Consider the following 56,828-nt stretch of genomic DNA (forward strand, 5'->3'; position numbering starts at 1 on the left):
CGATCGCGGAGCCGGCCCGGCCCGTTTCGTAACGCCCCCGGGATACCGCTCTGCCGCCGGCCGTACGCGCCGGATGGCCCGGCCTTCCACCCTCGGCCCGACCTGGAACACGCACCGCTGACCGCCCACGCCCGGCATGTCACCGGCCCCTGACCTGCTCCCAAGATCGTGCTCGATTCAGGATGTAGTGGCGTCGGCGTCCGGCGATGCCACTACAACCATGTTCGGGCGCGATCTTGACCATCGGATCGTCGATGTGACGAGCGGTTCGGCCCGTTCTGCCGGACCCGAAGGAGCAGGAACAGGAGCAGGGCGGTCATCGCCACCGCGCCGGGGGCCTTCGTGAAGCGGGCCAGGTTGGTGCCGTCGGGCAGGGCCAGAAAGGTCGCTGCCCCGGCCGGCAGCACGAACCAAGTGGTCCGGGTGGCGGTGAGCGCGAGCAGCGCCAGCGGCCAGGTCGCGTACCAGGGGTGGAAGACCGGGGACAGGACGACGGTGGCGACCAGCGCCAACGCCGCGCCGTGCAGCGCCACCCGGGAGCGCGCCGCCGGAGGACACCCAACCTCAGGACAAGCGAACTCCGAAGACGCGACCAGGGAACTCCCCGCCCCCGAACCCCTCGCCTCGGGAGCCGCGGCCTCGTTCAGCCCGCGCAGCACATGCCAGGCCCGCCACCAGAGCACCAGCAGCACCCCGACGAGCAGCAGCAGCGCCACCGTCCGGACCACCGGCACCGCCTGCGGGTCCCGGCCGAACAGCGCGCCAACGTAGTCGACCACGAAGCCCACGGCGGTGGGCGGTGACGTCCACTGCTCCGAGTCGCCACTGTGGGTCAGCCCGCCCACCCAGCCGAAGCCGAGGCCGGACAGCGCCGAGGTGATCAGCAGCGCGGCGAGCAGCCCTCCGGCCAGCCAACCACAGTGGCGCAGCAACGCCCGAACGGTGTACCGGCCGTGCACCGCGGCCAACACGGCGAACGGCACCACCACCACGGCGCTGGCCTTCACAGTGACCGCCAGCCCGAGCAGCGCGCCGGCCAGCAGCAGCGCCGCCGGGCGACCTGGTCGACGGACCACGACCAGCAGCCCGCACAGCAGCAGCCCGAGCATCACGGCGTCGTTGTGCGCCCCGCCCACCAGGTGCACGCCGACCAGCGGGCAGGCCAGCAGCAGCCAGACCGCCCGACGGGCCGGCACCCCGGCCGCCCGCGCCAGAGCGGGCACGCAGAGCGCGGCGAGCAGCAGCCCCGCCACGGCGATGATCCGCAGCGTCACGAGCGTGCCGGTGAGCCCGCCGCCGACACTCACCGCGAGCGCCGCGAGCAGGACGAACACCGGCCCGTACGGTGCCGGGGTGTCCCGCCAGATCGGCGCCACAGTGTCCAGCCAGGGGCAGCCCGCCGCCGCCACCCCCACGGCGTACGGGTCGACGCCGTGCGCGTACGTCCAGCCCTGGCAGGCGTACGAGTAGACGTCGCGGCTGCCCAGCGGTGGCGCGACCAGCAGCGGTAGCGCCCACAGCCCGGCGGTGACGTACGCCCAACGGGTCGACGGCGCACCCTCGCGCAGTGACCACCACGCCCCGACCAGCAGCACGGTGCCGATCAGCCAGCAGGTCAGCGTCGCCGGGCCGTCCGGGGTTCGCCAGATCGACGCGGGTGTCACGCCCAGCGGGGCGTCGGGCAGTGCCCCGCCGAGGTATCCGGCCACGGCGAGCAGGACAGCGCCGGCCAGGCCGACGTACCGGGCGACGCGGGCAACCGGTGGGCCAGCGGGCGGGCCGGGAGCGGTCACCGGCGCACCTTCCCTCAGTCGGCGGCGACCGGCTGACGGGCCGCCCGAGCCGACCGTACCAACCGGATGACCAGCACGATCACCAACAGCGTCATCAGCGGCGCCCCGACCGTCTTGGTGTAGCGGGGCAGCCCGGTGCCGTCGGGCAGCACCAGGAACGACGCGACCAGGGCGACCACGATGAACCATCTGGTCCGCTGGGCGGTGGCGGCCAGCACGAACAGCGGCCAGGTCCAGTACCAGGGGTGCACCACGGGGGCGAGCGCGACGGTGAGGGCGAGCGCGAGGCCGGCGTGGTACAGCGGGTCGCGGGTGCGGGCCCGCCACCAGACCCAGACGAGCAGGACGGCCAGGACGACCACGGCGATCCCGCGGGTGACCGGCAGCGCGTCGATGTGACCACCGAACAGCGCCGCGACGTACCCGGCCGTCTGCCCCACGGCCGTCGACGGGGACGTCCAGGCGATGGCGGCGCCACCCTGGGACAGCCCGCCGATCCAACCGAAGTCCAGCCCACCGACGACTGTCACGCCGACCACGGCGGCGACGGTGCCGCCGACCACCCAGCCGCCGTCGCGGATCAGCGTGCGGATCCGGTACGGCCCCGCGGTGGCCGCCAGTGCGGCGAACGGCACCACCACCACGGCGGTCACCTTGATCGCCACCGCGATGCCGAGGATCAGCCCGCCGACCAGCAGCATGCCGCGCCGGCCCGGGTGCGCTGCCACCACTGCCAGCCCGCCGACGAGCGCGGCGAGCATCAGCACGTCGTTGTGGGGGCCACCGATCAGGTGCGCGGCGACCAGCGGGGAACCCAACGCCAGCCACACCGCCCGCTTCGCCGGCACACCGGCCCGACGCGCCAGCGTCGGCAGGGCCCACGCGGTGAGGACGACGCCGACCAGCGACAGCGCACGGAACAGCACGATGCTGGCGGTCAGCGAACCGGTGGCCTTCACCACGGCGCCCGCGATGAGCACGAACAGCGGCCCGTACGGCGCCGGGGTGTCGCGCCAGATGACCGAGACCGAGTCCAGCCAGGGGCAGGGCAGTGCGGAGACGCCCTGCTCGTACGGGCTGATGCCGCCGACGAAGCTGGCGCCCTGGCAGGCGTACGCGTACACGTCCCGGCTGCCGAAGGGCGGTGCGATCAGCAACGGCAGCAGCCAGAGCCCGACTGTGACAAGCGCCCAGCGCGTCGAGGGTCCTCCGTCACGTAGCGCCCACCAGGCGTACGCCATCAGGCCGGTGCCGACCAACCAGGCGGCGAGGATCAGCGGACCGTCGGGCCCCTGCCAGATGCTGACCGGGGTGCTGCGCAGGGGGCCGCTGGGAAACGCGCCGCCGAGGAAAGCGGCGAGCGCGAGCAGCATCGAGCCGGCCAGGCCGGTCCAGCGCGCGAGGTGGGAAGGCACGCCGGACATGCTGCCAGCCCGTCGCTGGGAGGCCGACGGCAGGCACTGTCAGCAGTGGCGCGCCGGTGCCAACCCACTGGAGATCGAGTAGTCGCCGGCGGCGCGGACCCGCACCTCGGTCCACCCGTCCGCGCCCTGTCGCAGACACCCGTCCGGGCCGTTCAAGGTGAGCCAGCGCGACCAGCGCACCCGGACCAGCACGTCCCCGGGTGTGGCGGTCAGCCGGACCGCGCCGCGGTCGGCGGCGACGAGTTGACCCGGGGCACCGACCAGCGGGCTCGGATCGACCACGGCGTACATCTGCCAGGTGGAGTCACGCCAGACCTCCCGCAGGTACGGCAGGCCGCCACGGATCAGCGCTGCCTCGTCGCGGCCCCACCTGTCGGCCGGCGCGTCCGGGGCGAGCACCACGTAGCTCACCGCCTCGTGCCGTAACCACTGCTCGTACGTCTGCGCGCTCAGGTTTCCGTCGTAGAACAGCGCGTTGCGGTCGCTGTCGACCTGGCGTTCCCAGCCCCGGGCCAGTGGCACTGTCGGCGGCAGGTACGCGGACTCCCAGTGGTCGCGTAGCGGCACCACCTCGACCCGCCCGGCCGGTTGCCGCCTGTCGAGTTCGGCGACGAGCGGTTGGTAGAAGCTCGCGGCGCTCTCCGGGGCGCCGGCCCGGGTCACGTCGCTCACCATCACCGGGGACTGCCACCAGACTGTCGCGGCGAGCAGCGCGGCCAGCCATGCCCCCGGCAACGCGGCGTACCCGGCCAGCACGGGCAGCGCGAACAGCATCGGCAGTCGTAGCGCGTTGGAACCGATCGGGCTGGGCACGTAGTACGCGGCGATCAGGAGCAGCACGGTGAGCGCCGCGCCGACGCGCAGTACCCGGCGGCGACGCGGCAGCACGACCGCCACCAGCACCGCGAGCGCGACGTTGATGCGCATCGACTCGGCGGAGTACGGCTGGGTGCCGCCGTTGCCGAAGACGAACGCCATCGGGGCGAGCGTGACGGCGGGCGCCACGGCCAGGACGAACCCCTCGGCCAGTGGTCGCTCCGCTCGCCAGCCTCCGGGCAGCGGGCAGCCTGGCCCGTCACCGGTGCGCAGGGCGCCCAGCAGCAGCGCCGCGCCGGCCAGCCCGGTGAACAGCCCGGCGACCGGGCTTGCCGCCGTCGCCAGGGCGGCGCAGACGGCGGCGAGCGTCAACCGGAGCCAGCGCGGCGGGCGTTCCGCGCTGACCGCGCAGAGCGCCAGCAGCCCCAACGCCAACCCGACCGCGAAGGTGATCCGCCCGCTCGCCAGGTTGCCGACCAGCACCACAGCGCCGAGAACACCGGCCAGCAGCGGTCGGCGGGCCCGGTTGCGGGTGAACAGCCAACCCAGCGCTGCCGCGCCAACCACGGCGGCGACCGCCCCCAGCGGACGCACCCCGATCAGCGCGCCCAACCGGGCTGTGAAGAGGCTGTAGCCGTACTGGTTGATGCCGCCGTACCAGCCGAAGTCGACCGGCGCGGCCCCGTACCGCTCGGTGAACCCGGCACGGGCCACCTGGGCGGCGAGGTCGGTGCCCATCGGCGGCGCGAGGAGGAACGCGACGGCGAGCAGCACCGCCACAGCGGTCGCCGCCGCCCAACCCGCGACGCTCCGCCCGGTCGGACGCGGCGACGCGTCAGGCATCGAGGACCCGTTCGGCAGCGGCCCGGGAGCGGCGGCCGGTGCGCAGGTACTCGTCCAGGAACTCCCCCGGGTCGTCGCGGCCGAGCAGCCGGGCCACCCCGGCCAACTCCACCCCGTGCCGGGGCAGTTGGTCGCCGGCCCGACCCCGGACCAGCATCAACGCGTTGCGGACCTGCGCGGCCAGGGACCAACCGGCGGCCATCTCCGCGGCGTCCGCCGGGTCGATCAGGCCGGCCCGCTCGGCCGCCGCGAGGGCGTCGAGGGTACGTGTGCCGCGCAGCGCCGGTATCGCGCCGGCGTGCCGGAGCTGAACGAGTTGCACCGCCCACTCCACGTCGGCGAGCCCACCGCGCCCCAACTTGGTGTGGGTTGCCGGGTCGGCGCCACGGGGCAGCCGTTCGGTCTCCACCCGGGCCTTGATTCGCCGGATCTCGACGACCTGCTCGCGGGTCAGCCCGTCGGCCGGGTAGCGCACCGGCTCGATCATCGCCTCGAACTCGGCGCCCAGGTCGGCGTCACCGCAGACGAACCGGGCGCGCAGCAGTGCCTGCGCCTCCCACACCCGCGACCAGCGCGCGTAGTACTGCGCGTACGCGGCGAGGCTGCGTACCAGCGGACCCTGGCGGCCCTCCGGCCGCAGGTCGGCGTCGACGCCCAGCGGCGGGTCGGGGGCGGGTACGCCGAGCAGTCGACGCAGCTCCTCGGCGACGGCGTGCGCGGCGGCGCTGGCCGCGCTCTCGCTGGTGCCCGGCGGCGGGTCGTAGACGAAGAGCACGTCGGCGTCGGAGAGGTAGTTCGACTCGTACCCGCCGAGCCGGCCCATGCCGATCACCGCGAACCGCAGCCCGGGTGGTGCCGGTTGGCTGGCCTGGGCGGCCCGCAGCGCGGCGGCCAGAGTGGCGTCGGTGACGTCGGCGAGCGCCGTACCGACAGCGGTGATGTCGGACAGCTTGGGGGCCGACCGGTTCGCGCCGTCCGCCCGGGTGGGGCTGGGCGCGAGCGCGCCGGCCCGGCAGAGCACGTCGGCGCAGGCCACCCGGACCAGCTCGCGGCGTCGCAGCGCGCGCACCGCGCTGGTGGCCTCGACCGGGTCGGTGTGCCGGGCCGCCGCCGCCAGGAACCCCTCCCGCAGCACCTCGGGCGCGCGTGGCGCCAGCTCGTTCTCCTCGGCCAGCAGCCGCAGCGCCTCCGGGTCGCGGGCGAGCAGGTCGGCGACGTACCGGGACAACGCGAGGACCCGGGCCAGCCGGCGGGCGACCGGGCCGCCGTCGCGCAGCAGCCGCAGGTACCAGGGGGTGCTGCCCAGCTTGTCGGAGACCTTGCGGTAGTTGAGCAGCCCCCGGTCCGGCTCCGGCGCGTCGGCGAACTCGCTGAGCAGCACCGGCAGCAATGTGCGCTGGATGGCCGCCGTGCGGCTCACCCCGCCGGTGAGCGCCTGGAGGTGGCGCAACGCCCCCGCCGGGTCGGCGAAGCCGAGGATCTCCAGGCGGTTCCTGGCCGCCTCCGGGGTGAGCCGCAACCCGTCGGCCGGTACCCGGGCCACCGACTCCAACAGCGGCCGGTAGAGCAGTTTGGCGTGCAGTCGGCGTACCTCGGTGGCGTGCGTGACCCACTCGGCCCGGAAACTCTCCACGGCGCTGCGCCCCGGCGCGGCGGTGAAACCGAGCGCGGCGGCGAGCCAGCGCAGCGCGCCCGGCTCGGCGGGCACCGTGTGCGTACGACGCAGGCCCTGGAGTTGCAGCCGGTGCTCGACGCTGCGCAGGAAACGGTAGCCGCGCAGCAGGGCCTCGCCGTCGGCCCGCCCGACGTAGCCGCCGGCGACGAGCGCGCGCAACGCCGGGATGGTGCCGGGCGGACGCAGCGTCTCGTCGCCGCGACCATGTACGAGTTGCAGCAACTGGACGGCGAACTCGATGTCACGCAGCCCACCGGGACCGCGCTTGATCTCGCGTTCCAGCTCCTTCGGCGGAATGTGGTCGATGATCCGGCGGCGCATGGCGCGGACGTCCTCGACCGCTTCGGGCCGCTCGGCCGCCCGCCAGACCAGCGGCGCGAGCTGATCGATCCACTCCTGGGCCAGCGGCAGGTCACCGGCGGCCGGGCGGGCCTTGAGCAACGCCTGGAACTCCCAGGTGCGCGCCCACCGCCGGTAGTAGGCCAGGTGGCTGGCGAGGGTCCGCACCAGCGGGCCGCGGCTGCCCTCGGGGCGCAGCGCGGCGTCCACCGGCCAGGCGACCAGCCCGCAGATGTAGATCAACCGGGTCGCCACCTGGGTCGCGGCGGACAGGTCGGCGTCCTCGGCGGCCACGAAGATGACGTCCACGTCGGACACGTAGTTCAACTCACCGCCACCGCACTTGCCCATCGCCACGACCGCCAGGCGGGGCCGCTCGGTCCCCTCCGCCAGCTCCGCGACAGCGATCTCGTACGCCGCGGAGAGCGTCGCGTCGGCCAGCGCGGAGAGCGCTGCCATCGTCTGCTCCAGGCCGCGACCGCCGGTCAGGTCGGCCGCCGCGATCCGCAGCAACGCCAGGCGGTACGCGACCCGCAGCGCCGCCACCGCGTTGCCGCCGTCGGTCGGCTCCAACCGCCCCTCGGCCGTCGGGGCGAGCCCGTCCGGTGCGGTCCGCAGCGCCTGGTAGTGCTCGGGGTGGGCCACCAGGTGATCGCCGAGCGCCGCCGACGCGCCGAGCACAGCGATCAGCCGCCGCCGTAACCCGGGATCGGCGTGCACGTCCGCGAGAAGCGGCGATTCGGTGCCGCCTTCGGTGGCGCGGCTTCCGGCGCCGCCGCCCGTGGCGCGGCTTCCGGCGCCGCCGCCCGTGGCGCGGCTTCCGGCGCTGCCGCCCGTGCCGCGGCTCTCGGCGCTGCTGCCCGTGGCGCGGCTTCCGGCGCTGCTGTCCGTGCCGCGGCTGCCCGTGGCGCGGCTTCTGGCGCTGCTGTCCGTGCTGCGGCTCTCGGCCTCCACGATGCGGTGCAGTTGGCGCAGCGCCAGGTCCGGGTCGGCGGCCCGGGACAGCGCGGCGAGCAGCTCCGCGGCGGCCTCGTCGACCGGCTCCTGCTCGGCCGGCTGCCACAGCCGCAGCCCTTCCGGGCCGAGCAGGTCCGCGGCGCGCGCGCCGCCATCGCCTTCGGCGGTGCCGAAGCCGTACCGGGCGAGCCGGCCCGGTGCCCTGGTCGGCCGGCTCATCAGTGCCCGAGCAACGGCAGGCCGCGCCGCGTCGTACTGTCGTCCAGCTCGCCGAGGGCCAGCGCGGCGAACCGGGCGGCGAACGGTTGCCAGACCTCCTCCACGTCGGCCAGCACCGAGGCGCAGGCCGCGACCACAAGCTCCGGGTCGTAGCCCAGCTCGGCGAGTTGGGTCGAGTCGGTGGCCCAGTCGGCGATCATCGCGGCGTCGCACTCGATGTGGAACTGCAACCCCCAGGCCCGGTCACCGAGGCGGAACGCCTGATGCGGGTAGCGGGTGGAGGCGGCCAGCAGAGTCGCGCCCCGAGGCAGCTCCGTGATCTCGTCGGCGTGCCACTGGAGCACGTCCGGGATCAACGGCACGTACCGGAACAACGGGTCGTTCTCCGCGGCGTCGCGCCGGCCGACCACGCCGGGGCCGACCTCCGGCCCGGACGGGCTGCGCTCCACCAGCCCCGCGTGCGCGGTGGCGAGCAACTGCGCGCCCAGGCAGACCGCCAGGGTCGGCACCCGGTACCGGACCGCCTTGCGCAGCAGGCCCTCCACGGCCGGAAACCACTGTGCTCCGGGCGAGCCGTCCGGCAACGGGTACGCCTGTTGGTCGCCGCCGAGCACCACCAGCGCCGCGTACCCCTCCAGGTCGGCGGGGAGTTCGTCGCCGGCGTGCGGGCGTACCACCCACAGCTCCAGCCCAGCCTCGGTCAGCCACTCACCCAGCCGGCGCGCGTCGTCCGTCGGGTCGTTCTCGATCACCAGCGCGGTTGCCACCCGTCGAGGCTAGCCGGTACGCCGCACGGCACCACGCCCCGGCACGGGCTGCGCGGCCTCCCGCCGCCCGTGCACGGGTCCCGACCACGCCGGGGTGATTAGGCTCTGCGGTTGTGATCAGCGAGGACACCGCCGCCGTACGCCCGCCCGTGCTGCGCCCGGGTGACACGGTGCTGCTGGTGTCGCCGTCCGGGCCGACCTCGCCGGAGCGGGTGGCCCGGGGCATGGAGCTGCTCACCGGCTGGGGTCTGCGCCCGGTGCCGGCGCCCAACGCGTACGCCCGTCACGGCTACCTCGCCGGCACCGACGACCTGCGCGCCGCCGACCTGAACGCGGCCTTCGCCGACCCGGACGTGCGTGGGGTGATCTGCACCCGTGGTGGTTACGGCGCCCAGCGGATCGTGGACGCCATCGACATGGCCGCCGTCCGCCGCGACCCGAAGGTGGTGGCCGGTTTCTCGGACATCACCGCTTTGCAGTTCGCACTCTGGCGGGGCGCCCGCCTGGCCGGGGTGCACGGCCCCGGGGCGGCCTGGCGCGACGAGCGGACGCCACTGCGTTCCGCCGAGTCCCTGCACGCGGCACTGATGACCACCGAACCGGTGTCGATCACCGCGGTCCCCACCGAGGAGACCTTCGGCGTACGCGTACCGGGTCGCGCCACCGGCACCCTGCTCGGCGGCAACCTGTGCATGATCGCCGCGTCGATCGGCACGCCGGACCTGCCCGACCTGACCGGGGCGGTGCTGTTGATCGAGGACGTACAGGAGCCCCCGTACAAGGTCGACCGAATGCTCACCCACCTGCGCCGGGCCGGCGCACTGGACGGACTGGCCGGGGTGGCGGTCGGGCAGTTCACCGACTGCGGCGACGGCTGGGACACCACAATCGTCGACGTGCTCACCGAACGTCTGGGCGACCTGGACGTACCGGTCCTCGGCGGCCTCCCCATCGGCCACGGCCCCAACCAGCTCACAGTCCCGGTGGGCACCACCGCCACCCTCGACACCACCACCGCCACCCTCACCGCAACCCCCGCAGTCCACTAACCGGGCTCCGCTCCCCCGCCCGCCCCCGGGCGCCCACCTCCGGCACCGTTGATCATGAAGTTGTTGTCACTCGCCACGGCGTGTCGCGGCAATAACTTCATGATCGCCGCCGGGTGGGTGGGTCAGGTGGGCTATGGCGCCGATTTCCAGGGCGGCCCAGATGCCCGTGGGGGTGCGGGTGATGCCGTGGGGTTCGGCGTTCGGGGTGGGTAGGGCGTAACCCTCGATTCGCCCGGCGGGGTCGAGGTGACCGATCCGGTTGGCACCCCACTCGGTGAACCACACGCCGCCATCCGGGTCGGCACTATCGCGTGCGGGCGGGCCGCCCGGTCCGGCAGCGGGAGCTCGACGATCTCTCCATCCCTGTCGATCCGACCGAGCTGACCGGCGGCGATCTCCACGAACCAGATGACGCCGTCATCGCCCAAGGTGATGCCGACCGGGCCCGCCTTCGCTGTGGGTAACGGGTGCAGCGTGACAGTGCCGTCGAGGTCGATCCGACCGATCGCGTTCGCCTGGTTGAGTGTGAACCAGAGAGCCTGGTCCGCCCCGGCAGTGATCATCGAGGCGAACCCGCCGGTCACCGGCAGCGGGAACGCGGTGTGGGTGCCGTCGGTCTCCACCCGGCCGATGGTGTCGGAGGTCATCCCGGCGTACCAGAGCGCGCCATCAGGCCCAGCCGCGATGCCGCCTGGCCCGGTGCCGGCCGGTAGGGCGACGGTGCGCTGCTCACCGTCGACGGTGATCCGACCGATCCGGTCGTCTCCCGAGCGGGTGAACCAGAGCGCCCCGTCCGGCCCGGCCGTGATGATCAACGGGCGACCGCCGGCCGGATCCAGCGGGTAGGTCCGGACCTCGCCGTCAGGCGACAACCGGGCGATCCCGCCGGCATGGGCCAACGTCAGCCACAGCGCGCCGTCCGGGCCAGGCGTGATGCCGTACGGTCCGGAGCCCGGCTCGACGAGTGGAATCTCCCGAATCTCGACGGTCATGCCGCAGTGTCCTTCCGTCGGTGAATCGTCCACCCTGACCCCCCGGCCAGCGACGACACAACCGATTTCGCCCACCGCCCGGCCCTGATTGTCAGCTCGCTGACAGGGTCGCCACGGCTTCCGCCCAGACTGCCCGGTCACAGTCGGTCACGACAGCGCAGGATGACCGAACCTCTGGAGGACAGCATGTCCCGCACCATCCGCAGGAAGCACCTGCTGGCCGGCCTGGCCACCGCCGGCGTCCTCGGCGTCGGGATCGCGGCCCCGACGATCGCGTTCGCCGCCGACACTCCCACGCCGACACCGAGCGCCAACACCGCCCTCGCGCCCGACGCGGCGCCCGGCGGGGCCCCGGGTGCGAAGGCCGACCGGCAGGGCGAATTCGCCGAGGCGCTCGCCAAGGAGCTGGGCGTTCCCACCGACAAGGTGACCGCCGCACTGGAGAAGATCCGCGAGCAGCACCGCCCGGCCGACCGACCGCAGCGCCCGTCCGCCGAGGACCGGCAGGCCGCGCTCAAGCAGCGCCTGGACCAGGCGGTCAAGGACGGCAAGCTCACCCAGGAGCAGGCCGACGCCATCACCACCGCCGTTGAGGCCGGCGTCTTCCCCGGCCCCGGCGGCCACCGCGGCCCGGGCGGCCACCACGGCGCTGGTACGCCCGGCAAGTAGTCCGACGAGCCCGGCCCCGGCAGGCGCCAGCAGGCCGGGGCCGGCCTCGGTACCCCCAGGACAGGCCCGGTCCGCCCTCGACACGCCCCACAGCAGACCCGGGCCACCCCCGACACACCCCCGGGCAGGCCCGGTCCGCCCCGGCACACCCCGCAAAAGGCCCGGTCCGACCTCGACACGCCCCACAGCAGGCCCGGTCCGACCCCGACACACCCCCGGGCAGGCCCGGTCGGCCCACGCCCGCAGCAGGCCCGTTCCGACCTGTCGGGCCCGGGCCGGCCCGGGCCTGTACCGGCTTGATCGACTCGGTTTCCGTGAAGTCGCGGTGTCCTGCGCGCTCGGACACCCCGACATCATGAAAGCCGAGTCGATCACGCGCGGCCCGGGAAGGAGCGCGGCCCGGGAAGGGGTCAGGGCTGCGGGGGCGGGGGCGTGAACACGCCCAGGTGGTTGCCGGCCGGGTCGAGGAGGTGGGCCAACGTGAGACCGCTCGGAGTCGTACGCGCCGGCACCAGCACCCGCCCTCCGGCAGCTTCGGCCTGTCGGCAGGTTTCCGCCACGTCGACGACCTCGGCGTAGAACACCGCGTAGTTGGGCGACGTCCCGTCGGTCGCCCGGATCGCCCCGCCGATCCCGGTGTCGCCGCCGGCCCCGGTCACGCGGTAGGACCCTCCGTTGGTCGAGCCCTGCTCCTCGAAGGTCCAGCCGAACAGGTCTCCGTAGAACCGCTCCGCGTCCTCGGGCCGGTCGGTGCCGATCTCGAACCAGGTGATGGGCGTGGTGGACCTGGACATCTCATGCCTCCAGAATTTCCGTGCCGGCCGATCGGCCGTCGTCTGGAGCAGTCTCGGGGTCGTTGGCGACAGCGTCCTGTCGGTGTTTTCGGATCACCCGGCGGGGTTTCCAGCGACGAGACTCACCATGGCCCGCCGCCCCGCCGACAGGTCTCAGACCAGGCCGCCGCGCCGAGCCCCTCTCAGAGCCGAGCCCGTCTCAGACCAGGCTCAGCGGGCGGACCCGCTCGTGCGGAATGTCGAGATCCGTCAGGCGTAGCTCCCGGGCCACCACGTCGGGCAGCGCACGGACGCTCCGGATCCGATCCGTACGGAAGCAGCGCACCTCGTCGCGCAGACGGCACCAGGCGACCAGGTACCAGTGTCGGGAGTTGCCGAGGTAGCCGAGTGGCTCGACGTCACGGGTCGAGTCGGCGCCGGCGCGGTCGGCGTACCGGATGCGCAGCACCCGGCGCGCGGCGACCGCGTCGGCGACGGTGGCCGGGACGGGCGTGGCCGGCCCGTCGCCGATCAGGTGCACCCGGCCGGCGAGGCGGTGTGCCTCGGCGGCGTCGGCGGCCGGCAGCACCGCCACCAGCTTGCGCAGCGCGGTGGCGGCCGGCCCGGCGAACGGGGAGCCGGCGAGCCGGTGCAGCGCCACCGCCATAGCCACCGCCTCGGCGGCGGTCAGGTTGACCGGCGGCAGGGTGCGGGCGCGGTCGAGGACGTAGCCGCCGGTGCGCCCGGGCTCGGCCCAGATCGGCACCCCGGCCTCCTGCAACGCGCCGAGGTCCCGTTCGATCGTCCGGCTGCTCACCTCGAAGCGCGCGGCCAGCCAGCTGGCACTGCGCGGCCGTGGTGACACCGCCCGCAGCTCCTCGACCAGCGCGTAGAGGCGATCGGTGCGGTTCATGCCCGGCACGCTACGGCCGGGGTACGACGCCCGCGGCGACCGCCCACCGACCGCGAGCGCCCCCGCCGGCCAGAGATCTTGGACAGTTTCCGTCAGGAGATAACGGAAACTGTCCAAGATCTACACAGCCGCAGACGCACAGCCGCCAGCCGCCCGCCCGCAGGCGCACACCCACCAGGACGCACGACCGCAGGCGCACACCCGCCAGGACGCACGACCGCAAGCGAACCGCCCGCACGGCGGACCGCCCACACGACGAACCGCCCGCACGACGAACCGCCCACACGACGACGCGGAAAGCCGCCTCAGGCGATGCAGGCGCAGACGATCAGCGCGGCCCCGAAGTGGGTGGCGGCGCTGACCCGGGCGGCCGGGTGCGGCTCGGGTGAGCAGATGACCTCGCCGAGCTTGCCGGGGGTGAGCAGGTCCAGCACCAGGAAGGCCAGCGCCATGATCGCCAACCCGACCAGGCCGAAGACCACTGTGGAGGCGAGCCCCTTGCCGAAGTCGCTGTAGCTGGTCAGGATCGCGGTGAAGACGATCCCGGCGATGCCGAGCTGGTTGGCGGCGAGCAGCAACCCCGCGTTGGCGTTGCGCTCGACCCAGATCAGGTCTCGCAGCCGTCCCGGGGTGAGCAGGTCGACGAGCCCGAAACCGGCGGCCATCAGGCCGACGCCGACGATCCCGAACACGACGCTCTGCCAGGCACCGCTGAACAGATCCTCCAGCACCGACTTGCCTCCCGACTCTCCGCCCGGAGGGGTACCGGCGCGGTGATCGAGACGATAGCGGCAGCGCGCAACGGCGTCAGCCCCTGCGTCTACAGGGCCAGGTAGCGCTGCCGCTCGTACGGGGTGACCTCACGGCGGTACTGCTCCCACTCGGCCCGCTTGTTGCGCAGGAAGAAGTCGAAGACGTGCTCGCCGAGCACCTCGGCGACCAGTTCGGAGCCGGCCATCACGTCGATCGCCTCGGCGAGGTTCTCCGGCAGCGCCTCGTAGCCCATGGCACGCCGCTCAGCGCTGGTCAGCGACCAGACGTCGTCCTCGGCGCCCGGCGGCAGCTCGTACCCCTCCTCGATGCCCTTCAGGCCGGCGCCGAGCAGCACCGCGAAGGCGAGGTACGGGTTGGCCGCCGAGTCCAGCGAGCGGACCTCGACGCGGGCCGAGTTGGGCTTGCCGTACGCGGGAACGCGGACCAGCGCGGACCGGTTGAGGTGACCCCAGCAGACGTACGCCGGGCTCTCGGTGATCCGGTCGGGCAGGTGCTGCGGGAAGAGCCGCTTGTACGAGTTGACCCACTGGTTGGTGACCGCCGTGTACTCCCGGGCGTGCACCAGCAGGCCGGCGATGAACGACTTCGCCACCTTGGACAGCTTCATCGGGTCGCCGCCGTCGTGGAAGGCGTTGCGCTCCCCCTCGAACAGCGACAGGTGGGTGTGCATCCCGCTGCCCGGCTGGTCGGTGAACGGCTTCGGCATGAAGCTGGCCTGCACACCGGTGGAGAGCGCGACCTCCTTGACCACGTGCCGGAAGGTCATGATGTTGTCGGCGGTGGTGAGCGCGTCGGCGTAGCGCAGGTCGATCTCCTGCTGGCCGGGCGCGACCTCGTGGTGGCTGAACTCCACCGAGATGCCGATCCGTTCCAGGGCGAGTACGCCCTGACGGCGGAAGTCCCGGGCCACCGCGTGGGTGGTGTGCTCGAAGTAGCCGCCGGTGTCGACAGGGGTGGGCACCGAGCCGTCCTGCGGACCGTTTTCGAGCAGGAAGAACTCGATCTCGGGGTGGGTGTAGAAGGTGAAGCCCTTCTCGGCTGCCTTGGACAGCGCGCGGCGCAGCACGTGCCGGGGGTCTGCCCAGGACGGCCCGCCGTCGGGCAGCAGGATGTCGCAGAACATCCGGGCGCTCTCGCCGCTGACGCCGCCTTCGAAGGGGAAGACCTGGAAGGTGGTCGGGTCGGGCATGGCCACCATGTCCGATTCGAAGACCCGGGCGAAGCCCTCGATCGCCGAGCCGTCGAAGCCGATGCCTTCCTCGAAGGCCGCCTCGAGCTCGGCGGGGGCCACCGAAACGCTCTTGAGCGTGCCCAGAACGTCGGTGAACCACAGCCGGACGAACCGGATGTCCCGCTCTTCCAGCGTGCGGAGGACGAACTCCTGCTGACGGTCCACTTCCCCAACCCCTCGCGACACTCTTTTGTCCGCCTTGGCCGGGCTGCACCCGACCTGATCGCCCAGTGTTCCCGGGCCTGGTTACGCAGACGTTACGCGAACTGCCGCCGGCCGTCCCTTCGTGTCCCGCCCGGCGAGCGCGTGCCCCCGCCGTACCACGGCGTCCGCCGCCACGACGGCCGAGTTCCTGCCGCTGCGGCGTCGCGGCGGGTGGCGGCAATCTCGTCCGAGGGTACGGATTGTCGCGCGGGGGCTGGGGCAAGATGAAGGCATGCCCACCCTGCGTCTCGCCCTGTCCCAGGTCAACCCGAGCGTCGGCGACCTCGCCGGAAACGCCGACCTGGTCCGCAGCTGGACTCGCCAGGCCTCCGATGCCGGTGCCCAGTTGGTGCTCTTCCCGGAGATGATGCTGACCGGGTACCCGGTCGAGGATCTCGTCTTCCGGCGTTCCTTCGTCGCCGCGTCCCGGGCCGCCGTGGAGCGGTTGGCCGCCGACCTGGCCGCCGATGGTCTCGGCGAGTTGCCGGTCGTGGTCGGCTACCTGGACGCCGACGGCCCGCCGCAGGTCAGCGGGGACGCCGAGCCGGGCCGAGGTGCCCGCAACGCCGCCGCGCTGCTGCACCGGGGCGTCGTGGCCGCCCGCTACTTCAAGCACCACCTGCCCAATTACGGCGTCTTCGACGAGGACCGGTACTTCGTCTCGGGTGACGCGCTGACAGTTGTGCGGATCGGCGGCGTGGACGTCGCGCTGACCATCTGTGAGGACCTGTGGCAGGCCGGCGGTCCGTTCGCCGCCGCCCGGAGGGCCGGCGTCGGCCTGGTCGTCAACATCAACGGCTCGCCGTACGAGCTGAACAAGGACGACATCCGGCTGCCGCTGGTCCGCCGCCGCGCCGCCGAGGCGGGCGCCGCCATCGCGTACGTGAACATGACGGGCGGCCAGGACGAGCTGGTCTTCGAGGGCGACTCGATGATCGTGACCGCCGACGGTGAGCTGCTCACCCGGGCACCGCAGTTCGTCGAACACCTGCTCGTGCACGACGTCGAGTTGCCGGCCGCCGCCGCCGCGCCGACCACCGAGACGCTGGCCGACGGCATGCGGATCGTGCACAGCACGCTGGACGGCATTCCGTCCACGCCGTCCGGCCCGGCCGCCACCGGCGGGCTGATCGAGCCGGTGGCCGACGAGGCCGAGGTGTGGCAGGCGCTGGTGCTGGGTCTGCGCGACTACGTCAACAAGAACCGGTTCCCGTCGGTGGTGCTCGGTCTCTCCGGGGGCATCGACTCGGCGGTGGTGGCGGCGCTCGCCGTCGACGCGCTCGGGCCGGACCGGGTGGTCGGGGTGTCGCTGCCCAGTCAGCACTCCTCGGAGCACTCCCGGGAGGACGCCGCCGACCTGGCCAAGCGCACCGGCCTGGACTACCGGGTCGAGCCGATCCAGCCGATGGTCGACGGCTTCCTGGCCAACCTGTCGCTGTCCGGCGTGGCAGTGGAGAACCTGCAGGCCCGGGTCCGTGGCGTGATCCTGATGGCGCTGTCGAACCAGGAGGGCCACCTGGTGCTGACCACCGGCAACAAGAGTGAGCTGGCGGTCGGCTACTCCACCCTGTACGGCGACTCGGTGGGCGGTTTCAACCCGGTCAAGGACGTCTGGAAGACGCTGATCTGGCGGCTCGCGAAGTGGCGTAACAGGGACGCGGCGCGGCGCGGTGAGACAGCCCCGATCCCGGAGAACTCGATCGGCAAGCCGCCGAGCGCCGAGCTGAGCCCGGGCCAGCTCGACAGCGACAGCCTGCCCGACTACGACGTCCTGGACCCGATCCTGATCGGCTACGTCGACGGCGACCTCGGCCGCGACGGGCTGGTCGAGTCGGGTCACGACCCGGCGATCGTGGACAAGGTGCTGCGGCTGGTGGATACCGCCGAGTACAAGCGACGGCAGTCGGCGCCGGGCACGAAGATCTCCATGAAGGCGTTCGGCCGCGACCGCCGTCTGCCGATCACCAACCGGTGGCGCGAGCACGGCTGAGCCGTACCCCTGGGGGTGCCGGGTCGGTGGCGCGGCCCGGCGCCGCCGCGCGGTGACCTCACGGCGCGGTCCCGGGTGGCCAGGTGGGGCGGCCCCGCGCTGGTGGAGTGACATCTTGCACTGGGCCCTGCCGTCAGCCCGTCTCGCGGTGCGACGATCGCGACGGAACCCGGGGACCGCGCAGGCGGCCTCGAGGAAGGGAGACAGAGATGGTGGAGTCCACTCCGCACGAGGTGACCGCGTTGTACGGCGGCCCGGCCACCCGACGGGTCCGCACCCGCGACCTGATGGCCGCCAAGGAGCGCGGCGAGCGCTGGCCGATGCTCACCTCGTACGACCAGTACACGGCGTCGATCTTCGACCAGGCCGGCGTTCCGGTGTTGCTGGTCGGCGACTCGGCAGCCAACAACGTGTTCGGCTACGAGACCACCCTGCCGATCACCGCCGACGAGCTGCTTCCGCTGGTCCGGGCAGTGGTGCGGGCGACCCGGCAGGCGCTGGTCGTCGGTGACCTGCCGTTCGGCTCATACGAGGAGGGCCCGGCCCAGGCGCTGCGCACCGCTGTCCGGTTCATGAAGGAGGGTGGCTGTCACGCGGTGAAGTTGGAGGGTGGCCGCCGCAACGCCGCGCAGATCGCCGCGATCGTCGGCGCCGGCATCCCGGTGATGGCGCACATCGGCTTCACCCCGCAGAGCGAGCACACCCTGGGTGGCTACCGCGTGCAGGGTCGCGGCGACGCCGCCGACGAGGTGCTGGCCGACGCGCGGGCGGTGGCGGAGGCGGGCGCGTTCGCCGTGGTGTTGGAGATGGTGCCCGGCGAGGTGGCCAAGCGGATCACCCACGAGCTGCCGATTCCCACTGTGGGCATCGGCGCGGGCCCGGACACGGACGCGCAGGTGCTGGTCTGGCAGGACATGGCCGGGCTGCGGACGGGCAAGGCGCCCCGTTTCGTCAAGCGGTACGCGGATCTGGCCGGCGCTCTCACCGACGCCACCCGCCGTTTCGCCGACGAGGTCCGCGGCGGCGAGTTCCCCGCCGCCGAACACACCTTCTAGGACCGGGCACGGCGTGATCCGCACGGTTGCGCAGAAAGCGGGGTGTCCCGGGCACCGGGACACCCCGTCTTCGTGAAACCGGAGTGGATCGCGCCGCTCGCGGGTCAGAGGTCGGTGACGCGGATGCCGGCGTGCGCCTTGTAGCGCTTGTTGATGGCGATCAGGTTGGCGGTGAACGCCTCGATCTGGTGGGCGTTGCGCAACCGGCCGGCGAAGATGCCCCGCATGCCGGGGATCCGGGCGGCGAGCGCGCCGACGATGTCGACCAGCTCGCGGTCCTCGGTGCAGATCAGCACGTCCAGGTCGATCCGGTCGACCTCGGGGTCGGCCAGCAGCGGAGCGCTGACGTGGTTGAACGCGGCGCAGACCCGGGAGTCGGGCAGCAGCGCGGCGGCCTGCTGCACGGCGCTGCCCTCGGCGACGGTCAGCGCGTACGGGCCCTGCTTGTCGAAGCCGAGCGGGTTGACGCAGTCGACGACGATCCGGCCGGCGAGCGGCTCGGCGAGGGCGGCGACGGTGGCGGCGTGCCCGTCCCACGGCACCGCGATGATCACCACGTCGCTGCGTCGGGCCACCTCGTCGTTGGCCGCACCGGTGACGCTGCCGCCGGCCGGCACCCCGGGCAGGGCGGCGATCTCGGCCGCGGACTCGGCGGCCCGCTCCGCCGACCGGGACCCGATCAGTACCGTCTGGCCGGCCCGCGCGAACCGGTAGGCGAGGCCCCGCCCCTGGTCGCCGGTGCCGCCGATGATGCCGACAGTCAGCCCGGACACGTCGGGCAGGGTGCTCGCGTCGTATGCCATTCCCTCATCCTCGCAAACCGCTCGGCCGGTCAGCAGCGCCGAGCGCTGTGAGAATCCCCGCTGCCGCGAGCGACAGCGCCGCCGAGGACCGGGCCAAGGCCGGCGACCACGCCCACGGGCGAGGATCGGGCCCGGGCCGGCGGCCCGCTCAGGCCAGCTCGAACAGGACGGTACGGGCCGCCGGGTCGGCGGTGACGAGGCGGACCCGGACCCGTTCGCCGAGCGGCAGTTGGCCGAGGCAGCGGGCGCGTACCGGCGGGGCGTCCAGCGCGACGGTGCCGCCGGGCGGGCGGGGCCGGGACTTGCCGTTGGGCGGGGCGTCGACGTCGAGGACGGCCGCGTCGAAGGTCTCCCCCACCCGGTGCTCCAGCACCGCCGCCTCGGCCAACTCGACGGCGCCACGTGCGCCCGCCGAGGCGACCCGGTCGGTGCTCGCCATCACCTCGGGCAGCCGGGGCAACGCGGCGCGGGCCCAGTCGGGCACCGCCTGGCCCGCGTGCAGGGCCAGGCAGACCTCTGTGGCGTACCGGTCGGCCAGCCGCCGCAACGGCGCCGTCACGTGGGCGTACGCGGCCGCCACGCCACCATGTTCCGGCTGCTCCGGCAGCTCCCCGTCGAAGGCGGTGTACGCGGCACCGCGCATCAGCTCGGCCGCCTGGTCGATGAACGCGGCGGCGCGCGGCTGGGCGGCGTCCAGACCGGCGATGACCTGCCCCGGGCCCACGTCGTCCGGCCAGTGCACGCCCAGCGGCGCGGCGGCGGCCCGGAGCCGCTGCACCGCCTCCGGCTTGGGCGCCGGCATCGTCCGCAGCAGACCCACCCGGCCGGCCAGCATGATGTCGGCGGCAGCCATCCCGGTCAGCAGGGAGATCTGCGCGTTGTGTTCTTCCATCGGCACCGGCGCGCGCAGCACCAGCCGCCAGCCCTCACCGTCGGGCTCCAGATCCTGCTCGGGCAGCGGCAGGTTGATGGCGCCCCGGCCCAGCCCACGGGCGGTCAGTCGGTCGCCGATCTCCGGCAGCAGCGCGATCGGGTCGGGTAGCCGGCCGGCCTCGGCTGCCGCCTGCACCCCGGTGTAGTCCAGTTTGGCGCGGCTGCGGACCAGTGCGCGTTCCAGCTCGACGGCGACGGTGCCGCCGTCGGCGTCCAGGTCGATGGTCCAGACCACAGCGGCCCGGTCGTCGTCGGGCAGCAGGCTGGCCGCCCCCTCGCTGAGGGTGTGCGGGTGCAGCGGCACGTTGCCGTCGGGCAGGTAGATGGTCTGCCCCCGCCGCCAGGTCTCCGCCTCCAACGCCCCACCCGGTGTGACGTGCGCGGCGACGTCGGCGATCGCGTACCGCACCCGGTAGCCCCCACCGGGGCGGCGGCTGAGGTGCATCGCCTGGTCCAGGTCCCGCGAGGTGGCGGGGTCGACAGTGACGAACGGGATGTCGGTGCGGTCGACGGGCGGCTGCGGCGGTGCCGCAGCCGCCTTGTCGGCTTCACGCTGGGCGTCGGCCGGGAACTCCTCGGGCAGGCCGAGCTCGCGGCGCAACGCGCCGAAGTCGATGCGGGGCGCGAGTACGCGTCGAATGACCACGGGTCAATCCTGACAGCGCCACGGGTGATCCGCTTCCGGTGACCGGCCGAAAATCCGCCCGGTGAGGGGATGCTCCGCGTTCAGCCGGTCGCCTTGCGGGCTGCGCTGCGGGCCCCCCTGGGGGCGGTGGCTCGGGCGGCGACCGGGCGGGCCGGAGACTTACGGGCGGTCACCTTGCGGGCCGGCGCCTTGGCCGCGACGGTCTTCTTCGCCGGGGCCTTCTTCGCCGCCGCCTTGCGGGCAGTGGTCGACGAGGTACCCGTCACCTTCGCAGCGGGGGCCTTCTTGGCCGGAGCCTTGCGCGCGCCGCCGCTGGGGCGGGTGGACGCTGTCTTCTTCGCCGCTGCCGTCTTCTTCGTCGCTGTCTTCTTGGCGGCGGACGCCTTGGTCGCCACCTTCCGCGCCGGGGCCTTCGCCGCGCTGGTGGTCTTGCGCGCCGATGCCTTCGCCGCGGTGGTGGTCTTGCGCGCCGGAGCCTTCGCCGCGGCGGTGGTCTTGCGCGCCGGGGCCTTCGCCGCGGCGGTGGTCTTCTTCGCCGCGCTGGCGGTGGTCTTCTTCGCCGCGCTCACCGTCTTCTTCGTCGTACCGGTGGTCTTCTTCGCGGCGGTGGTGGTCCTGCGCGCGGTGGACGCCGGGGCCCGCTTGGCGGCGGTGGTCGTCTTGCGGGTGGTGGTCGAGGCCTTCGCGGGGGCCTTCTTGGCCGCGGCGGTGGTCTTGGTGGTGGCCTTCTTCGCGGGGGCCTTCGTGGCCGCGGTGGTGGTCTTCTTGGCCGGAGCGCGGCCCGCCCCGCCGGCGGCCTTGCGGGCCGGCGCCTTCGCGGCAGCCGCGGTGGACTTGCGCACGGGGGTGGTCCGGCTCGCCGCCGTGTTCCGCTCCGCCGCGGCGGTCTTCTTCGCGGTGGTGCGTCGGGCGGCCGGGCGCTTGGTGGCCTGCTGTGCTTCGGCCATCGTGGTTCCCTCCTCGGGGGACGTGCTCTCGCGTGCGTCCTCGCGGAGCACGGAATACCTCGGCGCGAGCCCGTCCCGCGCCGCCTATCTGTCGTCCCCGGCCCAACGAGCGTCCTCGGCATCCCACGCCTCGTTTCGCTCCTGCACTCGTTGCAGGGCGTTCTCCGCGTCGGCTGCCGAGTCGTACGGGCCGAGAACGTGCTTCGCCGGACACACGTTGGCGTCCGTCTCGACCCGGTGATGCCGGGTGCACCAGTAGAACTGCCCACCACGTTCGCTGTCGCTCATGGGAATCACTGTGCACCGCGAACCGGCCGGCCGCCACCGGATCGCACAAGTCGCCGACGATCTCCACAGTAGATATGCATTGCGTTCGTCGGGCCGAAATGGCGAAACGCGTGGGACTGGAACTCCAGAAGATGCGCAGGTGAGCATCACTGCTGGGCACATCTATGATCGCCGGATGGCGACACCGGACTACATCGTGGGGCTGCGCAAGCACGTCGGCCACGACCTGCTCTGGCTGCCGAGCGTCAGCGCGGTGGTCCGCAACGACGCCGGTGAGCTGCTGCTCGGCCAGCGTGCCGACGACGGGCGCTGGTCGGTGATCAGCGGTTTCGTCGAGCCGGGCGAGCAGCCGGCCACAGCGCTGGTCCGGGAGGTGCGTGAGGAGACGGGCCTTGAGGTGGCGCCGGTGCGGATGTCCAGCGCCGTGTCACACCCGCACACGTACCCGAACGGGGACCGCTGCGAATACCTCAACCTGGGGTTCCTGTGCCGGTTGGTGGCCGGCACGGCCCGCGTCAACGACGACGAGTCGCTGGCCGTGCGGTGGTTTCCACTGGACCGGCTGCCCGAGCTGGACAGGCACGCCCTGCTGGTCATCGCGTACGCGTTGCGCGAGAACCAGCTGGCCGGTTACCTGGAGCCGGGTACGACGTGGGACGACGTACCCGACTGAGGTTCACACCGGGGTCGGCGCGAGGGCCAGCGGCGCGACGGGCGCCGACCGGGCCGCCCGGATGGCGTACGCGAACGCGTACGGCGTGCAGGCCAGGTAGAACATCGGCTCCAGCAACAACTGGTCGGTGATCAGGAAGATCTCCCACGACGTGGGGCGGGGAAGGCCGAAGTTCCAGTCGGTCCAGCAGACCAGGAGCCACAACGGCGCGGAGATCCGGTCGACGCTGTCCGGTGTCATCGCGTCGGCCGGAACGGTGCCGGGTCCCGGAATGGTCTGGAGTACGAAGAGAATCACGGCCAGGTCGGCCGCGACGAGCGCGCCGACGAGGCCAACCAACCAGGCGACGCCGACCCGACCCCGGGCGACGAGGCTCGCCGCAGCCCAGAGGGCCAGCGTCAGGCCAGCCAACCAGAGCAGCAGACCGGGTACGAAGCTGCCGAAGACATTGCCGTTGATGACGGACATGAGCCCGAGTGCGGCCACACCGACGGGCAGCACCACGCCGAGCGCGATGCGCAGCGGGCCCTTCAGTGCGGTGTGCCGGGCCGACCGTGACGTGTACTTCGCCAACAGCACCGCGAAGCCGACGGTCAGCGTCGACCAGAGCGGCAACTGCGCCGCTGTCGACCAGCTCACTCGCATCGACAGCAAGTTGTAGACCTGACTCATGGCCAGCGCGCTGACGACCACGATCCCGACGCAGGCGAGCGGGGCCAGCAGCAGGGCGGCGGCGGTACGGCGGGCCCGCCGATGCATCATGCTACGGTCGAGAAGCGGGGCGCCGGCCCGGCTCACGGCCAGGCTCATGGCGAAGCCGACCATCTTCGTCCAGCGACCGCTCTCGGCGAGAACGTGCAGCTCGGCGGCCCATTCGCGGCGCAGGTCGTCGCGGACGTCGGTTGGCCAGCGGCGCGCGGCCCACTCCAGCAACAGCTCGACGATCCGTCGGGTCACCATGCCGGCGCTCCGATTGCTCCCGTTGTCCTCACTCGTTCGCCGCTCGAGGACCCCGATGACGCTTTCCGCTCGCCTTGTATGTCCAGCCCGTGGCGCTGCGCGTCTGGACCAGAGCGACCGGCGCGGTGGGCGCGGACCGGGCCGCCCGGATGGTGTAAGCGAGCGCGTACGGCGTGCAGGCCAGGTAGAGCATGGGCTCTATCAACACCCGGTTGGTGATCAGGAAGATCTCCCACTCGATCGGCCGGGGCAGGCCGAAGTTCCAGTCCGTCCAGCAGGCGAAGAGCCACAACGGCGCGGAGATCGGGTCGACGCGCTCCCGTGCCTCGATCGTCGGCCCAGCGCCGAATCCGGCGGGGTACGCGTCGACGATGACGAGGATCACCGCGAGGTCCGCGGCGACGAGTGCGCCGAGGACGCCCACCCACCAGGCGGCGCGGACGCGACCCCGGGCGGCGAGGTTCGCCGCGGCCCAGAGCGTGAGGGTCAGGCCGGCCAACCAGAGCAGCAGACCGGGTACGGCGTCGGCCAGGCCCTCGGCGTTGACGACGTACCTGAAGTTGACGACGTACACGAACAGGATGACGGCCGCACCGACCGGGAGCACCACGCCGAGCGCGATACGCAGTGGGCCGTCGAGTGCGTTGTGCCGGGCCCAGCGGGCGGCGAACACCGCCAGCACGACCGCCAGCACGATGGTGAACGCCGCCCAGATGGGCCTCTGCGCCCGCTCCACCCAACTCGCCCGCACCAGCAACGAGTCGACGGAGAACAGCGCCAACACACCGAGGGCCACGATCCCGACGCAGGCGATCGGGGACAGCAGTAGCGCGGCGACGGTGCGACCGGTCCGAGCACGCAGCACTGTGCGGTCGACGATCGGGGCGCCGGCGCGACTGACCGCCAGGCTCACCGCGAAGCCGACCATCTTCGTCCGGCGGCCGCTCTCGGCGAGCACGTGCAGCTCGGCGGCCCACTCGCGGCGCAGGTCGTCGCGAACCTCGGCCGGCCAGCGGCGCGCTGCCAACTCCAACAGCAGCTCGACAACCCGGCGGGTCACCACGCCGGTGCTCCGGTGGGCTCGGTGCCGCCCCACGAGCGACGGCCGCCGTCGGGGATCGCGGCCCGCAGGTCGGCGAGCGCCTGCCGGGCCTGCGTCACACCGACGGCGGTCAGTCGGTAGTAGCGGCGGGCCGGCCGGCCGGCCGCGACGGGATCGATCGCCTCCCAGTCGGCGGCCAGCCAGCCGGCCCCCTGCAAGCGGTGCAGCACCGGGTAGAGGGTGCCGCTGGGCAGGCCGGTCATTCGCATCAGGTCGAGCCCGTAGCGCTGCTCGTCGGGCTCGGCGAGCAGCGCCGCGAGCACCTTCGCGACCGGAATGGTCATCCGCATCCGGCCACTGTATCGGAACTCTACATAGGGGTGGGTACCCGTTCGACGGGAATCCACAGCTCGGCGTCCGCCTGGGTGCCGTCCGCCGACACCCGGACCCGGGAGATCTCCGGTCCAGGTCGGCTGCGGTACGGGTTGGACGGAAACCACTGGGTGAACACGTCACGCCACAGGAACTGCACCGCCTGCGGAAACGCACCGGACGTGGTGAACACCGCCCACGACCCCGCCTGCACCGGCAACGCGTCAAGGTCCTCCGGTGGCACGACGCTGGTCACCACCCCGTGCCAGTAGTCCAGCTCGGTGCCCTCCTGCCGACTGTCGGCGAGGTTGTCGCTGACGTTGACGATTCCCTTCGGCTCCTGATCGGAGAGCGCCTCGATCCGCTCTGTCGTCTCCTTGTCGATGCTCCGGATGAACGCGACGATCGCCGGGTTCATCCCCTCGTGCACCAGCGGGACCCGGGCCTTGCGCCCCACCAGCGCGAACGCGTCCTTGTCGACGATCCGGTACTCCATGCTGCCGCTCCCTTCGACTGTGAGTCGGAAGGACATCCGGGGCTGGGCTCGCAGCGCTGCCCCCGTACGCCGAGCTTCTCCGGGGCCCACGCCGTGCACGGCGTGGAACGCCCGGGCGAACGCCTCCGCCGAGCCGTAGCCGTGGTGCACCGCGACGTCGAGCAACGTCCGCTCCCCCGCCAGCACGTCCGCACCGGCGACGGTGAGCCGACGCCGACGGATGTACTCCGACAGCGGCATCCCGGCCAGCGCGGAGAACAGCCGCCGGAAGTGGTACTCCGACGTCAGCGCGATCCGCGCCAGCTCGGCCACCTCGATCTTCTGGTCGAGGTGGCGCTCGATGTACGCCATGGCCTCGTTGAGCCGATCCAGCACCCGGGCCTCCTTCCCTTTCCAGCACCGACGTTAGGTCGCGGGGCCGGTGGCCCACCCGACATCCGATGCCCGCATCGGTCGGGTGCGGCCGCACCGATCGTCATGTCGTAGCTTTGCTTCCCGAGGAGGTCGACGTGGCCGAGTATCCGCAGGACGTCGTGCAGCGCTTCCACGGCACCCCCGAGCAGGTCGACGCCGGCCTGGTCGGCGAGCCGCCACGGACCTGGGCGTCAGTCGTCATCGAGGAGTACGACAGGGCCTGGGCGCAGCGATTCGTCGCCCTCCGCACGTCGATCGTCGAGGCGCTGGGCGACCTGGCCCTCGCTGTGGAACACGTGGGGTCCACGGCGGTGCCGGGGCTGGCGGCCAAGCCGATCATCGACATCGACCTCATCGTCGAGGACACCGCCGAGGAGGCCGCCTACCTCCCCGCGCTGGAGCGGCTCGGGTACCGGCTCGTCCTGCGCGAGCCCTGGTGGCACGGGCATCGGATGCTCGTCAGCCCCGGCGAGGACGTCAACCTGCACGTCTGGCCGCCGGGTGCGCCGGAACCCGTCCGGCACCGGCTCTTCCGCGACTGGCTGCGTTCGCATCCGCACGACCGTGAGCGGTACGCCGCGGCCAAGCGCCGCCTCGCCCGGGACACCGCGCACCAGCCCCGCGACTACAGCCTCGCGAAGAACGACGTCATCGACGAGATCTACGCGCGCATCTTCGCCGCCTGACGCCCCGCGCAGTCGGCGGCAACACGTAGATCTTGGACAGTTTCCGTTATCAGCTAACGGAAACTGTCCAAGATCTGGCCGCGGGCCGCGGGCCGGCGGCCGGCCGCCGCCGGCCGCCGGCCGGGCAGTCGACATTGTCCGGAAAAGCGCCTTGACCCTGACACGGTGGCGGGCTGGAGACTGGCTCCATGGACCTTGATGACTACCGGGGACACTCCCCCTACAGCGACCCCGGGCGGCACGGCGGGCTCCTCGACGCCGTGGCCTCCGACGTCCCCACAGTCGCCGCGACCGCCCGCAACGTGATCGTCCACTACCGGGCCGGCGGCGTCGACCTGCCTGTCGACCGGCTGGACGAGGTGAACCACCGCTGGGTGGACCGCGTCCTCGACACCGACCAGTCCCGCTTTCCCCTGCCGCTGAGCGCTGAGCGCCCGGCCGTGGACCGGGTGGCCGGCTGCTGCCGGGACCACACGCTGCTATCGATCGCGATCCTCCGTCAGCACGGCATTCCCAGCCGCAGCCGGGTCGGCTTCGCCTCCTACTTCACTCCCGGCTGGCACCACGATCACGTGGTGATGGAGTACTGGAACGGCGAGCGCTGGGTCTGGGCCGACCCGGAGCTCGACCCGGCCGGCGACTGGCGGTTCGACGGCTACGACATCGACCCGGGGGCGGGGCTCTTCGACTCGGCGGCGCGGGTGTGGTCGGCGTACCGGGCCGGGACGATCGATCCCGACGTCTACGGCGTGGCCCCCGGCCTGCCGGTCCACGGCGCCTGGTTCATCTACAACTACGTCCTGCACGAACTGGCCCATCGGCTGAAGGACGAGCTGCTGCTGTGGGACAGCTTCGGCGCGATGACCGACGACCTCGCCGCCGCCGACCTCACGCTCGCCGATGAGATCGCCGCCCTGCTGCTCGAAGCCGACGACGGCGACGAGGCGGCGGAGAAGGCGCTCGCCGCAAGGTACGCGACCGACACTCGCCTGCGTCCCGGCGCTCAAATACGCAGCTTCTCACCGGTCTCCGGCACTGTGCGCACTGTCGATCTGCGTATCAGCCGAAGGTGAAGGCGTACGCCTGGGCACCCGGCTCGCCGAACGTGATCTCCAGGGTCCGCTCACGGACCGGGCCGTCCTGGCGGACGAGCTGGTAGAGCCGGCCGTCCTGGAGTACGCCGTTGCCGTCCTCGTCGACATCGACGCCGTGTGACGGGCCGGGAGCGTCACCGTCGAGGAGTACCCGGAACGGAATCGACGCTCCCACCCCGGCGGCCAGCACGAGGTGCGCGTCGCGGGCGTGGAACCGGAAGGCGATGCTGCCGCCGGCCCGGTCCAACACGACGTTGTCCGACCCGATCGTCCACTCCCCCGCCAGCGCCCACTGGTTGAGGCCGAGGCTCTCCGGCACCTGGTAGGCGCGGCGTTCGTCGAGCGCCGGACCGTTCGGCGACGCGAAGTGTTCGCCGCGACTGAAGCCGAGGTACGTCTCGGGCGTGCGCAGGTTGTCCCAGTCGGCCTCTGCCTCCGGGCCGATCCCTTTGACGGGTACGGGTTCGCGCTCGATGCCGAGCAGGTGCTGGAGCATCCGCTCGGACTGCTCGTAGCGCCCCTCGCCGAAGTGTTCGTCGCGGATGACGCCGTCGGTGTCGACGAAGTAGAGCGCCGGCCAGTAGTGGTTGTCGAACGCGCTCCAGATCGTGTAGTCGTTGTCGACCGCCACCGGGTAGTCGATCGATCGGTCCGCCACCGCGCGGCGCACCCGGTCGACCTCGTGCTCGAACGGAAACTCCGGCGTGTGCACCCCGATGACGACCAGCCCGTCATCGCTGTAGGCCTGCGACCAGGCCCGCACGTACGGCTCCTGGCGCAACCAGTTGATGCAGGTCAGCGTCCAGAAGTTGACCAGGACGACGCGCCCACCCAGGTCGGCGGGGCCGAGTGGCTCGGAGTTGAGCCACTCGGCCGCCCCGTTCAGCGGGGGCAGGTGCACGCCCATCTAGCGCAGCGACCGGAAGGCGGTACGAAGCTCTTCGGAGAAGATCTTCGGCTGTTCCCAGGCCGCGAAGTGCCCGCCCACGTCGAGCTTGTTGTAGTAGATGAGGTTGGAGTACGCCTGCTCGGCCCAGCTCTGCGGCGCCTCGTACAGCTCGTCGGGGAAGACGCTCACGGCGACCGGGACCTTCACGCCCTTGGCGGCGAAGAACGAGAGCTTGTTCTCCGCGTACAGCCGGGACGCGGAGATCGCCGTGTTCGTCAACCAGTAGAGCGAGATGTTGTCCAGGATGTCGTCGCGGGTGAGGCCCGCTTTGGCCCCGTCGAAGACCTGCGAGATCAGGGCCAGACTCTTCGCGTCGTGGTCGAGCAGGAACGACGCCAGGCCGACCGGAGAATCCGCCAGCCCGGTCAGCGTCTGCGGACGTGTCGCCATCATGAGGGCGTAGGCGACGTGTTTCCAGACGTAGTTGGCTTCCTCGGCGGCACGCATTTCGTCGTCGGAGAGCCCTGCTGGCAGCGAGCCCATGGCGTTGTTCGCGCCGGTGGTGTCGCCCTGGAACAACAGGTCGATCTCGGGTGGGATCGCACCGGGCATGTTGGTGTGGATGCCCAGCAGTTCCGGGGGCGCCTGAATGCCCATCTGGTCGACGATGACAGCACCCCAGTCGCCGCCCTGCGCGACGAACCTGTTGTAGCCGAGCCGTTTCATCAGCTCGGTCCAGGCGGTCGCGATCTTCTGCGGGTTCCACCCGGACTCGGTCGGCTTGCCGGAGAAGCCGTGGCCGGGCAGCGACGGGATGACCAGGTGGAAGGCGTCCGACGCGCTTCCGCCGTGCGCCGTCGGGTCGGTGAGCGGCTCGATGATCTTCATTTGCTCGATCACCGAGCCCGGCCACCCGTGGGTGACGATGAGCGGCAGCGCTTCCTCGTGCTTCGAGCGCACGTGGATGAAGTGGATGTCCACTCCGTCGATGGTGGTCATGAACTGCGGTACGGCGTTCAGCCGCGCCTCGACCTTGCGCCAGTCGTACTCTTTTTCCCAATAGCGGGCGACGGCCTGAATGGTCGCGAGTGGCACGCCCTGCGACTGGTCGTCCACCGTTTCCTTGTCCGGCCAGCGGGTGGCCTTGATGCGCCTCTTCAGGTCATCGAGGTCGGCCTGCGGAATGTCGACCGAGAAAGGCCGAATCTCCGTGGTGCCCGGACGAGTCTTGGTTGTGACAGCCATGCGTGTTTCCTCTCCGTCTCGGTTTGCGCCTCGCGAGGAGAAATCATGGGTGAAAGGCTCTGCCCGGACTTGTGTGCCAACGATGGGCACGCCGCCGCCATATCTCGGAGCCTAGAACGCCGCACCGGCTGCTCGTGGCGATACGAGCAGCCCTCTCACGTGTCAGCTCCGGGGGCCGCCACGGCGTGTTCGGCGGCGCGACTGACCTGCTCCCAGCTCGCCCAGGTGTCCATCCGTCGACGGGCGATGTCGAACGCCAGGTCGTACACCATGCTGCCGAGCAGGAGCCGCAGCGGCGGCTCGTCGCTGTCGACAAGGCGCAGCAGCGCGTCGGCGGCGAGCCGCGGTTCGCTGTCGATCGAGCCTTCCGCCCACTGGCGCTCCAACTCGGCACGCAGTGGGGCGTAGGCGTCCATCGGGGTGGTGGCGCGCACGCTGGTGTAGAGGTCGGTCCAGTATCCGCCCGGCTGCACGATGCTGACAGTGATGTCGAAGGCCGCCGCCTCCATCGCCAGCGCCTCGCTCATGCCCTCCAGGGCGAACTTGCTCGCGCTGTACAGGCCGGTGCTCGGGAAGCCGGCGAGCGCGGCGATGCTGGAGACCTGCACGATGTGGCCGGAACGTTGGGCGCGCAGGTGCGGCAGCACTGCCTGACTGACCCAGAGCGCGCCGAAGAGGTTGACCTCGAACTGGGCGCGCGCCTCGGCCTCGGTGAACTCTTCGATCATGCCCATGGACAGGGTGCCGGCGTTGTTGATGACGATGTCGAGCCGGCCGAAGTGCTCGACGGCGGTGGTCACGGCGGCGATGACCGCGGCGCGGTCGGTCACGTCGAGGGTCAGGGCCAGCAGCCGGTCGGCGTACTTCTCGTCGAAGTCGGCCTGGTTGATGGTGCGGGCGGCGGCGACCACCCGGTCACCCCGGTCGAGCGCGGCGTCGGCGAAGGCGCGGCCCAGGCCGCGGCTGGCACCGGTGATGAACCAGGTACGCATGTGTTCTCCAAGCGTTTCAAGACGAGACGGTCCGTCTCGTGATGTGCCGAGACTAGGGCCGCCACAGCATCGCCGTCAAGACGAGACGGTTCGTCTCGTAGGCTGATATCCTTCTGCCCATGACGCCCAACACGGCCCGCCGGAGAGAGACCTCCCGACGCGCCATCCTCACCGCGGCCTTCGACCTGCTTCAGGAAATGGGGTACGCGAAGCTCAGCATCGAGGGCATCGCCGCGCGGGCCGGCGTCGGCAAACAGACCATCTACCGCTGGTGGCCGTCGAAGGGCGCTGTCATCTTCGACGCCTTCCTCATGCTCAGCGAGGCCACCGAGGGTGGTCCGCCGACGCTGCCGGACACCGGCGACCTGGCGGCGGACCTGACAGTGGTGCTGCACGCGACTGTCGAGGAGATGAACGACCCCCGGTACGAGCAACCGATGCGCGCGCTGGCCACCGAGATCGCGCTCGACCCCGTGCTGGCAGCGGCGTATGCCGAACGGTTGGACGGGCCGTTGAAGGAGGCGAAGCGGCAGCGCCTGCGCAGCGCCCAGCGGGCAGGCCAGATCGCCGAGGACGTCGACCTCGCCGTGGCGGTGGACATGATCTGGGGGCCGATACTCAACCGGTGGCTGCACCGCAGCGGCCCGCTCACCGCCGAGTACGCCGACCTCGTCGTCGCCACCGCCCTCAACGGACTGCGCCCCCGCCGGTCCGGCGAGTGACTAGCCCTGCCGACCCTGACGCGCCGTGCAGATCACGTAGCCCTTGGGGTCGCGCCACGGCCCCGCCTCGGCGGTGAACCAGGCGCGCACCTTCGCGCCGATGGCTCGCGTCAACTCCGGGCGCAGGGCCGAGTCGGGCTCGACGCCGTAGAACGACAGTTGGGCCGCCGCGAACGCGATGACCGGCTCCGGACTGTCGAAGACGAGGGCGTTGTCGAATCGGTGTACGGCGACCGCGCCGAAGGTCAACTCGATCATCTCGGGCAGATTGTCGCTGTTGACCCGCGAGTTGGGCACGACCGGGATGTCGATCCCCGCCGACGTGACCAGCTCGGCGACGAGCGCGCACACCCGAGGTGTCGTGCCGGGGCTGTTCACCACGGCCGCGAAGACTCCGTCCGACCTGAGCACCCGCCGGCACTCGGCCAACGCCCGCCGCACATCCGGAACGTGGTAGAGCATGTGGCGCGCTGTGACGACGTCGAAGGCCGCCGCGCCATACGGCAGGTTCATCGCGTTGCCGAGTTGCGCCGACACGCCTGCGGCGTCAGAGAGCGCGTGTACGGCCGCCGGTGAGGTGTCCAGCCCCACGAGCCGGCCGCGATGGCCCCGCTCCGCGAGATTGCGGAGAAAGGTGCCGGTGCCGCAGCCGACATCGAGCAGATCCGCGTCCCTGGACAGCGACACCGCCTGCCGGACCGTACGTTCGACGTCGTCCGGGACTTCGCTGTAGCGCTGATGTGTCTGGATCCGCGTGGTCAGCGGCTTCAGTGAGAGGTACTCCTGCACATCGGAGATGGAGTGCTTCACCTCGTGCCCCTTTCCTCGGTGGTGACCTGGTTCGACTTCTCAGGACATGCCCGCGTGGCGGAGTGGAAGCGGAGGTCGCGGCCGGCGCCAGGCAACGTGGGCCAGGATGGCAGCGGCGGTCAGAAGCACCACCGCGATGACGATGACGAACCTAGTCGCCGCCACCGGCGCTCTCAACGGACTGCGGCCACGCCGATCCGGCGAGTAACGATCGGTGGGACGGCTTTGCGCTGCCACAGCACGGTGCGGCAACATCAGGCGCCGTGACGGCACCAGGCACGGCCCCCGACAACGACATCCCGGCCGGCGACAACGGCACACCTCGGTCGGGTCGGCGGGTCAGGCACTGGGTGGCCGGCGCCGGGGTCACCGCCCTGGCCGCCGTCCTGGGCATCACCCTCGCCGTCCGGGGTGGCGCCGCCCCGGCCTGCGCCGCGCCGCCGACGGGCAACGCCGTCCACAAGGGAAAGGCCAGCTTCTACGACGCGGGCCGCTCGGGCGGCAACTGCTCCTTCCCCGGCCCGCCGGCGGACCGGCTCTACGTGGCCGTCGGCGCATCTCAGTACTCCGGATCGGCGGCCTGCGGCAGTTACCTGGAGGTGAGCGGCCCGAAGGGCAAGGTCCGGGTCATGGTGATGGACCAGTGCGGCGGCTGCGGACCCAGCAAGATCGACCTCTCCACCGAGGCGTTCACCAAAATCGCCGACCGGTCGCAGGGCATCGCGTCAGTGACGTACCGGGCGGTGGTGAACCCACCGCTCGACGGAGGGCTCACCTTCCGCATGAAGGGCGGCGCCTCGAAATACTGGTTCGCGGTGCAGGTAGGCAACCACGGCAACCCACTCCGCTCGGTCGAGGCGCAGGGGGCCGGCGGCGGCTTTCGCAAGGCCGCCCGGCAGAGCGACAACCACTGGACCATCGAGGGCGGGATCGGCCCCGGGCCGTACAGCATCAGGGTCACCGACGTGTACGGACGCCAGGCGACAGCCACCGGCATCCGCCTGTTCACCAAGCAGGTGCAACGCAGCACGGCCACCCTCGCCAGCGCCTCCCCCACGCCCAGCGGCTCACCCTCGGCCCCGCCGAGCCCCACCATCGCGCCCGCACCGACGCCGACGGAGTCGGCCGCACCGACGGCGACAGTCGAAGCGCTCGCGGGTGCCGCCGCTCCGCTCGACCGCCCCCGCTGCTGACCGAGCCGCAGCGGCGACAAGCAGCCTTGCGTACGACGGGAATCCGCCTCAGCGGAACGCGCGCCCGACAATCGTCAGTAGCGCCCTGAGCAGCACCAGTACGCGGTACACCCCATAAAAGATCCACACGCCGAACATGCCGACGGCGGTGATGATCAGGGCAGGCCCCACGACGGCCGTTTCCGGCACGAGGTCAAGCCGCAGACGGGTCGACAGTGCGCCGGACCGGAGCTGGTGTGAATCCGAGTTGCGTCAGGACCCGTAGCGACCGAGCATCGCCGGGTGGATGCCGTGGTGCAGTGGGTTCGTACCTCGTGGACGAAGCGTTCGCGCGGCGGCGCCGAGGCGACCCGGCGTAACGCCGTACCGGTGTCGTTCGTCCTGCCGGAACGGGCGGCGCCGTTCGTTCAAGAGATCAAGATGTCGGAGGCCGTGGGGTTCGAGCCGCGCGAGGAACTGACACGCCCGCCGTACCGGAGCGACGTGCGCCTCCAACTGGTAGCTGGTCAACTCCAGGTTGAACTGATCGCCGCGGCCTGGGGCGCGCCGCGCCGTCACCGCCGGTCGCCCTCGGTACGACTCGCCCGCGGCGAATGGCTGCGCTGGCACATCAACTACCGCTTCGCCGGGATGAACGGCGGTGCCACGTTCTACCGGTTGGACACCCTCAACCTGGCACATGGCGCAGTCCCGGCCAACACCTTCCTCGGGGAACCGTCTCGGTTCATCGACGAACGCGCGCACATCTGGTAGCTGCCGCCGCCGTGCCCCGTCGTACCATCCGGCGATGATCTCGGAGAGCTTCGATGCGCGTGGTGGGCTGACCTACCGCGCACTCGACGAGCTGGGCTGGGACGCCGAACAGCCCGAGCCCTGGTCCCCGTACGTCTGAGCCGCTGGCAGTACGGGAAAGAGAGAAGCGACACCCTCGGAGGCCCGTTGACATGCGTTTCGAGCGAGTGACAGCGTTGTCATCGACTCATTTCCTCCATTTGAGACGAGGAGCGCACCTTGCTCTATCGGAACTCACCGCGCCGCAGCGCGACAGCAGTCGCCGCAGTCGGCATTCTCATCACGGGGCTGGCGCTGGCTCCGTCCGCGCCGGCCCAGGCCAGCCACCACCGGGGGCAAGACGGAGCCGTACGGTCGGGTGACGCACGTTTCGAGGTGCTGTCCCCGACACTGATCCGCACCGAGTACCAGAAGGACGGCAGGTTCACCGACGCCGCCACGTTCAACGCCATCGGGCGCGACGATTTCCCCCGTACGCGTTTCACCAAGCACGTCGACCACGGCTGGCTCACCATCGACACCGGCGCGATGACATTGCGGTACCGGGTCGGCTCGGGTGCGTTCACCGCCGACAACCTCACCGTGCGGCTCACTGCCGGCAAGCAGACGGTTCAGGGCCAACCCTGGGCCGGTCACACCGCCCCGGCCTGCGCGTTCGGCGCGCTCTGCGAGGCCGAATCGCTGCAGTTGAACGGCCCTGGCGTGGCCACCGACCACCAGGGATTCACCGGACGCGGCTTCGCGGCCGGCTTCGCCTCGTCCGGCGACTCGGTCACGTTCGCGCTCGACGCTCCGGAGGGCGGCACGAAGCAGTTCGCCGTCCGCTACGCCAACAGCACCGGCGGCGACGGCCAGAACGTGGACCGCACCCTGACGATTCAGGTCGACGGCGACGCCGGCCACACGCTGACACTGCCGCCCACCGCTAACTGGGACACCTGGGGCCTGGCCAACGCGCCGGTCGACCTCACCGCCGGCCGGCACGAGATCAGCATCGTGCGGGGTCCCAACGACTCCGGCAACGTGAACGTCGACAGTCTCGCGGTGGTCAACCCGGGTGACTCGTTCCCGGCGCCGACCCCGCCCCAGCCGCAGCCTCTGCGGTTCGGCACGCTGGGAGAGGCCGAGACCGGCGCGCTGACCGGCGGCGCGAGGCCCGCGAACGACCACAACGGCGCATCCGGTACGGGATTCCTGGCCGGCCTGGAGAGCACCAGCTCAGCCGACACGCTGACAGTGACGGATGTTCCGTCCGCCGGTGACTACCAGGTGCAGATCCGCTACGCCAACGGCCGGGCCGGCGCCCAGCCGAGCCAGACGCGCACCATGTCGGTCACGGCGGGAACGGCGGCGCCGGTCACGGCGACCCTTCCGCCGACCAGCGGATGGGACTACTGGAACACCGTTTCCGTCCCGGTCCACCTCAACCGAGGCACCAACACAGTGGTCCTGGGCTGCCCCACGGACGCCAGTTGCAACGTCAACGTCGACACTGTCGCCGTCACGAGCAAGAGCTCCCCGCTGCTCGCCCCGCACGCGCCGCTCGGCGGCTACCGCCGGGGCCTGGACGGCGTGACCGGTTCCGCCCTCACCGCTCCGGGCCTGCTCTACCAGGACGGCTGGTACCTGCTCGACGACTCGGCCTCGGCCCTGAGCACCACCAAGCCGCGGCCCGCCGCCGAGCAGGACGGCTACGTCTTCGCGTACGGGCAGGACTTCACCCGCGCTCTGAAGGACCTGTCGACCCTGACCGGGCCCACGAAACTGCTGCCCAAGTGGGCGTACGGGGTGTGGTACTCCGAGTACTACGACCGCACCGCCACCGAGTTCCAGAACCTGGTGACCCGGGCCAAGACCGAGGGCGTGCCGCTGGACGTGTTGGTCCTCGACACCGACGTCAAGGCTCCGGACAAGTGGAACGGCTGGAGCATCGACCCCACCCGCATCCCCGACCCGAAGGCGTTCTTCGACTGGGCGAAGAAGCAGGGCCTGCACACCGGCATCAACATCCACCCCAGCATCCTCGGCTCGGACCCGAAGTTCGCGCAGGCGCAGGCCACCGCGAAGGGCAAGCTCCAGCGCGTCGGCTGCAACGGCGGTCCCGACTGCTACGCCTTCGACTTCGGCGACCCGGACCAGCTCAAGGCGTACATGCAGCTGCACGACGGGATGATCCCGAAGGGCAGCAAGGGCCCGGACCTGTGGTGGCTGGACTGGTGCTGCGACAACACGAAGTCGTCGCTCGCCGGCGTGACCGGGGACGCGTGGATCAACAAGCAGTACGCCGACAAGACCGGCTTCGCGTTCTCCCGGGCGTACGGCTCCTTGCAGGCCGGCGGATACAGCAGCCCGACCCCGGTGTCCACCGGACCGTGGGCCGACAAGCGCACCACGTTGCACTTCACCGGCGACACCACCTCCGACTGGTCGACACTGCAGATGGAAGTCGGCTACACGCCGGGCGAGTCGGCGGCGACCGGGCTGGCCGCTGTCAGCCACGACATCGGCGGGCACACCGGCGGCCTCCAGGAGCCGGGCACCGAACCGGGCAGCACCAAACTGCCCGACGACCTCTACGCCCGGTGGGTGCAGTTCGGCACGTTCCAGCCCATCGACAGGCTGCACTCCAACCACAGCGACCGGCTGCCCTGGCAGTACGGCCCGGAGGCGAACGCGTCGGCCAAGAAGTTCCTGAACCTGCGCAAGGAACTGCAGCCGTACACCTACGCCGCCGCCAAGGAGGCCACTCGCACGGGTACGCCCATCGTCCGCTCGATGTACCTCGCGTACCCGAACGAGCAGGCCGCGTACGCCACCGCCGGTTCCCAGTACCTCTACGGCCCGGACTACCTGGTAGCACCGGTGACGACCCCCGGCGGCACCGCCACCACGTCGGTGTGGTTCCCGCCGGGCAACACCTGGACCGACATCTTCACCGGGAAGACGTACCGGGGCGGCACCACGCAGAACATCACCACCACGCTGGACACCATGCCGGTGTTCAAGAAGCACTGACGTTTCAGGGATCAAGACGCCGGCCGGGTGGGGGCAACCCCGCCCGGCCGGTTCGTTTCCTGGCTATCGCTGTGGCCGGCGGGCCAGCGACAGCCAGCCGAGGAACCTGGCGTGCATCGCGGCCGGGTTCGGGCGCAGCCCCAGGCCGTACACGTCGTCGATCGCCTCCTGCATCGATGCGGCGAGATAGAACGCCAGCGCGATCGAATGGCCGTAGAACTCGGTCACGAGAGCGAGCTGAGCCGGGCCGCACGGCCAGGGCGCGGCGCAGTTGCGGCACAGCCACGCCGGGCGCATCGGCAGGTGCGGGCGAGGGCGCGCGGTCATCCGACCCGCACCGGATGTCGTCGACGTTTGGCCGGCCTGGTCGGTGTGACGGGCAGGGCCTGCAATCGCACGCCCGTACGCATCACGTACAACTCGCGCTGCGCGACCGCGTCGCCCGCCGCGTTCAGCTCGTAGCCCTCAATCCAGACCCACCCGTGGTACGTGTGCCGCTCGGGCAACTCGCGGATGACGCGCACGAAGATCGGGCGCAGGAACTGCACGCTCGCCGCGGTGGTCAGACAGACCACGTCCCCGGCCTTCATCTTTCCGATCACCACAAACCCCACGGGTACGCGCCCGGCGCGCTGACCGGCTCCGGGATGGGCTTCTCGGGTTTGTCGTCGGGCACGGTCTCCCCCTCTGGTGCCGTTGGGAAGGGGCCGCTCCCGTGAGTGCTCGCCCGTCAGGAGCGGCCCCGCTACGAACGCGACCGCCGGGTTTCGTGGTCCTCACCAGCCGCGCCGCCTGGTGACACTCTGCTGTGGAGGCCACTACGCTCGGAAGGTGCTTCCGGCGTCCGGGCTGACCTGGCCTAACGGGGTCCCGACCTGTGGCACCTCGGGTAGTCGATCTCCGATTTGAGGAGCGTTGTGTGGCTGACGTGCCGAGTCCACTTGCGGACTTCATCGTGAGCGAAATCCGCCGTGCTCGAGGAGCGTCCGGGATGACGCAAGAGTCTTTCGGCCGGGCAGCGGGCTTCAGCGCTTCGCACGTCAGCGCCGTGGAAAGCGGCACCCGAGCACTCACGATGGACTTCATCAAGGGAGCCGACCGGGCGCTGAACAACGGCGGGCTCTTCGAGCGCCTGGCGACGAAGTTCGGCGCACCGTCGTGGTTTCTGCCCTGGCTGGACGCCGAGCGCGAAGCGACACAGCTTCGTTACTTCGAGCCGAACCTGATTCCCGGGCTGCTACAGGTGGAGCACTACGCCCGCACGGTCCTGCGAACAGTCGAAAACCTCACCGATGACGAGGTTGAGCAGCGCGTGCAGGGGCGCATGAGCCGGCAGGCGATCCTGACCGGCGAGCGCCGGCCACAGTTTGTCGCAGTGCTGGACGAAGTCGCGATCCGGCGAACGGGTGATGGTCTGGGCGGGATCATGGCCCAGCAAGTCGCCCACCTGGTCGCGATGGCCGAACTTCCCCACGTTCACGTACACGTCATCCCGATCGCTAGCGGCCTGCACATCGGGCTGTCCGGACCGTTCGCGCTGGCACGGTCCAGCGAGGGCGTCTGGGTGGGACACCTCGAAAACCAGCTTGGCGGGGATGTCATCGACAAGGACGATGAGGTGGCTACGCTTCAGGCAAGGTGGGAGAGCGTCCGGAACGAGGCTCTACCGCGCCGGCAGTCCATTGACCTGCTGAAGGAAGTTGAGAGCCATCATGGACCTCAGTAACGCCCGGTGGCGCAAGTCCACCCGCAGCGGCGCGAGCGGCGGCAACTGCGTCGAGGTGGCAAGCAACCTGCCCGGTGTTGTGGCCGTCCGCGACTCGAAGGACGTCGCCGGACCAGCATTGGCCTTCCCCCCGGCCGCCTGGGACGCGTTCGTCGCCCAGGTCACCAAGCGGCCGTAGCGCCCGCCCCGAGGCGGAGTGGGCGTGGGCACGTTGAACTGGCATGCCCACTTGACACACTGTCGAGATCCCCTATGCAGTTGCTGGACGCCTCACGCACATCGGCTGGCCCGCCAACTGCGGTTTTCGTAGCGGCGGCAGCCACCGCCTCGTCTTGGGCCCACACGACCTTCGAGACTCGGCGGTGGCTGCTGCAATGTCTACGGACAAACGACACCGTCACCGCAGTTCACAACAGACCTCTTCAATGTTGAGCCGCCTCACATTCCCTGACGGGCAGACGGTGGCGTCAGCCGAAGAGGGCGGCGGAGATGTCGGCGTAGAAGAGGGCCGGGTCGCGGGAAAGCGAAGCCTTGACCTTGGCGGTGGGGCTGTCGGCGATCACTTCGAGCTTGCCCGCTTCCAGGCCGTCCAACGCCATGGCGACCACCTCGTGGGGTGGCAGTTTAGGGATGTCGTAGGCGGCCATCATGTCGGTGTCGGCTATCGCCAGGGCCAGCGCGGTGACCTGGGTTTTCTGGTCGGCAAGCTCAAGTCTGATGCCGTTGGTGAGAGACCATTCCGCGGCTTTGGAAGCGGCGTAGCCATTGCTGGCAGGGGCGAAGGTGTACCAGCTCAGCGCTGAGATGACGTTGAGAATGGCACCCCCGCCAAGCCGGGGAGCGAAGGCGCGGACGACGTTCAGGGTGCCCCAGAAGTTGGTGTCGAACTCTCGGCGGATGTTCTCCGTGGAGGGGCCGAGCAGGGGCGCGTCTGTCGAGATGCCAGCGTTGTTGATGAGGATGTCGAGTTCGCCCACCTCGGCCGCCGCGGCCTCGATGGACGTCGGGTCGGTGATGTCCAGTTGGAGAGGGACGACGCCGGGGATGTCGATGCGATCGGGGCGGCGGGCGGTGGCGTAGACGGTGGTGGCACCGCGGGCGACGAGCGCCTCGGCAAAGGCCTTGCCGAGCCCACGGTTGGCACCTGTTACGAGGGCTTTCGTACCGTTGATCTGCATGCCCCCCACGCTAAAACCTCACGTTAACGTCAGAGGCAAATGTTTGCGAGGCGGGTCACTGTGCGGATCGGGGACGCGGCAACCGAGGCACTAGTTACCGACGCCGAGGCTCGACATGAACGCCGCCGGGTAACGGTCACCGCGCGCGGCACCCTTCGGCACGGCCGCCTCGATCTCTTCGAGATCATCGGCCGACAGCTTCACGTCCAGCGCCGGCAACGCCTCGGCCAGCCGCTGCCGGGTACGCGCACCGACCAGCGGAACGATGGACAGGTCCTGCGCCGCCACCCACGCGATCGCCAACTGCGCCACCGTGCACCCCTTCGCGTCGGCGACCCGGCGCAACGCCTCCACCAGGGCGAGGTTGTGCGACGCGTTCTCGGCGGAGAAGCGGGGACTGTGGTTACGCGGATCGTCCGCCCGCCCCGGCACCCAGGTCCCCGAGAGCAGGCCACGGCCCAGCACCCCGTACGCGGTCAGCCCGATGCCCAGCTCCCGCAGCGTGGGCAGCACGTCGGCCTCGACCGCCCGCGACAGCAGCGAATACTCAATCTGAAGATCAGCGATCGGATGTACGGCGTGCGCCCGCCGGACGGTCTCCGCGTCAACCTCGGACAGCCCCACATACCGCACGTAACCGGCGTCGATCATCTCCTTGATCGCGCCGATCGTGTCCTCGATCGGCACCGACCGGTCGAGCCGGGCCGGCCGGTAGATGTCCACGTGGTCGACGCCGAGCCGGGTCAGCGAGTAGCTCAGGAAGTTCCGCACCGAAGCCGGACGGGAGTCCTGACCGGCGAACCGCATGCCCGGCCCCACCTGCTGCCCGAACTTCACACTCAGCAGATAGCTGTCCCGGTCGCGTCCCCGCAACGCCTCCGACAGCAGCAGCTCGTTGTGCCCCATGCCATAGAAGTCACCGGTGTCGACCAGCGTGACCCCCGCGTCCAGCGCGGCCCGTACGGTGGCGATGCTCTCCTCGCGATCGGCCGGGCCGTAGGTGCCCGACATGCTCATCGCCCCCAACCCCACCGCGGAAACCTTGGGGCCCGTGTTGCCCAGAGTGCGTGTCTGCATCGAAACTCTCCCTCATCGGTCGATCTCGGCTCCACCCTGCGCCGCTTTCCGGTCCGCCGGCAGCGGAGCGCTTATCGTGGGAGCGCCGCTCCCTGGCTCGGTGCCCAGTCCCGGCGCAGCATGGGGGCATTGCAGCGTGAGCAGCTCGCCGACTTCCTGCGGCGCCGACGCGAGGCCATCCGCCCCGCCGAGGTCGGCATCGCCGACGGCCCCCGCCGCCGCACCGCCGGCCTGCGCCGCGAGGAGGTCGCCATGCTCGCCGGCATGTCCGTCGACTACGTCATCCGCCTTGAGCAGGGCCGCAGCAGCCAGCCGTCAACCCAGCTGCTCGGTGCCCTGGCCCGGGCCCTGCGGCTGACCGACGACGAGCGAAGCCACCTGTTCCACCTGGCCGGCCACCAGCCGCCGCCCGCCGACGGCATGGCCCGCCTGGCCCGGGCCGGCCTCGTCCGCCTGCTCGACCTGGTGGGCGACACCCCCGCCATGGTCCTGTCCGACCTCGGCGAGGTCCTGGCGCAGAACCGCATGTCGATCCTGCTCACCGGCGACCACACCGGGCTGACCGGCGACCGCCGCTACGTCGCCTACCGCTACTTCACCGACCCGGTCATCCGCGACCTCCACGGCCCCGACGAATGGCAACGGCACGCCCGCCAACAGGTCGCCGACCTGCGCGCGGTGGCCGGCCGGCGGCCCGACGACCCGGCCGTGACCGGCCTGATCGAACGGTTGCGGGCTGCGAGCGACGACTTCCGGCGGCTGTGGGCCGAGCACGAGGTGGCAGTGCGCCGGGCCGACCGCAAGACGTTCATGCACCCGCGCGTGGGCCGCATCACGATGGACTGCGAAACCCTGGTCACCCCCGACCTCGGCCAGCAGCTGCTGGTGCTGACCCCGGCCGACGCCGAGGCCCGGGAGAAGCTTGAGCTGCTGCGCGTGCTGGGGGTCGAGGAGTTCCCGGCCGGTGTGCCTCACTGACCCCTTGTCGCAAACTGCCACCGAGCTACGCGGCCATGCGCTAGTGCCTAGCCATAAATCCGGGTGCACGGCGTCCCAGGCGGCACGGCGGGCGACGGACGACTCGACCTGCACACCGGAGGGCGTCAGGGCGACTCGGCGTCCGTCAGCGGGCAGTCGATGGCGCGCCTGATGCGGGTCTCACACGGGACAGCGGACCTCAGTCGTCAAACTCGAAGCCGTTCGCCTCGGCCGCCGTGACCAGCACGACACCGGCCCGTTGGGTGCGAGCCCAGAGCTCGGCGACGGGATTCCTAACACGGAGCAGGCACCCGCCATCCGCTTTGAGGTAGAAGACCCCTTGGGTAGCGCTATGCCGCAAGGGAGCTTTTCGAGCATTTCGGCGAGCGCGACTTGTCAGCACGACCTGGCCCGCCATCGTGGCTCGAATCATCGGCAGCCCGAGGACGCGGAGCACGGCAATGGGGTCAGACTGTGCTGCCCCTTCGCTAGCCTCTAGGCAGGAATGGGATGCCGTCCCTGCTAGGAGCGATGGACCATCCTCGCCTCGAAGGTTGCATCTCTACGAACCCCCAATTAGGCTGCCAGCCTAGCCAGGCTGCGGAGGGCCTTGTGGACGGGTTCGATGTTGGTCGACTCACAGACTTCGATTTTGAACTGGTCTGCCGAGACTTATTCGAGGACCTTCTCGAAGTCCGGATTGAGATCTTCGCTCAAGGGCGTGACGGGGGCGTAGATCTCAGGCACATCGGCCCCTTGAACGACAGTCAGATCATCATTCAATGCAAGCATTGGTTTAACTCTTCGCGTGCCAAGCTAGTGCAACACATGAAGAGCAAAGAAGCGTTGAAAATTCGGCGACTCAAGCCTCAGCGCTACATACTCGCAACTTCAGTCAGCCTGACGGTAGGGGCGAAGCACGAACTCGCTGAGGCGCTTAAACCGTACCTGGTCGAGTGCGATATTTATGGCCTTGACGAAATTGTTGCTTTACTCAAGGCTAGGCCGGAAATTGTGAAGCGGCATATCCGCCTCTGGCTTGCCAGTACCTCAATCCTGCAAAGCCTCCTCGCGAGTGATGTGTTGACCCGGTCACGAGATCTCATCGAGTCTTTGCCGGAGACGCTGCTCAAATTCTCGCCGAATCCCAGCCTTGACAGAGCGCGCCAAATTCTGGAAGAGCACAAGGCATGCATGATTGTTGGAAACCCTGGGATCGGGAAGTCGACTCTAGCCCGGGTGCTTTGCTCGAACTATGTGGCTGCAGGTTATCAGCTCTACGAAATTTCGGCCGACATTGACGAAGCCAACAAGGTGTGGAGCGACTCTGCTCCTCAAGTATTCTATTATGACGACTTCCTGGGGCAAACCACCTTGGAGGGAAAGCTCCCCAAGAACGAAGACAGACGCCTCGTGTCTCTACTGCGCCGGGTCAATAAGCTGACCAACAAACGCGTCATCATGACGACTCGTGAATACATACTTGAGCAAGCGCGACGCACCTATGAGCAGCTTGCTAGGGAAGACTTCGATCCGATGCAGTGTGTTCTTGATCTGAGCGACTACAAAGAGCGAGTCCGGGCAGGCATTCTCTACAACCATGTCTACTTTTCAAATGTTTCGTCAGCCGTAAAAGCTAGCTTCGCCACACCCGCTGCATACCGACCAATCATTGAACACCGCAGCTTCAACCCTCGAACAATCGAGGATACCCTTCGGAACATATCGCGCGAGACTTACTTTTCTCCGCAAGATGCACCAATCATGCTGCTGAACAACCTTAACGACCCCGATCGAGTGTGGGGGCCTATATATTATGACCAACTCGACGCTCCCGCCAGAGACCTCATGGAGGCATTGTTTCTCCTTCGCAGGGAAGTTCGCTACCTCGACCTATTCGGCGCCTGGGCAAGCCTGCGCGCCACCCGGGAATCGGATGCCAGCCAACGCACATTCCAGCAAGCGGTGCGCCTGCTGCGCGGGACGATGATCATTACCATTGGACAGCAATATCCGACGACTTTTCAAAATCCGTCTGTTGCGGACTTTATGCGCCACCATCTCAGCAACAACCCCGCTAAGGTATTGGAAATAATCGAAAGCGCCACCCACTTCGAGCAGCTAGAGAAACTGTGGGAGCTGGCGTCCAAGCACCCAGATCGACTCCTTTTAAGCACTCTCCAGAGCAACTGCGACAAGTTCGCGCAGTCACTTACCTGGACTCTCTTCCTGCCTGAGCAGCAGGTCCCGGCCGACCGGTACCGCTGCGACTTGACGCATAGAGTGAGCGTATGTCTTCAAATAGCGAACGAGTTGGAACTCCGCGGACTCGCCGAATACGTAGCAGATGTTATCGGCGATGGCGACTTTATCGAAGCCGCAGCAAGTTTGGCAGACGCCGTCGAAGTAATCTCTCAATGCCGCGCGTCGCAATTCAGCGAGCTGCAGAGGTTGGCACCCCCTCTTGCGACCGAAACTGTCGAGGCGATAATGCTCGACTTGACCGAGTGGCGTCGCACGGACTTAGCCGTCGAACTTCTAGAGCGTTTGGGTGACCTAGCCCCGCCAGAAGCGCTCGAAGAGGCCGCAGGCGCACGCCACACGATTGCACAGAGCGTTATCCGCGAGTTCCTGGAAAGCGGCATGGGAGCAACACCTGCGGAGGGTCCAGATGTGTTTTATGAAGTCCTTGACTACGCTCACTCGCATGAAGAGTCGGTCTCAACACAGCTAGACGAAGTTCACGAGTCTCTTATGTTGACGGAAATGCTATCTGAGCAAGAGCTGTCGGGGCAATTGTCCCCAGAATACATAGAGGTAGATGAGGTCAGCATCGGCGACATGTTCGCTCTGCTAGCCGAACAGATTACCGAATAGGTCTTTCATTGCTCAAGCACCGCGCTCCGCGCGGTGCGGCCGCAAGGCCGGCGGTGAGCCACCGACAGGTCCGGGAAGCGCTCATGAAGCGAGGCGACGGCATGCCGCAGGCAGTACTCAAGACTGTGGCCGTCGACCCTGATCACGGCACCATCGAGCCGCTGGCCTGAGATCACCACGGTCCAGGGCTTACGCTCCCGCTCCCCGTCAATCTTGACCAGCCCGACCAGACCCATCTCCCCCAGATGCTCCAGCAGCTCCGGCACGCACTCGTCCCACCTCATCCACAAATGGGACCACCAAGACCGCTGCGGAAGCCAGCGGGTCGGTCTGGTCGTGCGTCGGGGCTTCCGGCTGCCGCGCCGGTCCAACCCCGGGACTGGCTTGCCACCGGGTCGCGGCACCAGCTCCACCGCCAGGACGTGACCCTCCCCCATAGCGGCCGGCCCGGTCCAGAACCACCGAGCCCCGGCCCGGAGAGGCCCCAAAACGGCACAGCCCGCGCGATCCGAGAAGAGACCCGACTGATCCAGCACTCAGGCCGTCTCCAGGCCGTCTCAGGCCGTGGCCAGGCCGTCAAACGCCACCCAACGATGACCAAGGTCAACCGGCACCTAATACACGGCTAGCTCAGAGCCTTGATCAGGTCTCTGAGCTGGTGGGCGACGGACGAGTCGACCTGTACGCCGGATTCTGTGCGCGGCGCGTACCCCGAGGGGTTTGCGCCGGCGGCGGCCATCCATCTCGGCCTGCCGTTGCCGGCAGGCTCCAGCGGCCTACCCGCAGACATCGGGCGGGCAGCCCTCAAGCGTCTGCGCCGGGTCGTCATCTTGCGGTGACGGCCCTTGCTTGGCCTTGCTCCGGGTGGGGTTTACCGAGCCACCCCGGTCACCCGGGGTGCTGGTGGGCTCTTACCCCACCGTTTCACCCTTACCGTCCCCGTTGGGGTCGGCGGTCTGTTTTCTGTGGCACTGTCCCGCGGGTCGCCCCGGGTTGCCGTTAACAACCACCCTGCCCTGTGGAGTCCGGACGTTCCTCGGCGGCGGGCCGAAGCCCGCCGACGCGGCCGCCCGGTCGACTCGTCCGTCGCGCTCTCATCCTAACGACGAGCGTGCTGCCGGTATTGCCGCCCCGCCTGGGCAAGATCGCGCAGCTCACGAACGGTCCGGCGAATCCGTCCCGTGAGGCGGCGGCTAGCCTCGTGGGGCTATGGATCTCTCCCACGCCGCGCTGCTGCTCGCCGCCGGTCTCGCCGCTGGCACTGTCAACGCGGTGGCCGGTGGCGGTTCGTTGATCACCTTTCCGGCGATGATCGCGATCGGGTTGCCTCCGGTGCCGGCGAATGTCAGCAACTCCGTCGCCGTCTTCCCCGGGTACCTGGCCAGCGTGGCGGGCAGCCGGCAGGATCTGCCGCGTCCCCGCGCGCTGGCCACGCTGGTGCCTACCACCATTGTGGGCACGATCCTCGGGGCGTTGCTGCTGCTGGCCACTCCGGCCCGCGCGTTCGAGCTGGTCGTACCGTTTCTGGTCCTCGGCGCGACAGCGGTCCTGGCCTTCCAGGACCCGCTGCGCCGCCTGGTCGGTCACCCCCGGGACCTGACGCCACGCCGGCGGACGGTAACGGTGCAGACGATGGTTGCGCTCGGTGCGGTGTACGGCGGTTACTTCGGTGCGGCCCTCGGGGTGATGCTGGTTGCCGGGCTGGCCCTGGTGCTGGACGCGACACTGGCCCGGGTGAGCGCGATCAAGAATCTGCTCTCGGCGGTGGTCGGGTTGACCACGCTGGTGGTGTTCGCCCTGTTCGGCCCGTTGAACTGGGCGGCCGTCGCGGTGGTCGCGCCGGCCACCCTGATTGGGGGGTACGCGGGCGCCCGGCTCGTCCGCCGGCTGCCGCCGGTGGTGCTCAAGACGCTGATCGTGGTGTTCGGCACGACGATCGGCCTCTACCTGCTCTGGCGCGCCCTGAACTGACCCGGTCGACCGACGGTCAGTACGTCTCGCCGACAGGCTCGTGCTCGGTGTCGGCGGCGGCGCGGTTCCAGCGGGACCAGAGCACCCGCTCGCCGTAGCCGGCGGCCATCAGGTGAGCGAAGGCCAGGTAGACGAGCACGCCGACGGCGAGCACCCCGAAGCCGACCCAGAACGGCAGCGACAGCGACTGCTCGGCGAGCTTGCCGGAGATGATCGGGGCCGGCGCGGCGGCACCCCAGCGGACCAGGTTGAACGCTCCGGTGGCGACGCGCCGGTCGCTGGAGCCGAGGCCGAGCGCCAGGTCGGTGAGGTTGGCGTTGGCCAGCCCCATGCAGAGTCCGGCGAGCACCAGCACCACGAGCGCCTCGGCGGTGCTGGTGGAGGTGGCGAAGAGGACCATGCAGACCAGCAGCCCGGCGATGGCCACGCCGACGGTCTGCACCGCGCCGATGCGGTGGGCCAGCCGGTGACCGATCACCATGATGCCGGCGGCCAGGCCGAGACCCCAGCCGGTGAACGCGAGCCCCAGCGGGATGACGTCCAGGCCGAGGAAGAGCGGCGTGTAGCCGAGCACCACGAAGAACACGAAGTTGTACGCGGCGGTGACCACGCAGAGGGCGATGAACGCCGGTCGGCGGTAGGTGGCGAAGATCTGGCCGACGCGTACCGGGGCCTGCCGGTTGGTGGGCTCGCGGAGTTTGCGGGAGGCCACGCCGAGGGCGAGGACCATGAAGACGCCGCAGACGAAGAACGGCAGCCGCCAGCTGACCTGGCCGAGCAGGCCGCCGATGAGCGGTCCGACGGCGAAGCCGAGACCGAGGGCGGTTTCGAAGAGGCCCACCACCCATTCCCGGTCGACGGCCAGGTTGACAAGCACCACCATTGCGGTGGCGAAGAACATCGCGTTGCCCAGCCCCCAGACGCCGCGCAGCACGGAGAGCTGCACGATGTTGTCGCTGAACGAGGCGAGGATCGCGGCGAGGCCGACAACTGAGACGCCGGTGATGAGCACCGGCTTGAAGCCGAACCGGCCGCTGGCCAGCGTCGCCGGGATCATGCCGAGGGCCATGACCGCGATGTACGCGGTGAACAGCAGCTCGACCTGCCAGGCGGTGACCCCGATCGCCTCGCCGATGGCGGGCAGGATCGGGTCGACGACGGCGATGCCGGCGATGGCGAGGAAGGCCACCAGTGTGGTGGCGTAGATGGCACTGCGGTTCGGTTCTGAACGCCGATCCACTCCGACTCCCCAGATAGCTGTATCGTACAGGTATTTATTCTGTATCATACAGCTATGAGCGACGACAGTGACAAGAGCACCCTCGGCCAGATCGAGACCGAGGTGGCCCTGCTGATGCGCTTCGGCGAGGCCACTCGGCGGGCCACCGGCACGGCCGAGCACCGGGTGCTGGACCGCGCGGCGTACGTCATCCTGCGCCACCTGGCCGACGTCGGCCCGCAGAACGTCTCGGCGCTCGCCGCCCGACTCAACCTGGACGGCTCGACAGTCACCCGACAGGTCTCCGCGCTTCAGCGGGACGGCCTGATCACCCGCACCCCGGACCCGTCCGACGGCCGCGGCACTGTCATCTCCCCCACCCCGGCCGGTCTCCAGCGGATGGCCGCCGTCCAGGCCGCCCGCACCCGGCTCTACGGCGACATGCTGGCCGACTGGAGCCCCGAGGATCGGACCACGCTGGCCGCCCTACTGACCCGCCTCAACCAGGCCCTGGTGAACCGCAACCGCTCCCGCTGACCCCGCGTCGGGGTGTCGTGGCCTGGCTCACCGCGCCGTCCAGCCGCGCGAAGAAGCCCTTCCACCGCCAAGATCGCGCAAGATCCTGGTTGTAGTGGCATCCCGCGCGGTCCGACACCACTACAACAACGATCGAGCACGATCTTGCGGCGAACCCGCCGGGATTCAGGACAACGTTCGCCGCGCCCAGGTGCGGAAGTCGGTGGTCGGTAGGCCGAGGGCGCGGGTCATCTCCGGACGGGCGGGGCTTCCGTTCTCGTTGATCTGCTCGACCGCCTTGACCATGGCGGGCAGCAGGCCGCGCTCGACGGCCTCCTGCGGGGTGAGCACGGGCGCGGTGATCGCCCGACCGGTGACCTCACTCAGGATGGCGGCGACCTCGGTCATGGTGAGCAGGTCGCCGGCGAGTTCGACGTCCAGGCCGTCGAGCTTCCCCGGGTTCGTGAATGCGATCGCCGCCGCTTCGCCGATGTCGTCGACGGCGACCCACGGCATGCGCGTGTCTTCGGCGAAGCCGGTGATGATCGTGCCACTGGACCAGTCGCCGAAGAGGTAGGACCACCCGACCAGGTTCTCCATGAAGGTCGAAGGCTTCAGGAGCGTCCAGTGCGCGAAGCCACCCGAGCGCACCAGCTCGTCAATTGCCGCCTTACTCTCCCAGTAGTGCCTGTCCCACCGGCCTTCGGCCCAGCCGGGCTGGTTGCGGTGAAAGTCGCCGGCACCCGAGACGCTGCTGTGCACGAACTGCGACACGCCGGCCCGGCGCGCCGCCTCGACGACGTTACGGCCGCGGATCACTTCGGCGTCGCCCTGCATGTCCGTCACATCGGGATACGGGATGGAGAAGACGCCGTCCATCCCGTCCGCCGCGGCGAGCAGCGAGTCGGCGTCGTCCAGGTTGCCAGTGACCAGTTCGGCGCCCCGCTCCCGCAGAGCCTGGGCGCTGTCAGTGCCGGGATCGCGGACCAGGGCGCGGACCGGGACGCCACGGTCGAGCAGCGCTCGGGCCGTTGCCCCGCCCTGCTTACCCGTCGCGCCGATGACGAGAACAGCCACGATGCCTCCTGAGAAACAAATGGGGTGGCCCCCCACTTTTCGTCGGCTACGATACGGGGGACCACCCCATTTCTGCAAGGCGGGCCATGAGAGCGGACGCGCAGCGCAACTACGACCTCATCGTCACGGCGGCGTCCGAGGCGATCGCCCGCGACGGCGCGTACGCCTCGCTGGAGGAGATCGCCCGATCCGCCGGGGTCGGTTCGGCGACCCTGCACCGGCACTTCCCCACCCGGTGGTCGCTGCTCCAGGCGGTCTTCGGCGGATGTGTCCGCAACCTGGCGGCGCGCGCCGGAGATCTACTCGCCGCGCCGGACGCGCTCGACGCGCTGACGACCTGGCTGCACGAGGTGACCGCGTACGCCACGACAACCCGCGGCCTCGCGGACTCGCTCCTGAACGAGCCCGCCCAGGAGTCCGACACCTGCGGCGCGACGCTCGTCGCCGCCGGTGAACCACTGCTACGCCGAGCCGTCGACGAGGGTTCGGTACGGCCCGACATCACCATGGCCGACCTGATGATCCTCGCCAACGGCATCTCACTCGCGGCGCAACCGATGGGCGCCGCCAAGGCGGAACAACTGCTGACCCTCGCCCTCCAGGGGATCGGGTCAGCGGACCGGCGCGAGTCGGTCGACAAGGGCTCGTGAAGCCCAGGCTTGGTCGATCATGGAGTTGTGGTGGGGGACGACTGCCGTGAACAGCCATCAACCAGGCACCACAACTCCATGATCGACGCGAAAACCCGCGCGGGTCCTCAGGTCAGGCGACCGGTTCGCGGGCCGGGTCGGCGTCGCGGTCGGGGCCCGGGGTGATCCGGGGGTCGCCCTCGTCGGCGAAGTAGTCGTCCGGCTCGGTGCCGTCGACTCCTTCCTCGACCTTCGCGGCCCGCAGCGCGAGCGTCACCAGAGCCGCCACGGCCAGGTTGACCGCCACCGCCACGATGCCGACGTAGATCGTCTTGGTGGTGTCGAACCCGAACTCCGACAGCGGGAACGCCGAGCCGCCGAAGTGCTTCCGGGTCGGGCTGGCCACCTGGTAGAGCATCCACATGCCCAACCCCATGCCGGCCACCCAGCCGACGATCAGGCCCGTGCGGTGGAACCAGCGGGTGTAGAGGCCCAGCGCCACCGCTGGCAGCGTCTGAAGGATGATCACGCCACCGATCAGCTGGAGATCGATGGAGAACTGCGGGTCGAGGAAAACGATGCAGGCCACCGCGCCGACCTTCACCACCAGCGAGGTGATCTTCGAGACGTTCGCCTCCTGGGCCGGGGAGGCGTCCCGCTTCAGGTACTCCTTGTAGATGTTGCGGGTGAACAGGTTCGCCGCCGCGATCGACATGATCGCCGCGGGCACCAGCGCGCCGATGCCGATCGCCGCGTACGCGACACCGGCGAACCAGTCCGGGAACTGCTGGTCGAACAGCACCGGCACGACAGTGTTGTTGTCGACCGTGCCCTCCTTGGTGCCGGGCAGCGGCTTCACCCCGGACGCGATGGCCATATAGCCGAGCAGCGCGATCAATCCGAGGATCAGGCTGTACGCGGGCAGTGCCGACATGTTCCGCTTGATCACGTCCCGGTTCCGGCTGGCCAGGACGCCGGTGATGCTGTGCGGGTAGAGGAACAGCGCCAGCGCCGAGCCGAACGCCAGGGTGACGTACTGAAGCTGGTTGTTGGCGTTGAGCAGGATCCCGTCGTTCGGGTTCTGCGCTGTGGCCTGGAACTTCGCCTCGGCGGCGTCGAAGATGCTGCCCCAGCCGCCCAGCTTCTGCGGTAGCCAGATCACCGCGACCAGGATCACCACGTAGATCAGGCTGTCCTTGACGAACGCGATCAGCGCGGGCGCGCGCAGCCCCGACTGGTACGTGTACGCCGCCAGGATCGCGAACGCGATGATGATCGGCAGGTGCCGGGCCAGGGCGCTCTCGCCGGTCACCCCCATCGTCTTGAGCACCGCCTCAATTCCGACGAGCTGCAACGCGATGTACGGCATGGTGGCGACGATGCCGGTGACCGCGACGAGCAGCGCCAGCACCGGCGAGTCGAACCGGCTGCGGACGAAGTCGGCCGGCGTGACGAACCCGTGCCGGTGCGACACCGACCAGAGCCGCACCAGCACCAGGAAGACCAGCGGGTAGATGACGATGGTGTACGGAACCGCGAAGAAGCCCATGGCGCCCGCGCCGAACACCAGCGCCGGCACCGCCACGAAGGTGTACGCGGTGTAGAGGTCGCCGCCGATCAGGAACCAGGTGATCCAGCCGCCGAAGCTGCGCCCGCCCAGTCCCCACTCGTCCAGGTGCGCCATGTCCTTCGGCGCCCGCCACCGGGCGGCCACGAAGCCCATCACGCTGACCAGGAGGAACAGCACGGAAAAGACGATGATCTCGGTGAGATGGTCGCGCCACATCAGCGGCCTCCCCGCTTCTTCGTCATCTGGTAGACCAATGTGGTGGTGCCGACGCCGAGCAGGATGAAGGCCAGTTGCAGCCAGTAGAAGCGCGGGAAGCCGAAGACCCGGGGCGAGTCGCCATTGAAGAACGCCGGGATCAGCGGCACCACGATGGGGATGAAGAGCAACCAGTTCCAGGGGCTGTGGTCCTTCGCCCTGGTCGGCACCGTGGGCGGCGCCTCCGGTTCGGGTGCAGCCATCTGACACACCTCCGGGGAGTCGTGGCTTCCGATGTAACGGCCGGAGGCTACGACTCTGTGACGGCGGTCACCTGACCCGTCCGGAGGGTGCTGCGCCGAACGGCCGGTCGGCTGCGCCGAACGGCGCGGCCGACCGGCCGGGAGTAAATCGGCTCAGAGAGTGGCGAGGTGGGCGGTGTCGTTGACGGTGCGCACTGCCACGCCGCCGTCCGACCACATGTCGAGCACCGAGATGCCTGCCGCGTCCAGGAAGAGCCGGTGCAGGAAACCGTCGCCGGCCGCGAGGGCGTCGCGCAGCACCAGCTTGATCGGCGAGACGTGCGAGACGGCCACCACTGTCTCACCGGGGTACGCGGTCAGCAGCCCGCTGATGACGCGGTGCGCGCGTTCGGCGACCTGGGTGAACGACTCCCCGCCGGGCGGCGCGATCCGGGGTGAGGCGAGCCAGGCGTCCATCTCCCCCGGCCACTGCTCGCGCACCTCGGCGAAGGTGTGCCCCTCCCACTGGCCGAAGTCGCACTCGATCAGGTCGTCCTCGGTGCGGACCGGCACGTCACCGAGCGCCCCGGCGATCGACGCCGCGGTGGCCGTACACCGGGACAACGGTGAGCTGAGCACTGCCGCGACGGACGGGGCCAGCTCGGCCACCCGGACGCCGGTGGCGCGGGCCTGGGCCCGGCCGCGCTCCGAGAGCGGAACGTCGCCGCGCCCGGAGTAGCGCCGCTGCTCGGTGTACGCGGTCTCGCCGTGGCGGACCAGGATCAGCCGGGTGGCGGTGAAGGTCGGCCGTGGCTCCCAGGAGGCCGGCGCGGTCGCCGGATCGCTGCCGACGATCGGGGTGGCGGGCGTCGTCGAGGGCTGGCCGCCGGCCGGCGTTGGCGCCGGGCGGCCGGGGGCCGCTGTCGCCGACGGCCGACCCGCGGCGGCGTCCATGGCGGCGTTGGCGAGGGCGTCGGCGTGCCTGTTCTGCTCGCGCGGAATCCAACTGAACCGGACCGCTGCGAACCGGCCCACCAGCGCGGCGGCCTGGGCGGCGAGGGGCCGCAGGCCGGGGTGCTTGATCTGCCACCGGCCGCACATCTGCTCGACCACCAGCTTGGAGTCCATCCGGACGTCCACCTCGGCGGCGCCCAGCTCGGCGGCGGCGGTCAACCCGGCGATCAGGCCCTGGTACTCGGCGACGTTGTTGGTGGCCGTGCCGAGCGACTCGGAGCGCTCGGCGAGCACCTCGCCGGTCTCCGGGTCGCGGACCACCGCGCCGTAGCCGGCGGGGCCGGGGTTGCCCCGGGACCCACCGTCGGCCTCCATGGAGACCACGCGCGGCGCCACGACCTACAGACCCGACTCGTTGGTGCGGACCATGATCCGTCGGCAGTCCTCGCAGCGGACCACGTCGTCGGGGGCGGCCTTGCGGATCCGGGCCAGGTCGGCGCCGGACAGGTCCAGGCGGCACCCGCCGCAGCGACCCCCGGTGAGCAGCGCGGCACCCAACCCGGTGTCCTCGCGGATCTTGTCGTAGAGGTTGACCAGATCGCTGGGGAGGTCGGCGGCGAGCGGCTGACGGGCGCCCCGCTTGAACTCCTCATCCTTGGCGATCTCGGCCAGCGCTTCGTCGCGGCGCTGCTCGGTCGCGGCCCGCTTGTCCCGGGTCTCGGCCAGCCGCTGCTCCACACCGTCCAGTACGCCCTGCGCGGTTTCCCGCTGCTCCATCAGCTCCAGCTCGGCGTCCTCCAGGTCGCCCTGGCGGCGCTTGAGCGAGACCAGCTCGTGCTGGAGCGCCTCCAGCTCACGGGCCGGGCCGGTGCCGGCGGCCAGCCGGTTCTCGTCCTTCTCCTTGCGGGCCCGGACCTGCTCGACGTCCTTCTCCAACCGGGCGATGTCCCGGTCCAGGTCGTCCACCGCCACCTGGGCGCGGACCCGCTCGTCCTCCATCGACGACAGCTCCCGGGCCAGCGACTCCAGCTCGGCCCGCTCGGGAAGCGAACGCCTGCGGTGGGCGAGTTGGGCGAGGTTGGTGTCGATCGCCTGGAGGTCGAGCAGGCGGCGCTGCACCTGAGGGTCAGCCTTCACGGTCGGGCTCCTTGTCGTCCACAGCGGGTGCGGCGGGTGCGGCGGCGTGCACGGTCCACGGGTCGGTGTCCAGGTCGGACACCAGCGTCTCGACGTCCAGCGCCTCCCGGAGGAAAGCGGCCAGGTCGTCCAGCCACGGTCGTTCGGTCGCCCAGTGGGCGGCGTCGATCAGGGCGGGACCATCGGCGGCGAGGTGCTCGCCGGCCGGGTGGTGCCGCAGGTCGGCGGTGAGGAACGCGTCCACCCCGGCGGCGGTCGCGGCGCCGAGGAAGCTGTCCCCCGACCCGCCGCTGACGGCGAGGGTACGAACCATACGCCCGGGATCCCCCGCCGCGCGAACTCCCCAGGACGTGACGGGGAGCACCGCCGCCGCGTGCCGGGTCAGCTCGGCGAGGGTCATCGGCTGGGGCAGTTCGCCGATCCGGCCGAAACCCCTGTCGTCGCCGTGAGCGGGCGAGCCGGGCGCGGGTCGTTGCAGTGGGCGCAGACCGCTGAGCCCGAAGCGGGCGGCGAGGGCGTCGGAGACGCCCGGGGAGGCCACGTCGGCGTTGGTGTGCGCCGCGTAGAGCGCCACCCCGGCCCGGATCAACTGGTGGATGATCCGCCCCTTGAAGGTCGTCGCGGCGACCGAGGACACCCCGCGCAGCAGCAGCGGGTGATGCGCGACGATCATGTCCGCGTCGGCGGCGAGGGCTTCCTCGACAGTCTCGGGCACCACGTCGACCACGCAGAGCACCCGGCGGACCGGGGCGGCCGGCTCACCGAGCACCAGGCCCACCCGGTCCCACTCCTCCGCCCAGACCGGCGGAAAGCGCCGTTCCAGCGCGGCCACCACGTCGCTGACTGTGGGGGCGGATCCGCTTGTGCTCACGGCGGGCCAGCTTACCGGCGTCGGGGCCGCCGGGCGGTGACACCCGGCCCGGCCGCGTCGGGTGGAAGATCTTCCGGACGCGCTAGACGGCGCTCCAGGAGACGGTCTGCAGTGCGGCCAGCGGCATCGCCCAGGGGAAGGCGTGCAGGTGCTGTTCCCCCGTTCCGGGCGGATGCAGAGCGATGACATCGTCGCCGAAGAGCACAGTGACGCCCCACTCGGCCAACCGGGCCACCCCGGCACGAAACGCCGGGTGGCAGGCCATCGCCGCGTTTGTGTACGGCACCGCCACGATGGGGACGCCCTTGCCCTGGGCCTCGACCAACAGCCCGAGCGCCAGCGTGTCGGTGATCCCGGCGGCCCACTTGTTGACGGTGTTGACGGTGGCCGGGCAGACGATCATGGCGTCGGCGGGTGGCAGCACGTCCGGGTCACCGGGGTTCTTGTAGTGCGTCCGCACCGGGTGGCCGGTCTGCCGGATCAGGGCCGACTGGTCGACGAACTTCGCGCCGTCCGGCGTGGTGACCACGCAGACGTCCCAACCGTCGCGTTGGGCGAGGTCGACCAGACGACCGACGTGCCGAGCCAGCGGCGAACCGCAGGCGATGACGTAGAGCACCTCGCGGTGCCCGCTGTTGCGCGCTGCACCGGCCATCAGACCGGCTCCGCGCTCATACCCCTACTCCCATGTGCTCAGCCAACTCCGCTACCGGAGAAGGCGGCGCACCACGTGTGCGACGGAGGATGTCGGACATCACCTCGTGCGCGATCGGCCGGCAGCGGATCTCCGACGGGGCGAGCCGATCACCGAGCAGCAGCATCTCGCCGGCGTTCGCCACGTCGCCTATCTGGGCGTACCCGCGGGCGATGTCGAGCAGGTGGTGCGCGCGGCGCTCGGGCAGCAGCGCGTTGAAGGAGGGCTCCGCGATGCGCAGCTGGTGCACCTCCACGGCCCGCCCCCCGTCGCCCAGCTCCACGGCGGCGGCGGCCCGGTGCAGCTCCACATTTGTCGGGCCGAACGACGTCCAGTAGTGGTTGTAGTCGCCGCCGAGCAGAGTGGCGGCCTCCTGCGCGCAGTTGATCAGGTCGTCGACGCTGGCCGAGTCACCGATGCGG

54 protein-coding genes, 1 other RNA gene and 1 pseudogene (1 of these 56 running past the window's edge) are annotated in these 56,828 nt (G+C 70.5%); 18 read left to right on the forward strand and 38 right to left on the reverse strand.

What is annotated here, in order from left to right:
• Positions 1-212: 212 nt before the first annotated feature.
• Genes mptB (MED01_RS27465) through MED01_RS27485 form a run of 5 tightly spaced genes read right to left on the reverse strand, consistent with a single transcriptional unit; the run spans position 213 to position 8,833 of the window.
• Entirely contained in the window at positions 213-1,793 is a 1,581-nt protein-coding gene (mptB, locus tag MED01_RS27465; RefSeq protein WP_238671420.1) for a polyprenol phosphomannose-dependent alpha 1,6 mannosyltransferase MptB, read from the reverse strand.
• Between the two features lie 14 nt (positions 1,794-1,807).
• Complete coding sequence (gene mptB, locus MED01_RS27470) at positions 1,808-3,208, reverse strand: polyprenol phosphomannose-dependent alpha 1,6 mannosyltransferase MptB (RefSeq protein WP_238671421.1); 1,401 nt, start codon at positions 3,206-3,208, stop codon at positions 1,808-1,810.
• Positions 3,209-3,256: 48 nt separating this feature from the next.
• Positions 3,257-4,876 (reverse strand): hypothetical protein, encoded by a 1,620-nt coding sequence (locus MED01_RS27475; protein ID WP_238671422.1) that lies wholly within the window; start codon positions 4,874-4,876, stop codon positions 3,257-3,259.
• Positions 4,869-8,066 carry a bifunctional [glutamine synthetase] adenylyltransferase/[glutamine synthetase]-adenylyl-L-tyrosine phosphorylase gene (locus tag MED01_RS27480; RefSeq protein ID WP_238671423.1) on the reverse strand — a complete coding sequence of 1,066 codons (3,198 nt, stop codon included), beginning with the start codon at positions 8,064-8,066 and terminating at the stop codon, positions 4,869-4,871. Before MED01_RS27480 ends, MED01_RS27475 begins: the two co-directional genes overlap by 8 nt.
• Positions 8,066-8,833 carry a type 1 glutamine amidotransferase gene (locus MED01_RS27485; protein ID WP_238671424.1) on the reverse strand — a complete coding sequence of 256 codons (768 nt, stop codon included), beginning with the start codon at positions 8,831-8,833 and terminating at the stop codon, positions 8,066-8,068. Before MED01_RS27485 ends, MED01_RS27480 begins: the two co-directional genes overlap by 1 nt.
• A gap of 113 nt (positions 8,834-8,946) precedes the next feature.
• On the opposite strand from MED01_RS27485, the gene MED01_RS27490 reads away from it, so the two are divergent.
• Positions 8,947-9,882, forward strand: a complete 936-nt coding sequence (locus tag MED01_RS27490) for a S66 peptidase family protein (RefSeq protein WP_238671425.1) — start codon at positions 8,947-8,949, stop codon at positions 9,880-9,882.
• Positions 9,883-9,948: 66 nt separating this feature from the next.
• Here MED01_RS27490 and MED01_RS27495 read toward each other — a convergent pair.
• A pseudogene (locus MED01_RS27495) lies at positions 9,949-10,874 on the reverse strand (Vgb family protein).
• Between the two features lie 186 nt (positions 10,875-11,060).
• Here MED01_RS27495 and MED01_RS27500 point away from each other — a divergent pair.
• Positions 11,061-11,543 carry an NADH-quinone oxidoreductase subunit E gene (locus MED01_RS27500; protein WP_238671483.1) on the forward strand — a complete coding sequence of 161 codons (483 nt, stop codon included), beginning with the start codon at positions 11,061-11,063 and terminating at the stop codon, positions 11,541-11,543.
• 410 nt (positions 11,544-11,953) lie between these two features.
• On the opposite strand, the gene MED01_RS27505 is transcribed toward MED01_RS27500, so the two are convergent.
• From MED01_RS27505 to glnA, 4 genes are all read right to left on the reverse strand, one after another.
• Positions 11,954-12,337 carry a VOC family protein gene (locus MED01_RS27505; protein WP_238671427.1) on the reverse strand — a complete coding sequence of 128 codons (384 nt, stop codon included), beginning with the start codon at positions 12,335-12,337 and terminating at the stop codon, positions 11,954-11,956.
• A gap of 199 nt (positions 12,338-12,536) precedes the next feature.
• On the reverse strand, positions 12,537-13,229 hold the full coding sequence (locus MED01_RS27510) for a helix-turn-helix transcriptional regulator (protein ID WP_238671428.1): 693 nt from the start codon (positions 13,227-13,229) through the stop codon (positions 12,537-12,539).
• A 305-nt stretch (positions 13,230-13,534) separates the two neighbouring features.
• Positions 13,535-13,960, reverse strand: a complete 426-nt coding sequence (locus MED01_RS27515; protein WP_238671429.1) for a DUF350 domain-containing protein — start codon at positions 13,958-13,960, stop codon at positions 13,535-13,537.
• A gap of 89 nt (positions 13,961-14,049) precedes the next feature.
• Positions 14,050-15,399, reverse strand: a complete 1,350-nt coding sequence (gene glnA / locus MED01_RS27520; RefSeq protein ID WP_124855802.1) for a type I glutamate--ammonia ligase — start codon at positions 15,397-15,399, stop codon at positions 14,050-14,052.
• A gap of 271 nt (positions 15,400-15,670) precedes the next feature.
• On the opposite strand from glnA, the gene MED01_RS27525 reads away from it, so the two are divergent.
• Together MED01_RS27525 and panB are read left to right on the forward strand one after the other, a co-directional pair.
• Positions 15,671-17,428: an NAD+ synthase gene (locus MED01_RS27525; RefSeq protein ID WP_238671430.1), complete on the forward strand. Its 1,758-nt coding sequence runs from the start codon at positions 15,671-15,673 to the stop codon at positions 17,426-17,428.
• A gap of 209 nt (positions 17,429-17,637) precedes the next feature.
• On the forward strand, positions 17,638-18,483 hold the full coding sequence (panB, locus tag MED01_RS27530) for a 3-methyl-2-oxobutanoate hydroxymethyltransferase (protein WP_124855798.1): 846 nt from the start codon (positions 17,638-17,640) through the stop codon (positions 18,481-18,483).
• A gap of 104 nt (positions 18,484-18,587) precedes the next feature.
• Here the strand turns inward: panB and npdG are convergent, their stop codons facing one another.
• The 4 genes from npdG to MED01_RS27550 form a co-directional block, all read right to left on the reverse strand.
• A complete protein-coding gene (gene npdG, locus MED01_RS27535) occupies positions 18,588-19,286 on the reverse strand; it encodes an NADPH-dependent F420 reductase (protein WP_238671431.1) in 699 nt (232 codons plus the stop codon).
• A gap of 148 nt (positions 19,287-19,434) precedes the next feature.
• A complete protein-coding gene (locus MED01_RS27540; protein WP_238671432.1) occupies positions 19,435-20,865 on the reverse strand; it encodes an RNB domain-containing ribonuclease in 1,431 nt (476 codons plus the stop codon).
• Positions 20,866-20,945: 80 nt separating this feature from the next.
• Entirely contained in the window at positions 20,946-21,812 is an 867-nt protein-coding gene (locus MED01_RS27545) for a histone (protein ID WP_238671433.1), read from the reverse strand.
• An 84-nt stretch (positions 21,813-21,896) separates the two neighbouring features.
• Positions 21,897-22,100 carry a hypothetical protein gene (locus tag MED01_RS27550; RefSeq protein ID WP_030330129.1) on the reverse strand — a complete coding sequence of 68 codons (204 nt, stop codon included), beginning with the start codon at positions 22,098-22,100 and terminating at the stop codon, positions 21,897-21,899.
• Between the two features lie 175 nt (positions 22,101-22,275).
• Here MED01_RS27550 and MED01_RS27555 point away from each other — a divergent pair, with 175 nt between their 5' ends.
• Positions 22,276-22,773 (forward strand): NUDIX hydrolase, encoded by a 498-nt coding sequence (locus MED01_RS27555; RefSeq protein WP_238671434.1) that lies wholly within the window; start codon positions 22,276-22,278, stop codon positions 22,771-22,773.
• Between the two features lie 3 nt (positions 22,774-22,776).
• Here MED01_RS27555 and MED01_RS27560 read toward each other — a convergent pair whose 3' ends face one another.
• Genes MED01_RS27560 through MED01_RS27575 form a run of 4 tightly spaced genes read right to left on the reverse strand, consistent with a single transcriptional unit; the run spans position 22,777 to position 26,018 of the window.
• Entirely contained in the window at positions 22,777-23,733 is a 957-nt protein-coding gene (locus MED01_RS27560; RefSeq protein ID WP_238671435.1) for a hypothetical protein, read from the reverse strand.
• A gap of 28 nt (positions 23,734-23,761) precedes the next feature.
• Positions 23,762-24,793 (reverse strand): serine/threonine-protein kinase, encoded by a 1,032-nt coding sequence (locus MED01_RS27565; protein WP_238671436.1) that lies wholly within the window; start codon positions 24,791-24,793, stop codon positions 23,762-23,764.
• Entirely contained in the window at positions 24,790-25,125 is a 336-nt protein-coding gene (locus tag MED01_RS27570) for a PadR family transcriptional regulator (protein ID WP_112680179.1), read from the reverse strand. The genes MED01_RS27565 and MED01_RS27570 overlap by 4 nt, the downstream gene beginning before the upstream one ends.
• Positions 25,126-25,145: 20 nt before the next feature.
• Positions 25,146-26,018, reverse strand: a complete 873-nt coding sequence (locus MED01_RS27575) for an AraC family transcriptional regulator (protein ID WP_238671437.1) — start codon at positions 26,016-26,018, stop codon at positions 25,146-25,148.
• A 134-nt stretch (positions 26,019-26,152) separates the two neighbouring features.
• On the opposite strand from MED01_RS27575, the gene MED01_RS27580 reads away from it, so the two are divergent.
• On the forward strand, positions 26,153-26,743 hold the full coding sequence (locus MED01_RS27580; RefSeq protein WP_238671438.1) for a GrpB family protein: 591 nt from the start codon (positions 26,153-26,155) through the stop codon (positions 26,741-26,743).
• A gap of 188 nt (positions 26,744-26,931) precedes the next feature.
• Positions 26,932-27,816 carry a transglutaminase domain-containing protein gene (locus MED01_RS27585; protein WP_238671439.1) on the forward strand — a complete coding sequence of 295 codons (885 nt, stop codon included), beginning with the start codon at positions 26,932-26,934 and terminating at the stop codon, positions 27,814-27,816.
• On the opposite strand, the gene MED01_RS27590 is transcribed toward MED01_RS27585, so the two are convergent.
• The 3 genes from MED01_RS27590 to MED01_RS27600 all read right to left on the reverse strand — a co-directional run bounded on the left by MED01_RS27590 (position 27,803) and on the right by MED01_RS27600 (position 30,963).
• Positions 27,803-28,744: a redoxin domain-containing protein gene (locus MED01_RS27590; RefSeq protein WP_238671440.1), complete on the reverse strand. Its 942-nt coding sequence runs from the start codon at positions 28,742-28,744 to the stop codon at positions 27,803-27,805. The two genes, MED01_RS27585 and MED01_RS27590, sit on opposite strands and share 14 nt — an antisense overlap.
• Complete coding sequence (locus MED01_RS27595) at positions 28,745-29,971, reverse strand: epoxide hydrolase family protein (protein WP_238671441.1); 1,227 nt, start codon at positions 29,969-29,971, stop codon at positions 28,745-28,747.
• Between the two features lie 155 nt (positions 29,972-30,126).
• Positions 30,127-30,963, reverse strand: coding sequence for an SDR family oxidoreductase (locus tag MED01_RS27600; protein ID WP_238671442.1), 837 nt, complete (start codon positions 30,961-30,963; stop codon positions 30,127-30,129).
• A 119-nt stretch (positions 30,964-31,082) separates the two neighbouring features.
• On the opposite strand from MED01_RS27600, the gene MED01_RS27605 reads away from it, so the two are divergent.
• Positions 31,083-31,685: a TetR/AcrR family transcriptional regulator gene (locus MED01_RS27605; RefSeq protein ID WP_238671443.1), complete on the forward strand. Its 603-nt coding sequence runs from the start codon at positions 31,083-31,085 to the stop codon at positions 31,683-31,685.
• On the opposite strand, the gene MED01_RS27610 is transcribed toward MED01_RS27605, so the two are convergent.
• Entirely contained in the window at positions 31,686-32,495 is an 810-nt protein-coding gene (locus MED01_RS27610; protein WP_308193571.1) for a class I SAM-dependent methyltransferase, read from the reverse strand.
• A 263-nt stretch (positions 32,496-32,758) separates the two neighbouring features.
• Here MED01_RS27610 and MED01_RS27615 point away from each other — a divergent pair, with 263 nt between their 5' ends.
• On the forward strand, positions 32,759-33,688 hold the full coding sequence (locus tag MED01_RS27615) for an expansin EXLX1 family cellulose-binding protein (RefSeq protein ID WP_238671444.1): 930 nt from the start codon (positions 32,759-32,761) through the stop codon (positions 33,686-33,688).
• 48 nt (positions 33,689-33,736) lie between these two features.
• On the opposite strand, the gene MED01_RS27620 is transcribed toward MED01_RS27615, so the two are convergent.
• The gene (locus MED01_RS27620; protein ID WP_238671445.1) at positions 33,737-33,877 is read right to left on the reverse strand and encodes a hypothetical protein; all 141 of its coding nucleotides are present in this window, start codon (positions 33,875-33,877) and stop codon (positions 33,737-33,739) included.
• A gap of 93 nt (positions 33,878-33,970) precedes the next feature.
• Between MED01_RS27620 and MED01_RS27625 the strand changes: the two genes are divergently transcribed.
• Together MED01_RS27625 and MED01_RS27630 are read left to right on the forward strand one after the other, a co-directional pair.
• Positions 33,971-34,441 (forward strand): hypothetical protein, encoded by a 471-nt coding sequence (locus MED01_RS27625; RefSeq protein ID WP_238671446.1) that lies wholly within the window; start codon positions 33,971-33,973, stop codon positions 34,439-34,441.
• A 258-nt stretch (positions 34,442-34,699) separates the two neighbouring features.
• Complete coding sequence (locus tag MED01_RS27630; RefSeq protein WP_238671447.1) at positions 34,700-37,495, forward strand: TIM-barrel domain-containing protein; 2,796 nt, start codon at positions 34,700-34,702, stop codon at positions 37,493-37,495.
• Positions 37,496-37,558: 63 nt separating this feature from the next.
• On the opposite strand, the gene MED01_RS27635 is transcribed toward MED01_RS27630, so the two are convergent.
• Positions 37,559-37,822 carry a hypothetical protein gene (locus MED01_RS27635; RefSeq protein ID WP_238671448.1) on the reverse strand — a complete coding sequence of 88 codons (264 nt, stop codon included), beginning with the start codon at positions 37,820-37,822 and terminating at the stop codon, positions 37,559-37,561.
• Positions 37,819-38,085 carry a hypothetical protein gene (locus MED01_RS27640; RefSeq protein WP_238671485.1) on the reverse strand — a complete coding sequence of 89 codons (267 nt, stop codon included), beginning with the start codon at positions 38,083-38,085 and terminating at the stop codon, positions 37,819-37,821. The genes MED01_RS27635 and MED01_RS27640 overlap by 4 nt, the downstream gene beginning before the upstream one ends.
• A 329-nt stretch (positions 38,086-38,414) precedes the next feature.
• On the opposite strand from MED01_RS27640, the gene MED01_RS27645 reads away from it, so the two are divergent.
• Both MED01_RS27645 and MED01_RS27650 read left to right on the forward strand, forming a co-directional pair.
• Positions 38,415-39,221 (forward strand): helix-turn-helix domain-containing protein, encoded by an 807-nt coding sequence (locus MED01_RS27645; RefSeq protein WP_238671449.1) that lies wholly within the window; start codon positions 38,415-38,417, stop codon positions 39,219-39,221.
• Positions 39,208-39,399: a DUF397 domain-containing protein gene (locus MED01_RS27650; protein WP_238671450.1), complete on the forward strand. Its 192-nt coding sequence runs from the start codon at positions 39,208-39,210 to the stop codon at positions 39,397-39,399. Before MED01_RS27645 ends, MED01_RS27650 begins: the two co-directional genes overlap by 14 nt.
• Before the next feature lie 289 nt (positions 39,400-39,688).
• Here MED01_RS27650 and MED01_RS27655 read toward each other — a convergent pair whose 3' ends face one another.
• Complete coding sequence (locus MED01_RS27655) at positions 39,689-40,399, reverse strand: SDR family oxidoreductase (protein WP_238671451.1); 711 nt, start codon at positions 40,397-40,399, stop codon at positions 39,689-39,691.
• Between the two features lie 90 nt (positions 40,400-40,489).
• Positions 40,490-41,476: an aldo/keto reductase gene (locus MED01_RS27660; RefSeq protein ID WP_238671452.1), complete on the reverse strand. Its 987-nt coding sequence runs from the start codon at positions 41,474-41,476 to the stop codon at positions 40,490-40,492.
• Positions 41,477-41,605: 129 nt separating this feature from the next.
• Here MED01_RS27660 and MED01_RS27665 point away from each other — a divergent pair, with 129 nt between their 5' ends.
• Together MED01_RS27665 and MED01_RS27670 are read left to right on the forward strand one after the other, a co-directional pair.
• Positions 41,606-42,454 carry a helix-turn-helix transcriptional regulator gene (locus MED01_RS27665; protein WP_238671453.1) on the forward strand — a complete coding sequence of 283 codons (849 nt, stop codon included), beginning with the start codon at positions 41,606-41,608 and terminating at the stop codon, positions 42,452-42,454.
• 612 nt (positions 42,455-43,066) lie between these two features.
• Positions 43,067-45,331: an nSTAND3 domain-containing NTPase gene (locus MED01_RS27670; RefSeq protein WP_238671454.1), complete on the forward strand. Its 2,265-nt coding sequence runs from the start codon at positions 43,067-43,069 to the stop codon at positions 45,329-45,331.
• Between the two features lie 5 nt (positions 45,332-45,336).
• Here the strand turns inward: MED01_RS27670 and MED01_RS27675 are convergent, their stop codons facing one another.
• Together MED01_RS27675 and rnpB are read right to left on the reverse strand one after the other, a co-directional pair.
• Positions 45,337-45,597, reverse strand: a complete 261-nt coding sequence (locus tag MED01_RS27675) for a hypothetical protein (protein WP_238671455.1) — start codon at positions 45,595-45,597, stop codon at positions 45,337-45,339.
• A 400-nt stretch (positions 45,598-45,997) separates the two neighbouring features.
• Positions 45,998-46,413, reverse strand: an RNA gene (rnpB, locus tag MED01_RS27680) — RNase P RNA component class A.
• Between the two features lie 127 nt (positions 46,414-46,540).
• On the opposite strand from rnpB, the gene MED01_RS27685 reads away from it, so the two are divergent.
• Positions 46,541-47,302, forward strand: a complete 762-nt coding sequence (locus MED01_RS27685; protein ID WP_238671456.1) for a sulfite exporter TauE/SafE family protein — start codon at positions 46,541-46,543, stop codon at positions 47,300-47,302.
• A 16-nt stretch (positions 47,303-47,318) separates the two neighbouring features.
• On the opposite strand, the gene MED01_RS27690 is transcribed toward MED01_RS27685, so the two are convergent.
• Positions 47,319-48,542, reverse strand: coding sequence for an MFS transporter (locus tag MED01_RS27690; protein ID WP_238671457.1), 1,224 nt, complete (start codon positions 48,540-48,542; stop codon positions 47,319-47,321).
• 54 nt (positions 48,543-48,596) lie between these two features.
• Here MED01_RS27690 and MED01_RS27695 point away from each other — a divergent pair, with 54 nt between their 5' ends.
• Positions 48,597-49,058, forward strand: coding sequence for a MarR family winged helix-turn-helix transcriptional regulator (locus tag MED01_RS27695; protein WP_238671458.1), 462 nt, complete (start codon positions 48,597-48,599; stop codon positions 49,056-49,058).
• Positions 49,059-49,223: 165 nt separating this feature from the next.
• Here MED01_RS27695 and MED01_RS27700 read toward each other — a convergent pair whose 3' ends face one another.
• On the reverse strand, positions 49,224-50,114 hold the full coding sequence (locus MED01_RS27700; RefSeq protein ID WP_238671459.1) for an NmrA/HSCARG family protein: 891 nt from the start codon (positions 50,112-50,114) through the stop codon (positions 49,224-49,226).
• 86 nt (positions 50,115-50,200) lie between these two features.
• Between MED01_RS27700 and MED01_RS27705 the strand changes: the two genes are divergently transcribed.
• Positions 50,201-50,764 carry a TetR/AcrR family transcriptional regulator gene (locus MED01_RS27705; RefSeq protein ID WP_238671460.1) on the forward strand — a complete coding sequence of 188 codons (564 nt, stop codon included), beginning with the start codon at positions 50,201-50,203 and terminating at the stop codon, positions 50,762-50,764.
• Between the two features lie 112 nt (positions 50,765-50,876).
• Here the strand turns inward: MED01_RS27705 and mctP are convergent, their stop codons facing one another.
• The 7 genes from mctP to MED01_RS27740 all read right to left on the reverse strand — a co-directional run.
• The gene (gene mctP / locus MED01_RS27710) at positions 50,877-52,529 is read right to left on the reverse strand and encodes a monocarboxylate uptake permease MctP (RefSeq protein ID WP_238671461.1); all 1,653 of its coding nucleotides are present in this window, start codon (positions 52,527-52,529) and stop codon (positions 50,877-50,879) included.
• Positions 52,529-52,771, reverse strand: a complete 243-nt coding sequence (locus MED01_RS27715) for a DUF3311 domain-containing protein (protein WP_238671462.1) — start codon at positions 52,769-52,771, stop codon at positions 52,529-52,531. The genes mctP and MED01_RS27715 overlap by 1 nt, the downstream gene beginning before the upstream one ends.
• 153 nt (positions 52,772-52,924) lie before the next feature.
• Complete coding sequence (locus MED01_RS27720) at positions 52,925-54,100, reverse strand: bifunctional RNase H/acid phosphatase (RefSeq protein ID WP_238671463.1); 1,176 nt, start codon at positions 54,098-54,100, stop codon at positions 52,925-52,927.
• A 3-nt stretch (positions 54,101-54,103) separates the two neighbouring features.
• A complete protein-coding gene (locus tag MED01_RS27725; RefSeq protein ID WP_238671464.1) occupies positions 54,104-54,841 on the reverse strand; it encodes a zinc ribbon domain-containing protein in 738 nt (245 codons plus the stop codon).
• Positions 54,831-55,676, reverse strand: coding sequence for a Nif3-like dinuclear metal center hexameric protein (locus MED01_RS27730; protein WP_372493733.1), 846 nt, complete (start codon positions 55,674-55,676; stop codon positions 54,831-54,833). The genes MED01_RS27725 and MED01_RS27730 overlap by 11 nt, the downstream gene beginning before the upstream one ends.
• Positions 55,677-55,794: 118 nt before the next feature.
• Positions 55,795-56,367 (reverse strand): flavoprotein, encoded by a 573-nt coding sequence (locus MED01_RS27735; protein ID WP_238671466.1) that lies wholly within the window; start codon positions 56,365-56,367, stop codon positions 55,795-55,797.
• A 16-nt stretch (positions 56,368-56,383) separates the two neighbouring features.
• Positions 56,384-56,828, reverse strand: partial view of a helix-turn-helix domain-containing protein gene (locus MED01_RS27740; RefSeq protein ID WP_238671467.1) — the 3' portion only. It continues 785 nt past the right edge of the window; 445 of the gene's 1,230 nt are visible here — the last part of the coding sequence; the start codon falls outside the window, past its right edge; its stop codon occupies positions 56,384-56,386.

Origin of the sequence: Micromonospora alfalfae, from assembly GCF_022230925.1 — a bacterium.
GTDB lineage: Bacteria > Actinomycetota > Actinomycetes > Mycobacteriales > Micromonosporaceae > Micromonospora > Micromonospora alfalfae.

Coding starts and splice junctions, on each gene's coding strand:
- MED01_RS27525 (WP_238671430.1), top strand. CDS start 15,671: ATGCCCACCCTGCGTCTCGCCCTGTCCCAGGTCAACCCGAGCGTCGGC.
- panB (WP_124855798.1), top strand. CDS start 17,638: ATGGTGGAGTCCACTCCGCACGAGGTGACCGCGTTGTACGGCGGCCCG.
- mctP (WP_238671461.1), bottom strand. CDS start 52,529: ATGTGGCGCGACCATCTCACCGAGATCATCGTCTTTTCCGTGCTGTTC.
- MED01_RS27600 (WP_238671442.1), bottom strand. CDS start 30,963: ATGCGTACCTGGTTCATCACCGGTGCCAGCCGCGGCCTGGGCCGCGCC.
- MED01_RS27650 (WP_238671450.1), top strand. CDS start 39,208: ATGGACCTCAGTAACGCCCGGTGGCGCAAGTCCACCCGCAGCGGCGCG.
- MED01_RS27655 (WP_238671451.1), bottom strand. CDS start 40,399: ATGCAGATCAACGGTACGAAAGCCCTCGTAACAGGTGCCAACCGTGGG.
- MED01_RS27590 (WP_238671440.1), bottom strand. CDS start 28,744: ATGGGCGTGCACCTGCCCCCGCTGAACGGGGCGGCCGAGTGGCTCAAC.
- MED01_RS27510 (WP_238671428.1), bottom strand. CDS start 13,229: ATGAACCGCACCGATCGCCTCTACGCGCTGGTCGAGGAGCTGCGGGCG.
- MED01_RS27570 (WP_112680179.1), bottom strand. CDS start 25,125: ATGCGGATGACCATTCCGGTCGCGAAGGTGCTCGCGGCGCTGCTCGCC.
- MED01_RS27735 (WP_238671466.1), bottom strand. CDS start 56,367: ATGGCCGGTGCAGCGCGCAACAGCGGGCACCGCGAGGTGCTCTACGTC.
- MED01_RS27635 (WP_238671448.1), bottom strand. CDS start 37,822: ATGACCGCGCGCCCTCGCCCGCACCTGCCGATGCGCCCGGCGTGGCTG.
- MED01_RS27480 (WP_238671423.1), bottom strand. CDS start 8,066: ATGAGCCGGCCGACCAGGGCACCGGGCCGGCTCGCCCGGTACGGCTTC.
- MED01_RS27545 (WP_238671433.1), bottom strand. CDS start 21,812: ATGGCCGAAGCACAGCAGGCCACCAAGCGCCCGGCCGCCCGACGCACC.
- MED01_RS27640 (WP_238671485.1), bottom strand. CDS start 38,085: ATGAAGGCCGGGGACGTGGTCTGTCTGACCACCGCGGCGAGCGTGCAG.
- MED01_RS27585 (WP_238671439.1), top strand. CDS start 26,932: ATGGACCTTGATGACTACCGGGGACACTCCCCCTACAGCGACCCCGGG.
- MED01_RS27685 (WP_238671456.1), top strand. CDS start 46,541: ATGGATCTCTCCCACGCCGCGCTGCTGCTCGCCGCCGGTCTCGCCGCT.
- MED01_RS27505 (WP_238671427.1), bottom strand. CDS start 12,337: ATGTCCAGGTCCACCACGCCCATCACCTGGTTCGAGATCGGCACCGAC.
- MED01_RS27705 (WP_238671460.1), top strand. CDS start 50,201: ATGAGAGCGGACGCGCAGCGCAACTACGACCTCATCGTCACGGCGGCG.
- MED01_RS27595 (WP_238671441.1), bottom strand. CDS start 29,971: ATGGCTGTCACAACCAAGACTCGTCCGGGCACCACGGAGATTCGGCCT.
- MED01_RS27660 (WP_238671452.1), bottom strand. CDS start 41,476: ATGCAGACACGCACTCTGGGCAACACGGGCCCCAAGGTTTCCGCGGTG.
- MED01_RS27475 (WP_238671422.1), bottom strand. CDS start 4,876: ATGCCTGACGCGTCGCCGCGTCCGACCGGGCGGAGCGTCGCGGGTTGG.
- MED01_RS27605 (WP_238671443.1), top strand. CDS start 31,083: ATGACGCCCAACACGGCCCGCCGGAGAGAGACCTCCCGACGCGCCATC.
- MED01_RS27550 (WP_030330129.1), bottom strand. CDS start 22,100: ATGAGCGACAGCGAACGTGGTGGGCAGTTCTACTGGTGCACCCGGCAT.
- MED01_RS27560 (WP_238671435.1), bottom strand. CDS start 23,733: ATGGTGACCCGACGGATCGTCGAGCTGTTGCTGGAGTGGGCCGCGCGC.
- MED01_RS27715 (WP_238671462.1), bottom strand. CDS start 52,771: ATGGCTGCACCCGAACCGGAGGCGCCGCCCACGGTGCCGACCAGGGCG.
- MED01_RS27500 (WP_238671483.1), top strand. CDS start 11,061: ATGTCCCGCACCATCCGCAGGAAGCACCTGCTGGCCGGCCTGGCCACC.
- MED01_RS27695 (WP_238671458.1), top strand. CDS start 48,597: ATGAGCGACGACAGTGACAAGAGCACCCTCGGCCAGATCGAGACCGAG.
- npdG (WP_238671431.1), bottom strand. CDS start 19,286: ATGGCATACGACGCGAGCACCCTGCCCGACGTGTCCGGGCTGACTGTC.
- MED01_RS27555 (WP_238671434.1), top strand. CDS start 22,276: ATGGCGACACCGGACTACATCGTGGGGCTGCGCAAGCACGTCGGCCAC.